Annotated in this window: 36 protein-coding genes and 1 pseudogene; 15 read left to right on the top strand and 22 right to left on the bottom strand. The window is 69.7% G+C overall.

Annotation, left to right across the window (positions count from 1 at the left end; all coding sequences use genetic code 11):
* Window positions 1-55: 55 nt before the first annotated feature.
* The gene (locus BIV24_RS05680; RefSeq protein ID WP_071365036.1) at window positions 56-682 is read right to left on the bottom strand and encodes a TetR/AcrR family transcriptional regulator; all 627 of its coding nucleotides are present in this window, start codon (window positions 680-682) and stop codon (window positions 56-58) included.
* A 267-nt stretch (window positions 683-949) separates the two neighbouring features.
* Here BIV24_RS05680 and BIV24_RS05675 point away from each other — a divergent pair, with 267 nt between their 5' ends.
* The 4 genes from BIV24_RS05675 to BIV24_RS05660 all read left to right on the top strand — a co-directional run bounded on the left by BIV24_RS05675 (window position 950) and on the right by BIV24_RS05660 (window position 5,305).
* Window positions 950-1,921, top strand: coding sequence for a tetratricopeptide repeat protein (locus BIV24_RS05675; protein ID WP_071365035.1), 972 nt, complete (start codon window positions 950-952; stop codon window positions 1,919-1,921).
* A 624-nt stretch (window positions 1,922-2,545) separates the two neighbouring features.
* Window positions 2,546-3,178: a DUF6230 family protein gene (locus BIV24_RS05670; RefSeq protein WP_071365034.1), complete on the top strand. Its 633-nt coding sequence runs from the start codon at window positions 2,546-2,548 to the stop codon at window positions 3,176-3,178.
* 116 nt (window positions 3,179-3,294) lie between these two features.
* A complete protein-coding gene (locus BIV24_RS05665; RefSeq protein ID WP_071365033.1) occupies window positions 3,295-3,933 on the top strand; it encodes a DUF6114 domain-containing protein in 639 nt (212 codons plus the stop codon).
* Window positions 3,923-5,305: a hypothetical protein gene (locus tag BIV24_RS05660; protein ID WP_071365032.1), complete on the top strand. Its 1,383-nt coding sequence runs from the start codon at window positions 3,923-3,925 to the stop codon at window positions 5,303-5,305. The genes BIV24_RS05665 and BIV24_RS05660 overlap by 11 nt, the downstream gene beginning before the upstream one ends.
* Window positions 5,306-5,387: 82 nt before the next feature.
* Here BIV24_RS05660 and pyk read toward each other — a convergent pair whose 3' ends face one another.
* The 3 genes from pyk to pta form a co-directional block, all read right to left on the bottom strand.
* Window positions 5,388-6,818, bottom strand: a complete 1,431-nt coding sequence (pyk, locus tag BIV24_RS05655; protein ID WP_071365031.1) for a pyruvate kinase — start codon at window positions 6,816-6,818, stop codon at window positions 5,388-5,390.
* 74 nt (window positions 6,819-6,892) lie between these two features.
* Window positions 6,893-8,107, bottom strand: a complete 1,215-nt coding sequence (locus BIV24_RS05650; protein ID WP_071365030.1) for an acetate kinase — start codon at window positions 8,105-8,107, stop codon at window positions 6,893-6,895.
* Window positions 8,104-10,251, bottom strand: a complete 2,148-nt coding sequence (gene pta / locus BIV24_RS05645) for a phosphate acetyltransferase (RefSeq protein ID WP_071365029.1) — start codon at window positions 10,249-10,251, stop codon at window positions 8,104-8,106. The genes BIV24_RS05650 and pta overlap by 4 nt, the downstream gene beginning before the upstream one ends.
* A 265-nt stretch (window positions 10,252-10,516) precedes the next feature.
* On the opposite strand from pta, the gene BIV24_RS05640 reads away from it, so the two are divergent.
* Window positions 10,517-11,542 (top strand): ATP-dependent 6-phosphofructokinase, encoded by a 1,026-nt coding sequence (locus tag BIV24_RS05640; protein ID WP_071365028.1) that lies wholly within the window; start codon window positions 10,517-10,519, stop codon window positions 11,540-11,542.
* Window positions 11,543-11,623: 81 nt separating this feature from the next.
* On the opposite strand, the gene BIV24_RS05635 is transcribed toward BIV24_RS05640, so the two are convergent.
* Window positions 11,624-12,973, bottom strand: coding sequence for an NsdA family TPR-like regulatory protein (locus BIV24_RS05635; RefSeq protein ID WP_071365041.1), 1,350 nt, complete (start codon window positions 12,971-12,973; stop codon window positions 11,624-11,626).
* A 197-nt stretch (window positions 12,974-13,170) separates the two neighbouring features.
* Here BIV24_RS05635 and BIV24_RS05630 point away from each other — a divergent pair, with 197 nt between their 5' ends.
* Together BIV24_RS05630 and BIV24_RS05625 are read left to right on the top strand one after the other, a co-directional pair.
* A complete protein-coding gene (locus tag BIV24_RS05630) occupies window positions 13,171-13,803 on the top strand; it encodes a hypothetical protein (protein WP_071365027.1) in 633 nt (210 codons plus the stop codon).
* Window positions 13,803-14,000, top strand: coding sequence for a hypothetical protein (locus BIV24_RS05625; RefSeq protein WP_071365026.1), 198 nt, complete (start codon window positions 13,803-13,805; stop codon window positions 13,998-14,000). Before BIV24_RS05630 ends, BIV24_RS05625 begins: the two co-directional genes overlap by 1 nt.
* Window positions 14,001-14,436: 436 nt before the next feature.
* Here BIV24_RS05625 and BIV24_RS05620 read toward each other — a convergent pair whose 3' ends face one another.
* The 5 genes from BIV24_RS05620 to BIV24_RS05600 all read right to left on the bottom strand — a co-directional run bounded on the left by BIV24_RS05620 (window position 14,437) and on the right by BIV24_RS05600 (window position 20,090).
* Window positions 14,437-15,276, bottom strand: coding sequence for a carbohydrate ABC transporter permease (locus BIV24_RS05620; RefSeq protein WP_071365025.1), 840 nt, complete (start codon window positions 15,274-15,276; stop codon window positions 14,437-14,439).
* A gap of 1 nt (window position 15,277) precedes the next feature.
* Entirely contained in the window at window positions 15,278-16,186 is a 909-nt protein-coding gene (locus tag BIV24_RS05615) for a carbohydrate ABC transporter permease (RefSeq protein ID WP_071365040.1), read from the bottom strand.
* 29 nt (window positions 16,187-16,215) lie between these two features.
* Window positions 16,216-17,610: an extracellular solute-binding protein gene (locus tag BIV24_RS05610; protein WP_071365024.1), complete on the bottom strand. Its 1,395-nt coding sequence runs from the start codon at window positions 17,608-17,610 to the stop codon at window positions 16,216-16,218.
* A 141-nt stretch (window positions 17,611-17,751) separates the two neighbouring features.
* Window positions 17,752-18,432, bottom strand: a complete 681-nt coding sequence (locus BIV24_RS05605) for a response regulator (RefSeq protein ID WP_071365023.1) — start codon at window positions 18,430-18,432, stop codon at window positions 17,752-17,754.
* Window positions 18,429-20,090 (bottom strand): ATP-binding protein, encoded by a 1,662-nt coding sequence (locus tag BIV24_RS05600; RefSeq protein WP_071365022.1) that lies wholly within the window; start codon window positions 20,088-20,090, stop codon window positions 18,429-18,431. Before BIV24_RS05600 ends, BIV24_RS05605 begins: the two co-directional genes overlap by 4 nt.
* Window positions 20,091-20,373: 283 nt before the next feature.
* Here BIV24_RS05600 and BIV24_RS05595 point away from each other — a divergent pair, with 283 nt between their 5' ends.
* Entirely contained in the window at window positions 20,374-21,735 is a 1,362-nt protein-coding gene (locus BIV24_RS05595; RefSeq protein ID WP_107459223.1) for a cation:dicarboxylate symporter family transporter, read from the top strand.
* Between the two features lie 135 nt (window positions 21,736-21,870).
* Here BIV24_RS05595 and BIV24_RS05590 read toward each other — a convergent pair whose 3' ends face one another.
* Entirely contained in the window at window positions 21,871-22,488 is a 618-nt protein-coding gene (locus BIV24_RS05590) for a TetR/AcrR family transcriptional regulator (protein ID WP_071365020.1), read from the bottom strand.
* A 155-nt stretch (window positions 22,489-22,643) separates the two neighbouring features.
* On the opposite strand from BIV24_RS05590, the gene BIV24_RS05585 reads away from it, so the two are divergent.
* Window positions 22,644-24,314, top strand: a complete 1,671-nt coding sequence (locus BIV24_RS05585) for an MFS transporter (RefSeq protein WP_071365019.1) — start codon at window positions 22,644-22,646, stop codon at window positions 24,312-24,314.
* Between the two features lie 101 nt (window positions 24,315-24,415).
* The gene (locus BIV24_RS05580; protein WP_071365018.1) at window positions 24,416-25,180 is read left to right on the top strand and encodes a DUF2127 domain-containing protein; all 765 of its coding nucleotides are present in this window, start codon (window positions 24,416-24,418) and stop codon (window positions 25,178-25,180) included.
* Between the two features lie 50 nt (window positions 25,181-25,230).
* Here BIV24_RS05580 and BIV24_RS05575 read toward each other — a convergent pair whose 3' ends face one another.
* The 5 genes from BIV24_RS05575 to BIV24_RS05555 form a co-directional block, all read right to left on the bottom strand.
* Entirely contained in the window at window positions 25,231-25,773 is a 543-nt protein-coding gene (locus tag BIV24_RS05575; protein ID WP_071365017.1) for a hypothetical protein, read from the bottom strand.
* Window positions 25,770-27,263: a sensor histidine kinase gene (locus BIV24_RS05570; RefSeq protein WP_071365016.1), complete on the bottom strand. Its 1,494-nt coding sequence runs from the start codon at window positions 27,261-27,263 to the stop codon at window positions 25,770-25,772. Before BIV24_RS05570 ends, BIV24_RS05575 begins: the two co-directional genes overlap by 4 nt.
* On the bottom strand, window positions 27,260-27,940 hold the full coding sequence (locus tag BIV24_RS05565; protein ID WP_071365015.1) for a response regulator transcription factor: 681 nt from the start codon (window positions 27,938-27,940) through the stop codon (window positions 27,260-27,262). The genes BIV24_RS05570 and BIV24_RS05565 overlap by 4 nt, the downstream gene beginning before the upstream one ends.
* A gap of 79 nt (window positions 27,941-28,019) precedes the next feature.
* Window positions 28,020-29,861: a murein biosynthesis integral membrane protein MurJ gene (murJ, locus tag BIV24_RS05560; RefSeq protein ID WP_425442526.1), complete on the bottom strand. Its 1,842-nt coding sequence runs from the start codon at window positions 29,859-29,861 to the stop codon at window positions 28,020-28,022.
* Window positions 29,786-30,967: a lipid II:glycine glycyltransferase FemX gene (locus BIV24_RS05555; RefSeq protein WP_071365013.1), complete on the bottom strand. Its 1,182-nt coding sequence runs from the start codon at window positions 30,965-30,967 to the stop codon at window positions 29,786-29,788. Before BIV24_RS05555 ends, murJ begins: the two co-directional genes overlap by 76 nt.
* Before the next feature lie 507 nt (window positions 30,968-31,474).
* Here BIV24_RS05555 and BIV24_RS05550 point away from each other — a divergent pair.
* Window positions 31,475-32,680: a L,D-transpeptidase gene (locus tag BIV24_RS05550; RefSeq protein WP_071365012.1), complete on the top strand. Its 1,206-nt coding sequence runs from the start codon at window positions 31,475-31,477 to the stop codon at window positions 32,678-32,680.
* A 367-nt stretch (window positions 32,681-33,047) separates the two neighbouring features.
* Here the strand turns inward: BIV24_RS05550 and BIV24_RS05545 are convergent, their stop codons facing one another.
* Both BIV24_RS05545 and BIV24_RS05540 read right to left on the bottom strand, forming a co-directional pair.
* Window positions 33,048-33,944 (bottom strand): aldo/keto reductase, encoded by an 897-nt coding sequence (locus tag BIV24_RS05545; RefSeq protein WP_071365011.1) that lies wholly within the window; start codon window positions 33,942-33,944, stop codon window positions 33,048-33,050.
* Window position 33,945: 1 nt separating this feature from the next.
* Window positions 33,946-34,856 (bottom strand): annotated as a pseudogene (locus BIV24_RS05540) (NAD-dependent epimerase/dehydratase family protein).
* Window positions 34,857-34,901: 45 nt separating this feature from the next.
* Between BIV24_RS05540 and BIV24_RS05535 the strand changes: the two are divergent.
* From BIV24_RS05535 to BIV24_RS05520, 4 genes are all read left to right on the top strand, one after another.
* Window positions 34,902-35,423, top strand: a complete 522-nt coding sequence (locus BIV24_RS05535) for an Lrp/AsnC family transcriptional regulator (RefSeq protein ID WP_177198627.1) — start codon at window positions 34,902-34,904, stop codon at window positions 35,421-35,423.
* A gap of 60 nt (window positions 35,424-35,483) precedes the next feature.
* Window positions 35,484-35,912: a MerR family transcriptional regulator gene (locus BIV24_RS05530; protein ID WP_071365009.1), complete on the top strand. Its 429-nt coding sequence runs from the start codon at window positions 35,484-35,486 to the stop codon at window positions 35,910-35,912.
* Window positions 35,912-36,244 (top strand): thioredoxin family protein, encoded by a 333-nt coding sequence (locus BIV24_RS05525; RefSeq protein WP_071365039.1) that lies wholly within the window; start codon window positions 35,912-35,914, stop codon window positions 36,242-36,244. Before BIV24_RS05530 ends, BIV24_RS05525 begins: the two co-directional genes overlap by 1 nt.
* A gap of 120 nt (window positions 36,245-36,364) precedes the next feature.
* Window positions 36,365-38,644, top strand: coding sequence for a HelD family protein (locus BIV24_RS05520; protein WP_079168031.1), 2,280 nt, complete (start codon window positions 36,365-36,367; stop codon window positions 38,642-38,644).
* A gap of 199 nt (window positions 38,645-38,843) precedes the next feature.
* Here BIV24_RS05520 and glgB read toward each other — a convergent pair whose 3' ends face one another.
* From glgB to BIV24_RS05500, 4 genes are all read right to left on the bottom strand, one after another.
* A complete protein-coding gene (glgB, locus tag BIV24_RS05515; protein ID WP_079168030.1) occupies window positions 38,844-41,138 on the bottom strand; it encodes a 1,4-alpha-glucan branching enzyme in 2,295 nt (764 codons plus the stop codon).
* Window positions 41,139-41,165: 27 nt separating this feature from the next.
* Window positions 41,166-42,566 (bottom strand): maltokinase N-terminal cap-like domain-containing protein, encoded by a 1,401-nt coding sequence (locus BIV24_RS05510; protein WP_071365008.1) that lies wholly within the window; start codon window positions 42,564-42,566, stop codon window positions 41,166-41,168.
* A gap of 67 nt (window positions 42,567-42,633) precedes the next feature.
* Complete coding sequence (gene treS / locus BIV24_RS05505; protein ID WP_071365007.1) at window positions 42,634-44,334, bottom strand: maltose alpha-D-glucosyltransferase; 1,701 nt, start codon at window positions 44,332-44,334, stop codon at window positions 42,634-42,636.
* The coding region (locus BIV24_RS05500) for an alpha-amylase family glycosyl hydrolase (RefSeq protein WP_483883270.1) at window positions 44,331-45,498 on the bottom strand (1,168 nt) is incomplete at its 5' end. The genes BIV24_RS05500 and treS, both read right to left, overlap by 4 nt.

Genomic DNA, 45,498 nt, shown 5'->3' with positions numbered 1-45,498 from the left:
GGAGCCGGCGGGCGTCTAGTGCCGCGGCAGGGACGAGCGGGCGGGTGCGGCGCGGTCACGAGGTGTGCGCCGCGCCCGCCAGCCCCAGCAGCAGCACCCTTGTCAGGTCGCGTACCCATTCCTCGTCCGCCGGGCGTGCGCTGACCAGGGTGCGGTGCACCACAGCTCCCGCCACCACGTCGAAGATCAGGTCCGCCTCGTGGGAGGCAGCGTCGGGGTCCGGTTCCGGGGGGAGTTCGCCGCGGGCGGCCGCGCGGGCCCGGCCCTCCAGCACCAGGCGCTTCTGACGGTCCACGATCGAGGTGCGGATGCGTTCGCGCAGGGCGTCGTCCCGGGTCGACTCCGCGACCACCGCCATCAGCCCGCTCTGCGCCTCCGGGCGGTCCAGGATCGCCGCGAACTGCAGCACCACGCCCTCGATGTCGGCGGCGAGACTGCCCCGGTCGGGCAGCTCCAGCTCGTCGAAGAGCTCGGCCACCGCGTCCACCACGAGTTCGTTCTTGCCCGACCAGCGGCGGTAGAGCGTCGTCTTCGCGACCCCGGCCCGTGTCGCCACGTCCGACAGCGTGAGTTTCGACCAGCCCAGCTCGACCAGCGCCTCCCGCGTCGCCTCCAGGATCGCGGCGTCCGCGGCAGCGCTGCGCGGTCGCCCCGTTCGGGCGGCGGGAGTGCTGCTCTGCATGGCGGTGACCTTATCCGTCGGTGTGGCCGGGTGAATCTGTGCGTGGTGTGAAGTGGTGAGGGAGATCACCAGCGGACGGGCCGCGGCGACCCCTGTCGACAGTTACGCTACGACTCGTAGCGAAAGCGTGGGCGTCAATCCGACAGTGACGCACGCGTGAGCGACAGCCACGGGCGTCGGGTGGGGACCCGGCGCGGATCAGGACCGGTCGGGCACGGCCGGCACAGCGCTTTTCACAGCGGCGCAAGGAAGGGGGAGGATGTACTCATGCAGCCACGGAACATGTCCATGAGCGGAGTCGTCGACCTCGCCGCAGTGAAGGCCGCCCAGGAGGCCAAGGCGAAGGCGGAGCAGGCGCGCGCCGAAGCGGCCCGGCAGGGCGGGGGAGGGGCGGTCTCCCCGACCGATCTCGTCATCGACGTCGACGAGGCGGGGTTCGAGCGGGATGTCCTGCAGCGCTCCACCGAGGTGCCCGTCGTCATCGACTTCTGGGCCGAGTGGTGCCAGCCCTGCAAGCAGCTGAGCCCGGTCCTGGAGCGGCTGGCCGCCGAGTACAGCGGCCGCTTCGTGCTAGCCAAGATCGACGTCGACGCCAACCAGATGTTGATGCAGCAGTTCGGCGTCCAGGGAATCCCGGCGGTCTTCGCCGTGGTCGCCGGGCAGGCGCTGCCCCTCTTCCAGGGCGTCACCCCCGAGGAGCAGATCCGCGCGACCCTCGACCAGCTCATCGAGGTCGCCGAGCAGCGCTTCGGGCTGACCGGCCTGACCGTCGACCCCGACGCGGAGCCCGGCGCCCAGGCGGCCCCCGAGGCTGCCGCGGGCCCCTACGACGCGGTGCTGGAGGCCGCTGTACAGGCCCTGGACGCGGGCGACTTGGGCGGTGCGATCCAGGCGTACAAGAACGTGCTGAGCGACGATCCGGGCAACACGGAGGCCGAACTTGGCCTCGCCCAGGCCGAGTTGCTGCAGCGCGTGCGCGACCTGGACCCGCAGCAGGTGCGCAAGGACGCCGCGGACAAGCCCGGTGACGTACAGGCGCAGATCCTTGCCGCGGACCTGGATCTGGTGGGCGGTCATGTGGAGGACGCGTTCGGCAGGCTCATCGAGACCGTGCAGCGTACGGCGGGTGACGACCGGAATGCCGCACGGCTGAGACTGCTGGAACTCTTCGAGGTGGTCGGGGCCGAGGACCCGCGCGTGGCCGTGGCACGTCGGGCGCTTGCACGGGCCCTGTTCTGACCAGTCGTTAAACGCCTTCGGGCTTGGTAGGCCCGGGTAATAGATTCGCCGACAAAGGCACACAGCGGCCGCGCTTTACCAAATCTTGGTAAGCGCGGCCGCTGTTACTTGGAGTAAGTCCGAGCTGCTGGTCTGTCGGGTTCTGTCCGCACTTCAGTCGTTTCGTCATCTTCCTTTGTGCCACGAAGAGTTGCCGGGCGATACCTATGGGGCGTTGTTTGGTTATCTGGCCGTTACTAGCGAGTAACGACACCCCTTGCGGGGTCGGCGAGAATGCACCACGATCGGCGACGCTCGGTCCATCGCCGTACCCGACCTCCAGCCGGGGCAACGGGGTTTCGTGGGTCCCCACCGAGCAGGAGCCGGCGGCAGTGGCGCCGGGTCCTGGACAGGGGGGTCTCCGCTGCGGCGGAGCCTGTCCGGCAGGTTGTGCGTGATGTGTGTCAGGCGCGACCAGTGGTTGTCGCTCGGGGGTGATCGCCGGTGATTTCGGGCGCGGTTCGCGCCTTCGAGCGCGGGCGCTCTCCTTCCCGAGGACGTAGCACTTCTCCCATCCCTGCCCGGCTGAGCCGTCGACCGGTAGCGAGCCGGTGACAGGAGATGTACGTCCGAGAAGGAGGAAATATGGAGTCCCAGGTGCGTGGCGGGACCAGATGGAAGCGGTTCGCTGTGGTCATGGTGCCCAGCGTTGCCGCGACGGCAGCGATAGGTGTCGCCCTCGCGCAGGGCGCTCTGGCCGCGTCGTTCAGTGTGTCGGGCCAGTCGTTCAAGGTGACGGCGGACCGGCTCGACGGCACGGGCTTTTCGCAGTACGGGGCCATCGACTCGGGGTACACCCTCGACGGCCAGAAGACGGCGCACCCGGTTGCGGTGTCGGGCTTCAAGTCCGCGAGCATCCAGAACATGTGCCAGTCCGTGGTCACCCCGGACATCCCGCTGATCGGATCGGTCAGCCTGACGCTGAAGGCGGGCGGCAACGGCACGCCGGTCCAGGCCGACAACCTCTACATCGATGTCGCCAACCTCGACGCCGACGCGACGTTCAGGGGCCTCGACATCGGTGTGGCCGTCAAGGACGCCTCCAAGGGTCCGGGCATGGCCAAGGGTGAGCAGGCCAACCCGTTCGGGTTCGCCCAGCAGGCCGACTCGGTGACGCTGAAGAACGTGAAGCAGACGGCGTGGGCGACCACCGCCGGCACCTTCAAGCTCAGCGGTCTGAAGATGTCGCTGTCCACGGGTGTCAAGGAGTGCTACTAGGCACTCCCGGGGCGGGCGAGCAGCCCTGTGGCCGGTTCGCCCGCCCCACCCCACCTCTTTTCTTTCAGCACCACCAGTACGTCTCACAGCAACACCGTTCCAGGGAGCTGTTTTCCATGAGCGCCGAGTCGCCTGGGCAGAACGAGCACTACCTCCGAGTCCTCCGGCAGAACTTCCGTGACTGGAGGGGGACCCGTCCGTTCTGGGCCGGACTCTTCGTCCTGCTGGGCGGCTTCCCGATCATGTACTTCCCGTATGCGAACCTGCAGATCGGGCATCTCACGCTGGCCATGGCCACCACCGCGGGGGCCGGGTCTCTCATCATCGGCGTGCTGCTCATCGTGCTGGGCATCAGCCTCTGGTTCCAGCGGCATGTACGGACCTTCGCGGGCGTCGCGGCGATCCTCCTGGCGCTGGTGTCCATCCCGGTCTCCAACTTCGGCGGTTTCCTGGTCGGATTCCTGTTCGCCCTGATCGGCGGTGCGATGGCGGTGGCCTGGGTGCCGGGCGAGCCCGAGGCCGCGCCGACGGAGCCGACCGGCAGCGGGCAGGGCGTTGCCCCCCAGGGCGGCATTCCCCAGGGTGCTGTTCCTCAAGGCGACGTCCCTCAGGGCGTTGTTCCTCAAGGCGACGTCCCTCAGGGCGATGCCCCCCAGAGCGCACCCGAGGAGCCTGCGGACGGGGTGAGCGGGCCGAACGATCTGTCAGAAACGAGCCCGGCCAACGGGGCGAACGGGAGGCGCAGTGCCGGCTGACGAGGTGGACCACGGGACTGATGCGAAGGAGTCCCGTGCGAGAACCGGGCCGCGCCACGCGGCTCCCAGAAAGCCGCTGTTCACCAGGTTCCACATGCCGGCCGGCAAGGCGATGGCGCTGGCGGCGATGCCGACAGCCGTCTTCATGGGCCTGGGACTCAACTCCACGCTCGCCCGCGCCGAGGACCAGCCGGCGGCCAAGAGTCTGACCGCCGACGAGTACCAGAAGTGCGTGGAGGCCCTGACCGGTTCGAAGGACTCCGCGGACCCGTCGGCCACGCCGTCGCCGTCCGCCTCGGCGGACGCGACGCAGTCCGCGGGCGCCGAGCAGCCGGCACCGTCGGCTACCGCGGATACGACACCGGACAAGACGTCGGACAAGACGTCGGACAACACATCGGACGAGATATCCGGCGGTGCCTCTTCGGCGGACCCGGGTTCGGGCGGCAAGGCCGAGCCCATACCGTCCGCGTCGGCGTCCTCGTCCCTGGCGAGGTCCCCGAACACCTTGACGGCCGGGCCCACGCCGTCGCCGTCCGCCTCGGCGAGCGGTGGCAACCTGCTCGACGACCTCGGCAACACGCTGAAGGACGCCCTCACGCCCGGCGAGGGATCGCCGGCGAGCGCCGAGGCCACACCGTCTCCCTCGGCCTCCGCCTCCGCGACCGAGGACAGCGCCGGCTCCGCCTCCAAGACCGTCGCGGACACGACCGAGAAGGTCACCGACACGGTCACGGACACCGTGAGGAGCACGGCGGACGCGGGGGACACGGCAGCGGAGGCGGCCCCCGAGCCCACCCCGGCGGCGAGCGACACTGCGCAGCCGTCGGCGCCCGCGACGACGAGCCCGTCCGAGAGTGCGAGTCCGTCCGCGAGTGAGACCCCGTCGCCGGAGGACTGCCCCGCGGCCACGGACGCACAGGGCGGTGTCGAGGGCATCGTGGCGCTGCCCGACGACCCCTGGCACCTCGAGGCCAGCTCGCTGCTGCTCAAGGGCGCCGACTACAAGGGCGTCGTCCAGGTCCGCACGGCCAACGGCACCGTCAAGAAGGCCCTGAAGTACGTGGTCTCCGGCGGGACCGACATCGGCGACCTGCACCAGATCGTCGACGGCCCGAACGGCGTGACGTACCACGTCCAGGCCGCCAAGGGCTCGACGTCGACCATCCGGGACGGCGACACCGTGATGTACACGGAGAGCATCTCCGGCAATCTGTTCGGGCTGATCCCGGTCACGTTCACCCCGGACAACCCGCCGCCGTTGAACATCCCGCTGATCTACTTCACAAAAGTGAAGATCGTTCAGGCCGGCCAGTTCGGCGGGACGCTGCATCTGCCGGGCATGCACCAGTACACCACCGGCGCGAACTGAGCAGCCGCCGCAGCCCCGTTCGGGAGCCGCACACCGTCGAGGGCGCCCCCTGCCCGCAGGGAGCGCCCTCGTTGTCGGTGCGTCAGCTGTGGTTCTCGCCGACCAGGTGGTGGACGCGGACCATGTTGGTGGTGCCGGGGACGCCGGGCGGGGAACCGGCCGTGATGACCACGATGTCGCCCACGTTGAACCGCTTGAGCTTCACCAGTTCCTGGTCGACCTGATTGACCATCTCGTCGGTGCTGTTCACGAACGGCACGTGGTGGGGCTCCACGCCCCAACTCAGCGTCAGCTGGTTGCGGGTGGACTCGTCCGTGGTGAACGCCAGGACCGGCTGGGCCGCACGGTAGCGGGAGAGCCGGCGGGCGGTGTCACCGGACTTGGTGAAGGCCACCAGGCCCTTGCCGCCGAGGAAGTCCGCGATCTCGCAGGCGGCACGGGCCACCGAACCGCCCTGCGTGCGCGGCTTCTTGCCCGGTACGAGCGGCTGAAGGCCCTTGGAGAGCAGCTCCCCCTCGGCCGCGACGACGATCTTCGACATCGTCTTGACCGTCTCGACCGGGTACGCGCCCACGGAGGACTCGGCCGACAGCATGACCGCGTCCGCACCGTCCAGGATCGCGTTGGCCACGTCGGACGCCTCGGCGCGCGTAGGACGGGAGTTGGTGATCATCGACTCCATCATCTGGGTCGCCACGATCACCGGCTTGGCGTTGCGGCGGCACAGCTCGATGAGCCGCTTCTGCACCAGCGGGACCTTTTCCAGGGGGTACTCGACCGCCAGGTCGCCGCGGGCGACCATCACACCGTCGAACGCCATCACGACGTCCCGCATGTTCGCCACCGCCTGCGGCTTCTCCACCTTGGCGATGACCGGGACGCGGCGGCCCTCCTCGTCCATGACGCGGTGGACGTCCTTGACGTCGTCGGCGTCCCGCACGAAGGAGAGCGCGACCATGTCGCAGCCCATGCGCAGTGCGAACCGCAGGTCCTCGATGTCCTTCTCGGACAGCGCCGGGACGTTCACCGCCGCGCCGGGCAGGTTGATGCCCTTGTGGTCGGAGATGATGCCGCCCTCGATGACGATCGTCCTGACCCGGGGGCCCTCGACGTCCAGCACCTTCAGCTCGACGTTGCCGTCGTTGATCAGGACCTGGTCGCCCTTGGTGACATCGCCCGGCAGGCCCTTGTACGTCGTCCCGCAGATCGACTTGTCGCCCGGCACGTCCTCGGTGGTGATGGTGAACTCGTCACCGCGCACCAGCTCCACCGGGCCCTCGGCGAAGGTCTCCAGGCGGATCTTCGGGCCCTGCAGGTCGGCGAGGACGCCGACGGCCCTGCCGGTCTCGGCGGACGCGGCCCGGACGCGGACATACCGTGCCTCGTGCTCTTCGTGCGTACCGTGGCTGAAGTTGAAGCGGGCCACGTTCATGCCGGCTTCCATCAGCGCGACGAGCATTTCGTGGGAGTCGACCGCGGGGCCGAGCGTGCAGACGATTTTCGAACGGCGCATGGGGGCGATCCTATCGGTTTGTTTCGCTACGGAATATTCCGTCTGGCGGACAATACAAATGGGCGGACAGGCGCTCAGGCGTTACCGCTCTTTCTGGTCAGTGCATAGGTCTGTGCGGCGATCTCCAGTTCCTCGTCGGTGGGCACCACGGCGATGGCCACCCGCGCGGACACGGGCGAGATCAGCCGTGGTTCGTCGCTGGTCACGGCGTTCAGATCACCGTCCAGCGCCAGGCCCAGCTCCTCCAGGCCCGCGATGGCGGCCTCCCGTACCGGGGGCACGTTCTCGCCCACCCCGGCGGTGAAGGCGATCGCGTCCACCCGTCCGAGTACCGCGTAGTAGGCGCCTATGTATTTCCTCAGCCGATGGATGTAGATGTCGAAGGCGAGCCGCGCCTCCTCGTCGCCCTCGTCGATCCTGCGCCGTATCTCCCGCATGTCGTTGTCACCGCACAGACCGAACAGACCGCTCGTCTTGTTGAGAAGAGTGTCGATCTCGTCCATGGACATTCCGCCGACACGCTGCAAATGGAAGATGACGGCAGGGTCCAGGTCGCCGGAGCGCGTCCCCATCACGAGCCCTTCCAGGGGGGTGAGCCCCATGGAGGTGTCCACGCACCGGCCGCCCCTGATCGCGGAGGCGGACGCCCCGTTGCCCAGGTGCAGCACGATGACGTTGACGTCCTCCGGCTCCTTGCCCAGCAGCTTCGCGGTCGCCCGGGACACATAGGCGTGCGAGGTCCCGTGGAACCCGTACCGCCTCACCCGGTAGCGGTCCGCGATCCTCGCGTCGATCGCGTAGCGCGCCGAGGACTCCGGCATGGTCGTGTGGAACGCCGTGTCGAAGACGGCGACCTGCGGCAGGTCCGGGCGCATCGCCATGGCCGTGCGGATGCCGGTGAGATTGGCCGGGTTGTGCAGCGGCGCGACGGGGATCAGCCGCTCGATCTCAGTGATCACGGCGTCGTCGATGACGGTGGGCTCGGTGAAGAACATGCCGCCGTGCACCACGCGGTGCCCGATGGCGACCAGCTCGGGCGAGTCGAGCCCGAGCCTGTCCTGGTCCAGCTCCTCCGCGACGGCCTTGAGGGCGGCGTCATGGTCGGCGATCGGCCCGTTCTGCTCGCGGGTGTCGCCCACGGGGAGCACCGTGTGGCTGATCCGGGACGTCTGCTCGCCGATGCGCTCGACGATGCCCACGGCCAGCCGGCTGCTGTCACGCATGTCCAGCAGCTGGTACTTCAGTGACGACGAGCCGGAATTGAGAACGAGGACGCGGGACGCGCTCACTGGTCGCCTGCCTTCTCGAGGGGGGTCTGGGCCTGGATCGCCGTGATGGCGACCGTGTTGACGATGTCCTGGACGAGGGCGCCCCGGGACAGGTCGTTCACGGGCTTGCGCAGGCCCTGCAGGACCGGGCCGACGGCGATGGCGCCGGCCGAGCGCTGCACGGCCTTGTAGGTGTTGTTGCCGGTGTTGAGGTCCGGGAAGATCAGCACGGACGCCTGTCCCGCGACCTGGGAGCCCGGCAGCTTGGTCGCCGCGACGGTGGGCTCGACGGCGGCGTCGTACTGGATCGGACCCTCGATCTTCAGGTCGCTGCGGCGCAGCCGCACCAGCTCGGTGGCCTCGCGGACCTTGTCGACGTCGGCGCCCGAGCCGGAGGTGCCGGTGGAGTACGACAGCATCGCGATCCGCGGCTCCACACCGAACTGCTCGGCGGTGGCCGCCGACTGGATGGCGATGTCGGCCAGCTGCTCGGCGTCCGGGTCGGGGTTCACGGCGCAGTCGCCGTAGACGAGCACCTTGTCGGCCAGGCACATGAAGAAGACCGAGCTGACGATCTTCGCATCGGGCTTGGCCCGCCCGTCTCCCGCCACCGCCCCATCCGACGGGCTTCGCGCGGCCCCCTTGGTCTTGATGATCTCGAAGGCGGGCCGGATGGTGGCGGCCGTCGAGTGCACGGACCCGGAGACCATGCCGTCGGCGAGGCCCTCCTGGACCATCAGGGTGCCGAAGTAGTTCACATCGGTGACGACGTCGTACGCCAGCTCGACCGTGACGCCCTTGTGGGCGCGCAGCCGGGCGTACTTCTCGGCGAAGGTGTCGCGCAGCGCGGAGGCGGCCGGGTCGATCAGCTGCGCGTCGCCGATGTCGATGCCGAGGTCGGCGGCCTTCTTGCGGATCTGGTCGACGGGCCCGAGCAGCGTGAGGTCGCAGACGCCCCGGCGCAGCAGCACCTCGGCCGCGTGCAGCACGCGCTCCTCGGTGCCCTCCGGGAGCACGACCCGGCGCCGGTCGGCACGGGCCCGCTCCAGCAGCTTGTGCTCGAACATCATCGGGGTGACCCGGTCGCTGCTCGGAGCGGACACCCGCTCGAGGAGGCCGGCGGTGTCGACGTACCGCTCGAAGAGCCCGAGCGCCCGCTCCGCCTTGCGCGGGGTGGCCGCGTTCAGCTTTCCCTCCAGGGAGAAGAGCCGGGCGGCGGTGGGGAAACTGTTGCCGGGCACCGAGAGCACCGGGGTGCCGGGGGCGAGCCGGGCGGCGAGGGTGAGGATCTCGTCGCTGGGCACCTCGTTCAGGGTGAGCAGCACACCGGCGATCGGCGGGGTACCGGCGCTGTGCGCGGCGAGCGAGCCGACGACCAGGTCGGCGCGGTCGCCCGGGGTGACCACCAGGGAGCCCGGGGTCAGCGCGCTGAGGAGGTTCGGCAGCATCGCGCCGCCGAAGACGAAGTCGAGGACGTCCCGTGCCAGCCCCGAGTCGTCACCGAGCAGGACCCGGGCGCCCAGCGCGTGGGTGATCTGGGCGACCGTCGGCGCCGAGAGGGCGGGCTCGTCCGGGAGGACGTGGCAGGGCACGGGGAGCCGGGAGCCGAGGCGCTCGGCGATCTTGTCCCGGTCCTCGCCGGCGACCCGGTTGACGATCATGGCGAGGACGTCGCAGCCCAGGCCCGCATACGCGCGATAGGCGTTGCGCGTCTCGGCGCGCACCGACTCGGCGCTCTGGCCGCGCCCGCCCACCACGGGTATCACGGACGCCCCGAACTCGTTGGCGAGCCGGGCGTTGAGGGCCAGTTCGTCCGGGAGCTGGGTGTCGGCGAAGTCGGTGCCGAGGACCAGGACGACGTCGTAGTCGCGGGCCACGGCGTGGAACCGGTCGACGAGTGTCGACACCAGCTCGTCCGTGCCCTGCTCCGCCTGGAGCGCGGACGCTTCCTCGTACCCCATGCCGTTGACGGTCGCCGGGTCCTGGGAGAGCCGGTAGCGGGCGCGCAGCAACTCGAAGAGACGGTCCGGCCCGTCGTCGTGGACGAGGGGCCGGAAGACACCGACCCGGTCGACCTGCCGGGTCAGGAGCTCCATGAACCCCAGCTCGACGACCTGGCGGCCGTCGCCGCGGTCGGTCCCGGTCACGTACACGCTGCGCGTCACGCGTGATCTCCGTTCCGTCTCCCGGGGGCGGCCGACAGGGCCCGGGCGACCCCGGGTCGCTCTACGCGAATCTGGATGCTTTTGTGGGGTTATTGGTCCCGCTAAAAATTCCTCCGTGAGGGTGAGCGGAACCCTCTTGACAATACTCTTGACGGTGGATAGGGCGCCCGCCAGGGAGGGGGCACCGAGGCAACGCGACGGTCAAGAGGCGTGAAACAATCGGATTGGCTCACCGATATCGACAGCGAGCAGGAGAAACAGCACGATGCGCATCGGAGTACTCACCGCAGGCGGCGACTGCCCGGGCCTGAACGCAGTGATCCGGTCAATCGTGCACCGCGCGGTCGCGCAGTACGGCGACGAGGTGATCGGCTTCGAGGACGGCTACCGGGGTCTGCTCGACAGTCATTTCCGAAGCCTCGACCTCGACGCGGTGGGCGGCATCCTGGCCCGCGGCGGCACCATTCTCGGCTCCTCCCGTCTGGAGCGCGACCGCCTCCGCGAAGCCTGCGAGAACGCCTCGGACATGATCCGCGACTTCGGCATCGACGCGCTGATCCCGATCGGCGGCGAGGGCACGCTCACGGCGGCGCGGATGCTGTCGGACGCGGGTCTGCCCGTGGTCGGTGTCCCCAAGACGATCGACAACGACATCTCGTCCACCGACCGCACCTTCGGCTTCGACACGGCGGTGACCGTGGCCACCGAGGCCATGGACCGCCTGAAGACGACCGCGGAATCCCATCAGCGTGTGATGGTCGTCGAGGTCATGGGCCGGCACGCCGGCTGGATCGCCCTGGAGTCGGGCATGGCGGCCGGCGCCCACGGCATCTGCCTGCCCGAGCGCCCCTTCGATCCCGCCGATCTCGTCAAGATGGTCGAGGAGCGCTTCGCCCGCGGCAAGAAGTTCGCGGTCGTCTGTGTCGCCGAGGGAGCGCACCCCGCCGAGGGCACGATGGACTACGGCAAGGGCGAGATCGACCAGTACGGCCACGAGCGCTTCCAGGGCATCGGCACGGCACTGGCCTACGAGTTGGAGAAGCGGCTCGGCAAAGAGGCCAAGCCGGTCATCCTCGGCCACGTCCAGCGCGGCGGCACACCGACCGCGTACGACCGGGTGCTTGCGACCCGCTTCGGCTGGCACGCGGTCGAGGCGGCGCACCGCGGCGAGTTCGGCATGATGACCGCGCTGCGGGGCACGGACGTGGTGATGGTGCCGCTGGCGGAGGCGGTGACCGAGCTGAAGACGGTGCCGAAGGGCCGGATGGACGAGACGGAGTCGGTCTTCTAGACCCAACGCCGTTGGGCCGGGCCGGATCTCGTGTCCGGCCGCCTCCGGGGTTTGGCGTCAGCTTCCCCGGAGGCGCTCGGGTCATGCCTTGGCCGCTGCCACTTCCCGTACCCGGCTGGAGAGTTCCCTCACCGCGCGGGCTTTGGAGTACGGGGCGAGGTCCGTGCGCAGGGTGGCGAAGTGGTCATCACCTCGGACGGATGAGACGGATTCGTACTCGTCGAGGAACCGACTCCATGACTGGCACGCGGCGTCCAGGTGCCCATACCGGAGCTGCCGCTGTGCGAGGACCGCGTAGGCGTGTACGCGGCCTTGCCGCTCCTGAGCCGGCTGAAACCGGATGGACTGCTTCAATGCCTCAATACTGCCGGAGAGATCGCCCTCTTCCATCAGCACGTGAGAGACATGGAACAGATAGGCAGTCTGGTCGTAGCCACCGATCGCGTCACGCCGGTTGTCGGCTTTGCCCAGCGCCGTCTCAGCTTCCCGTAGACGGATATGGGCCTGGCGCCGGTCGCCGACCATGGATGCCCCGTGGGCCTGCTGTCCACGGAGGAAAGCAACCAGACGAGGGCCGGCGGAAGGCGCTGCCTCGGCCGCAGAGTCCGCCAACTCGAGCGCCATCCGCCCGTGCCCGAGGTTCGACGCTTGGAGCGACATGCCCCGCAGAGTGCGGCAGTAGGTGACGTGATCGCTGGCCTCAGCGGCGAGTTTGAGAGCCTTGCCGTAGTAGGTCTGTCCCAGGCCGTGAACCTTCTCGTACATGGCCATCCAGCCCGTCAGGTACGTGAGATCCGACGCGGCGGCGAGCATGTCCCGCTTGACCGGCTCGGAGGCATGCGCCCGCAACCATGGCCCAACGGTGTTGACGAGGAACGCGGCGGCCATGGGGCGGGCGTGACCTGCGCCGAACTCGTCGAGGATGTCCGCAATCCGATCGGTCATGGACCGCACGGAGGCGACTTGAGAGGCGCCGATCCGCGTCGTCGCCTTGCTCGGCGTGACCGGACTTTCGGCGGCTTGCGCGTTCTGCTGGAAGAGGGGCACGGAGAGCGCCGCTGAGAAGACAGTCGCCGCCAGAACACCACGACGGGATGGATCCATGTCCGCCCTTCCTAGGTCGATCAGCTCCTCAACAGTGTCGACTGCTTGAGAGCCGTCACCGGATACGGCGGGTTGGAGGCCAGCCTCCTCATGGGTCACTGGTCGGCCTAAGCGAGCGGACAGGGCCTCCAGGATCAAGGGCCTGACGTCGGGCTTTGGTGGCGTACCGGCGATCCAATGCGCGACGGCTGTGCGGTCGTACGTGAGGTGCAGCCCGGCTTGCGGGCCGAGTCGATTGACCTGCTGTGCCAGTTGCGTCCGCGTCCATCGTGCCTGCTCAAGCAGCGTGTTCAAGGCAGGGTTGGGCGTGCGGTTCCTCGCGGCCATGTACTCAACTCCCGACAGCTCCATGGCGTTCACGGCGTTCACGGTCCCACCTGTCTTTCACGGTACCCCCGGACCGTAGTCAGGCGGTTACCTCTAGCGAGTAGTTCGAATCAACTCGGCCCAGGGAGCGAGACGTGAGCGCGCCGCATGACAGCGGCCCGCGGCCCGACGCGCCCTGTGGAAGTGGAGGACGTCGAGTGAACGGGACGGAAGAGCGGCGCGCATTGGACGGCGTCGACCTGGTGATGCGGCGGGAGCGGGACCTCGCGGTCGCTCACTGGCTCCTGTCCGCCGCCGGGGACAGGGAGCGGGCCCGCGCGGAGTGGCGAGAGTACGGGGTGGCACTTCTGGCTACCGGCGGGATCTTCGTGGCGATCCGGATTCCGGGGGACCTCATACGGGTGGCCGCGGAGACGGACGAGGACCAGGCCGTGGACGACTTCCTCCGCTGCGCCCTGGAGGGCGGCCCGGTGTTCCGGGACCGGATCTCCGATGTGTACTACGCCCTGGTCCCCGGGAGCACCGCATGGCGGTGGAACGCGCGGGCCTGGCCCGGCGTGGAACGTCTTGGCAAGGACTGCTACCTGGGCGTCCCCGCGCCCGAACGCGAGTGCTGGCGAGGGCGCGCGTACTGGTGCGTCCCTATGGACTCCCCCGGGGAGCTCTGCGATCCGCGTTTGGTGTGGGCGATGGTGCAGCTCGGGCAGGAGCGGCACCGCATGGCCGATGCGGAGGGCCAGGTAGCCGGGACCAGCGAACAACCAGGCCGAACGAAACGCCAGTCGGCGGTAGGCCCAGACGGCTACCGACTCTCCGTCGAGGACTCCTGATGTCGAACGCGATGAGCGAACCCGTTCACCTCGGTGTGCCGCTGGAGTGGCCGCAGCCCGCACCGGGCTGCCGAGTGTGCGCAGCGCTGGACAAGCAACGCACGCGGGCCGCAGGTGCCGGGGACCAGTCGAAGGTCTCGGACTGCAATGTGGAGATCCGCATGCACAAGGACGCCCACCCGCGGCGGCGGTCGTGAGTCGCGCCACTCGACAGGATCACCGCCCGAGGGAACGGAAAGGAGGGCGTACGAGTCCTCCCAATCATTTCCCGGACTCGAAGCGTGCCCTTCGGCCACGATATGTACATGTCCGGATACAGCAGACTTGAACACGTCGGTCGGCACACCAGGCAGTGCCATCCACTGGCGAATGAGCACCCATGCAGTCACCGGCACGACGACTGCCGCTGCCGCTCCGGCCAGGCGGAGCGCCCTTGGCCGTTGAGGAATCATCCACAATCCCTTGCGGTGTTGGCCTGATGTGTTCACCGGTGTTCATCTTCATCCGGCCGTACCAAGGCGAACACATACCGCTCCTCGGGGCAGCCGCTGGTGGCGCGCTCACTGTCAGAGAGATCCGCCGGGCCCAGCGTGAAATATACGACGGAGAGAGCTTCGGGGGCCGCCCCACGCCTCACCCCTTGACGGCCCCGCCCAGCGCGAACCCCCCGCCCAGCCGTCGCGCGACGAGCACGTACAACAGGATCACCGGCGTCGAGTAGATGACCGAGAACGCGGCCAGCTGCCCGTACGCCACCATCCCCCGGTTCCCGAAGAACTCGTTGATGCTGACCGACGCCGGCATCTGATCGGGCGTCAGCAGCAGCATGAAGGGGACGAAGAAGTTCCCCCACATCATCACGAACGAGAAGACCGTCACCACCGCGACCCCCGGAGCCATCAGCGGCAGCACGATCCGTACCAGCGACTGCAGCGAGGACGCCCCGTCCGTCCACGCCGCCTCCTCCAGCTCCCTCGGTACACCGTCCATGAAGTTCTTCATCAGCCAGATGGCGAAGGGCAGTTGGGAAGCCGCGAAGAAGAAGATCGTCCCCTGCATGGTGTCGATCAGGTTCACCCGGACGAACAGCGCGTACACCGGCACCATGATCGCGGTGATCGGCAGACTCGACGCGAACAGGATGGTCAGCAGGAACGGCCGGTTCAGGCGGGAGGTGAAGCGCGACAGCGGGTAGGCGGCCAGCGCCGCGCACACCACCGTCAGGAGGGTTCCCCCGCCGCACAGGATCAGGCTGTTGAGCAGCGGTGTGAACGTGATGTCCGGCTTCAGCACGGCGCTGAAGTTGCCGAACGTGATCCCGTCCGGTGTCTTCACCTGCAGACCCGCATGCGGATCCACCGAGGACAGGATCACCCAGGCCAGCGGCAGGACGAACGCGGCCGCCACCACGAGGAGCCCGGCATCGGCCGCCAGCCGGCGGCTCCTGCGGCGGGACGTGAGCGTGGACGCCACCTCACACCTCCGTGCGCAGCAGGCGCATGTACACGAGTGCGAACAGTGAACCGACGAGCAGAAGCAGCAGCGCCACGGCCGTCCCGTATCCGATCATGCTGTTCTGGAAGGCCTGCTCGTACATGAACAGCGGCAGCGTCTGACTCCTGTTCCCCGGGCCGCCTCGGGTCATCACCCAGATCAGCCCGAAGACCGAGAGCGTCTGCAGCGTGTTCAGCATCAGGTTCGTGCCGATCGAGCGGCGGATCATCGGCAGTGTGATGTGCCACAGGCGGCGCGCGCCTGATGCTCCGTCCACCTCGGCCGCCTCCGTGATCTCCTTCGGGATGTCGTTCAGGGCCGCCGAGTAGACCAGCATCGAGAACGCCGTCCCCCGCCACACGTTCGCGAACGAGACCGCCAGGATCGGAAGCGTGAACAGCCAGTTCTGCCGGGGGAGATGGAGCCAGTCCAGGATCGCGTTCAGGGTGCCCTCCCGGCGGAAGAAGGCGTAGAGCAGGAAGCCCGCCACCACCTCGGGCAGCACCCACGACGTGATCACGATCCCGCCCGTCAGGGTGCGGACCGGCTTCGAGGCCCGCTGCATGAGCGCGGCCAGGGCCAGGCCCAGCGTGTTCTGGCCCACCAGTGAGGACAGGACCGTGAACACCAGGGTCAGCCAGACCGCGTTGCGGAACGCCTCGTCCTTGAACGCCGTACGGAAGTTCGCGAAGCCGACGAAGGAGGAGTGGGCCTGGCCGGTCAACTGCAGGTCAGTGAAGGCGATGTAGGCGCAGTACGCGATGGGGCCGGCCAGGAACAGCAGCAGCAGGACGAGCGCCGGGGCGACCGGGAGCGCACGGGTCAACGAGCGGCGCGGGCCACCCCGGTGCGCCGAGGCGGCCCGCACGCCGACCGGGCGGCCCGGCACCCGCTGCCGGGTCGCCCCCGTACCGGCGCTCACTTTGTGGTCACTTGATTGCCGGTGGCCGTCTTGAGGGCCTCGTCGTAGCCGCTCGCCGCCTTCTCCACCGACGCGTCACCCGTCGTCACGCCCTCCATCGCCTCCTGGATGGCCGTGGAGACCTTGGGGTACGCGGGGTACGCCGGCCGGTAGTGCGTACTGCTCACCAGGTCCGTGAAGAACTTGATGCCGGGCTGCGCGCTCGCGTACGACGGGTCCTGGGACACGTCCTTGCGTACCGCGATACCGGAGTTGGCGATGTACCACTTGCGGGCGTTCGCTGTCGTCTGCATCGTCTTGATGAAGGTGAAGGCCAGGTCGGGGTTGCCCGCCTTCGCGGGGATCGACCATGTCCAGCCGCCGGAGATGCTCACCTTGCCGGGTGCCTGCCCGTGCTGGGTGGGCATGGCGGCAAGGCCCAACTCCTTGGACCAGTCGGGCCATTCATGGCCGCTGCCCGGCAGCCAGTCCTGCGGCAGCCAGGATCCGTCGAGAGCGATGCCGAGTTTGCCCTTGGGGAGCAGTTCGCCGCGGACGATCGTCTGGATGTTGGGGTCGAGGGCCTGGGAGACGTCCGGGCCCAGTTTCTCCTGGTAGACGGTGCGGACGAACCCGAGCGCGTCCTTGAACCCCTGGCTTTTGGCGATCCACTTCTTGGTCGTCTTGTCGTACAGGGGGTCGGAGGTGCCGTCGTTCGTGCCGTAGAGGAGCATCTCGAAACCCTGCATGGCGGCGGCCTCGCCGACAGGTTTGCCCGTGTAGATGTTCAGGGGGGTGACGCCGGGGACCTTCTGCTTGATCGTGCGGGCCGCGGTCAGGACGTCGTCCCAGGTCTTCGGCTGCCAGTCGGCGGGCAGCCCGGCCTTCTTGAAGATGCCCTTGTCGAACCAGAGGCCGCGGGTGTCGGTGCCGTCGGGGACGCCGTACGTCTTCCCGTCCTCGGCCCGTGCCGCCGCCTTCGCGGTGTCGATGAACTGGCCCCAGTCCTTCCACTTGGCAAGGTAGGGGTCCAGCGGTCTGAGGTAGCCGCTGGTGATGTCCGAGTTGATGAGGAAGGTGTCCTCGTAGACCAGGTCGGGGGCGGTCTTCGGGGAGCGGAGCATCTGTTGGAGCTTGGTGTAGTACTCGGAGTCCGGGGCCTTGATGGGGACCAGCTGGACCTTCTTGCCGGGGTTCTCCTTCTCGAACTGCTTCTTGATCCCGGCGAGGTAGTCGTCCATGACGTGGATCGAGTTGTCCGTGGACTGTTTGAAGGAGATTTTCACCGTGCTCGCGTCGCTGCCGGAACTGGAACTGCAGGCACTGAGGGCGGCTGCGGCGAGGGCGAGGGCGACGAATCCGGTGAGCGGGACGGTTGAGCGGGAGCGGGCGGCGGTGGGGCGCACGGGCACGACCTCCTACGGGCTCACGTCGTTGTGGCCGAGATGGCTGCTCGGTGAACGTAAGAGGAGTGGTCCAGTCAGGTCAATGCGTGTGCGGCGGCTTGTGGCAGCACGGCGGTGGTGCCGGCAGGGGCGGCCGTGCCGCCGGTATCAGCGGCTCCTGATCCACCGGTACACCAGCTCAGGCCGCCCCACCTGCCCGTACAGCGGGCTCCGCCCGGCCCTGCCCGTCTCGACCAGGTGCTCCAGGTAGCGCCGGGCCGTGATCCGGGATATGCCCACACTCCCGCCGACCCCCGCGGCAGTGAGCCCCTCCTCGGCGCCCCGCAGCGCCTCCCTCACCCGCGCCAGCGTCGGCGCGCTCAGCCCCTTCGGTAGGGCCGAGGGACCCGGTGCCCGCAGGGTGGCGAGCGCCCGGTCCACCTCGTCCTGACCGCTCGCCTCGCCCGCCGTCCCGCGGAACTCCGCGTACCGCACCAGCCGGTCCCGGAGCGTAGGGAACGTGAACGGCTTCAGCACGTACTGCACGACGCCCAGCGAGACTCCCTCCCGCACCACCGCCAGATCCCGCGCGGACGTCACCGCGATCACGTCCGCGTGATATCCCGCCGCCCGCAGGGTCCGCGCCAGCTGCAGACCGTGCACATCGGGCAGATGCAGGTCCAGCAGCAGCAGGTCCACCGGCATCCGGTCCAGCATGCGCCGCGCCTCCGCGCCCGTGTGCGCCTTGCCGACCGTCCTGAAGCCCGGGACCCGGCCGACGTACAGCAGATGGGCGTCGGCGGCGACCGGGTCGTCCTCCACGACGAGTACGCGGATGGGCTCGGTCATGCGTCACCTCCGTGCGGGGCAGCCCCGACCACCGGCGACATCGGCTCGGGGGCCGCCCCCACCGTAGGCAACGGCAGCCGCGCCTCGAACTCCGCCCCGCCTCCGGCCGCCTCCGCCACCGTGAGAGCACCCTCGTGGCGTCGTACGGTCTGGCGGACCAGGGCGAGGCCCAGGCCGCGGCCGCCGGAGCCGGTCGCCGGCTTCGTCGACCAGCCGCGTTCGAACACCGCCTCGGCGTGGGCGGGGTCCACCCCGGCCCCCGTGTCCGACACCCGCAGGACCAGTTCGGTCCCCGCCGAGTACGCCGTCACCGTCACCCGGGCCCCCACCGAGCCCTGCGCCGCGTCCATCGCGTTGTCGATCAGATTGCCGAGGATCGTGACCAGGTCACGGGCGGGGAGGGACGGCGGCAGCAGGCCGTCGTCGATCCGGCTGTCCGGCGACACCACCAGCTCCACGCCCCGCTCGTTCGCCTGGGCCGCCTTGCCGAGCAGCAGGGCCGCGAGGACCGGTTCGTCGACGGCCGCGACCACCTGGTCCGTGAGGGCCTGCGCCAGCTCAAGCTCGGCGGTGGCGAACTCGACCGCCTCGTCCGCACGGTCCAGCTCGATGAGCGAGACGACCGTGTGGAGGCGGTTCGCCGCCTCGTGGGCCTGGGAGCGCAGCGCCTGTGTGAAGTCCCGCTCCGAGTTCAGCTCGCCCATCAGGGACTGCAGTCTGGTCACGTCGCGCAGGGTGACCACGGTGCCCCGCTGTTCGCCGCCGGAGACCGGGGAGGTGGTGACCACCAGGACGCGCGTCGCCGTCAGATGGAGCTCGTCCACCCGCGGTACGGAGGACAGCAGGGCGCTCGTCAGCGGCGCCGGCAGGCCAAGGTCCGCCACCGAGCGGCCCACCACCTCGCCGGTCACCTCCAGCAGCTCCCGGCCGCCGTCGTTGATCAGGGCCACCCGGAACTGGCCGTCCAGCATCAGCAGGCCCTCGTGCACGGCGTGCAGCGCGGCCTGGTGGTAGTCGTGCATACGGCTCAGCTCGGTCGCGTTCATGCCGTGCGTGGAGCGGCGCAGCCGGGCGTTGATCACATAGGTGCCGATACCGCCCAGGACCAGGGCGCCGCTCGCGACGCCGACCAGGGTCGTCAGCTGCTCCCGGATCTGGGCCGACACCGTCTCGACCTTGATCCCCGCGCTCACCAGGCCGACGATCCGGCCGCCGTCCCGGATGGGCGCGACCGCCCGGACGGACGGGCCCAGCGTCCCGGTGTACGTCTCGGTGAAGGGCTCACCCTTCAACGCGCGGGAGGTGTGGCCGAGGAAGCGCTCGCCGATCAGCGAGGGATTGGGGTGGGTCCAGCGGATGCCCTTCGGATTCATGATCGTGACGAAGTCCACGCCCGTGTTCTGCTGCACCCGCATCGCGTACGGCTGGAGCGTCCTCGTCGGGTCGGAGGTGCGGATCGCCGCCTGTACCGAAGGGGAGTCGGCGAGTGAGCGGGCCACTGCCATCGCCTGGCGGCCGGCCGCGTTCCGGGCCTGGTTGTGATCGTCGACGAAGGTGAAGAGCGAGTACCCGGCGACGAGCACCGCGATCAGTACGGCCTGCATCGCGAACAGCTGGCCGGCCAGGCTGCGGGGTCTTGACGGGTGGGGCACACGCATGGGTTCAAGTCTGCCTCGCCGTTCCGGTTGCCCAGATAAGCGTGAACTAAATGAACGGAAGGGTGACCGTCTTCACAGGACAGGAGATAGTCGCGGCATCCCCCCAGGAGCGCTCCGCTTCCCGGCCGCCTGCCGAGAACGCGCCTTCTGGTCTGCCGGGAGCACGTCTTCCGGTCTGCCGGGAGCATGCCTCCCGGTCCCCCGGGAGCTCGTCTCCCGGTTTCCCCGGGCGTGAGCCGCACGCCGGATGATCCGACAACGTCGTCGAGGAGGGCAGTCAGCCGTGTCCAGCACACCCCGAACGGCACCTGCCGCGCCCGCAGCCAAGCGGGACCGCACCCACTATCTCTACATCGCGGTGATCGCCGCCGTGGTGCTCGGAATCGCCGTGGGGTTCGCCGCGCCGGACTTCGCCAAGGAGCTGAAGCCGCTCGGCACGGGCTTCGTGGCCCTGATCAAGATGATGATCTCGCCGATCATCTTCTGCACGATCGTGCTCGGTGTCGGCTCCGTGCGGAAGGCCGCCAAGGTCGGCAAGGTCGGCGGGCTCGCCCTCGGCTACTTCATCGCGATGTCCGGCGTCGCGCTCGCCATCGGCCTCGTGGTCGGCAACATCGTCCACCCCGGCAGCGGCATGCACCTGACCGAGGCGGTCAAGGGCGTCGGCCACACACAGGCCGAGGCCGCCGCCGAGGGTCCGGTCGACTTCGTGCTCGGGATCATCCCCACCACGTTCGTCTCGGCCTTCACCGAGGGCCAGGTGCTCCAGACGCTGCTCGTGGCGCTGCTCGCGGGCTTCGCGCTGCAGGCCATGGGCCGCAGCGGCGAGCCGGTTCTGCGCGGGGTCGAGCACATCCAGAAGCTGGTCTTCCGGATCCTTGCGATGATCATGTGGGCGGCCCCGATCGGTGCCTTCGGCGCCATGGCGGCAGTGATCGGCGAGACCGGTATGGACGCGCTCAAGGCGCTGGCCACGATCATGATCGGGTTCTACGTCACCTGCATCCTGTTCGTCGGGATCGTGCTCGGCACGCTGGTGCGCCTGGTGGCCAAGGTCAACCTCTGGCACCTGCTGAAGTACCTCGGCCGTGAGTTCCTGCTGATCCTGTCCACCTCCTCCTCCGAGTCCGCGCTGCCGCGGCTCATCGCGAAGATGGAGCACCTGGGCGTCAGCCGTCCGGTCGTCGGCATCACCGTGCCGACCGGCTACTCCTTCAACCTCGACGGCACGATGATCTACCTGACCATGGCCTCGCTGTTCATCGCGGACGCGCTGGACCAGCCGATGAGCATCGGCCAGCAGATCGGTCTGCTGCTCTTCATGATGATCGCCTCGAAGGGCGCCGCCGGTGTCTCCGGTTCCGGCATCGCCGTCCTGGCCAGCGGTCTGCAGTCGCACAAGCCCGCCCTCGTCGACGGCGTCGGCCTGATCATCGGCATCGACCGCTTCATGAGCGAGGCCCGTGCCCTGACGAACTTCGCGGGCAACGCGGTCGCCACCCTCCTGATCGGCACCTGGACCGGCGAGGTCGACAAGGAGCGCGTGCAGCGGGTGCTCGCCGGTGAGCTGCCGTTCGACGAGAAGACCCTGCTCGACGCCTCCGAGGACGACCACGCCCCCGCGCCCGAGCCGGCCAGGGCCTGAGCCTCTCCCATACCCCCGGGCGGCCGGGATGTTCCCCCGTCTCCGAGCCGCCCGGGCCACACCCCCGATGGACACCGAGCGTGTCCGGCCCTGAAAGACCCCTCCGACAGCGGAATCCGCTGCCGGAGGGGTCTTTCAGTCGCTCAGCTTCGCCACGAGTTCGGTGGCCTGTGAGACGGGCACGCCCGCCGTGGTCAGCAGGGCGACCGCGGCGGAGCGGCCCGCTTCCCGCGCTCCCAGCAGGCCCTCGTTCACCGCATCCATCAGCGCGAACAGCATCTGCTCGTGCACATACGCAAGCGCCCGCGGCGGCAGCGGCGAGGTGAACACGCCCTGCTCCAGGCCGCGGGCCAGGTTCTCCGCGCACGCCTCGCGGACCGGCGCCAGGCGGTCGCGGATGCCCTGCACCGTGACGCTGCGCTGCGCCAGGGCGACCAGGATCCGGTAGCGGTCGGCGACCTCCCACACCGCCAGCGTCGCGCGGGCGACCGCCTCCGCCGGGTCCGCGACGCCCTCCCGTCCCGCCGTGTGCGCCGCCGCGACCGCCTCCACCGCGCCGTCGACGAGCGTGCTGATCAGCGCCTCACGGCTGGGGAAGTGCCCGTAGACCGTGCGCCGTACGACACTTGCGGCCCGTGCGATCTGGTCCATGGACGCGTCCGGATCGCGCAGCAGTTCGGCGAGCGCGACCTCCAGGATGCGACGGCGGTTGGCATCGGCCCGGCTGGCGTTACCCGTGGTCATGGCTGCCATTCTGCACGGCCCTCCGGAGCTTCCGTACGCCTCCCCGGGGCCTGGACCTCCTTGATTTGCACAGTACTGTGCAACGCCGTACATTGCACATCGTTGTGCAATTGCACGGTGCTGTGCAATTCAGGACGGTGGACAGAAGAGGAAGGCCCGCACCCATGCGTCTCGTGATCAACGAACCCGTCGAGAGGACGGGCCGGCCCTACGCCCGGCGCTGGTGGGCGCTGCTCGTCCTCTGCCTGAGCCTGCTGATCATCGTGATGGCGAACACCGCCCTCACCGTCGCCGCGCCCGACATGACCCGGGACCTCGGCCTCACCAGCGCCGACCTGCAGTGGGTCATCGACGGCTACACCGTCCCCTACGCGGCGCTGATGCTCCTGCTCGGCGCGATCGGCGACAAGTACAGCCGACGCGGCGCGCTCGTCCTCGGGCTGGTGGTGTTCGGCGGCGGATCCGTCTTCGGCTACCTCGCCGGCAGCGCCGCGACCGTCATCGCCGCTCGCGCGATCATGGGCGTGGGCGCCGCGCTGATCATGCCGGCCACGCTCTCCCTCCTCGCCGCGACCTTCCCGCGCTCCGAGCGCGCCAAGGCGATCACCCTGTGGACCGCCACCGCCGGGCTGGCGATCGCCGGCGGTCCGGTCGTCGCGGGCGCGCTGCTCAAGAACCACGGCTGGGCCTCGACCTTCCTGATCAACGTCCCGATCGCCGCCGTCGCTCTGGTCGCCGCCTTCGTCCTGGTCCCGCCGTCCAGGGCCGGTCACCACGACCGCATCGACTACGTCGGCGGCCTGCTGTCGGTGGTCTGGGTCGGCGCGCTCGTCTACATGATCATCGAGGGCCCGCACTTCGGCTGGGACGCCAAGGCGGTCACGGCAGCGGTCGTCGCGGGCGCGGGCCTGGTGGCCTTCGTCCTGTGGGAGCTGCGCCACCCGCGCCCGATCCTCGATGTGCGGCGTTTCACCAACCGCCGTTTCGCCGGGTCCAACCTCGCCGTCGCCCTGTTCTTCCTGGCCGTCTTCGGCGCCTTCTACTACCTCACCCAGCACCTGCAGTTCGTCCTGGGCTACGACGCCCTGGCCACCGGCGTACGCATGCTGCCGCTGGCGGGCGCCGTCTTCGTCGGCTCGGCGCTGACCGGTTACCTCACCCCGCGCGTCGGTATGAAGTGGACGGTGAGCGCGGGCATGGTCGCCGGCACCGTGGCGCTCGCGCTGCTGACCCAGGTGGACGGCTCGTCCTCGTACGGCGACTTCGTGGCGCCCCTGGTGATCCTCGGTCTGGCCATCGGCCTCGCCCTCTCGCCCTGCACCGACGCGATCATGGGCACCTTCCCGGAGTCCGAACTGGGCGTCGGCGGCGCCGTGAACGACACCTCGCTGGAGCTGGGCGGCTCGCTCGGCATCGCGATCCTCGGTTCCCTGCTCGCCACGTCGTACTCCGACCACCTCTCCGACGCCACCGCCGGCAGCAAGCTCACGGCGAGTGCCCTGTCCACCGCCCAGGACTCGGTCGGCGCCGGATACGCCGTCGCGCAGGGCATCGGGGAGAAGGCCCGGCAGCTCGCGGCGCAGGCCGCCCAGGCGGTCGACCCCCAGCAGGCCGCCCAGCTGAAGGCACAGGCCGGCCAACTCGCCGAGGGCGCCCGGCAGATGAAGGACGCGGTCGGCTCGTCCTTCGCGGACGCCGTCGCCCACACCAGCCTGGTCGGTGCCGTGATCCTCGGCGTGGGTACGCTCGCCGTGGCGCTGCTGCTGCCGCGCGGCAAGGCCGCCGTGGCGGAGCCCGTCGAGGAGGAGGCGAACGAACGGGTGGCAGTCGCCTGAACTAAAACTCCCTGGCGGTCGTCTCTTACCGCGATGCGATACCGTGCCGCGCCGATCAACCGGCGCGGCACGGTCGTACGCACCTAGGGAGGCACGGGGGAATGGCGATCGACTGGGACCGGCGCACCTGCGCACGCAAGGGCCATGTGACCTACGCGCCGGACGACCCCCGGCTGCGTATCCGGCTGCACGCGGAGACCGCCCTGGGGGAGGTGTGGCGCTGCCTGCGCTGCGGCGACTTCGCGCTCGGCGAGCCGCACGGCTCGGGACCGGCCGGCGACGCCCCGCTGGTGCCGCGCGGCAAGGTGTTGCGCGACCTGTTCATCCTGCGCTTCCTGGCGGTCGAGCGGGCGCTGCGCGGGGTGTTCATCGTGCTGGTCGCCGTGGCGGTCTGGAAGTTCAGCAACAGCCAGGACGCGGTGCGCAGACTGTTCAACGAGTACCTGGATGTCTTCCGCCCGGTCTTCAAGCACTTCCACTACGACCTGGACCACTCCCCGGTCATCGGCACCATTCAGAAGACCTTCGGCTACAAGCACTCCACGCTGCTGCTGGTGGCGTCCCTGCTGCTGGCGTACGCGCTGGTCGAAGTCATCGAGGCGGTCGGCCTCTGGCACGCCAAGCGCTGGGCCGAGTACCTGACGGTGGTCGCCACGGCCGCCTTCCTGCCGCTGGAGATCTACGAGCTCACCGAGCACGTCAGCGCCGTGAAGATCACCACCCTGGTCCTCAACATCATCGCTGTCCTCTACATCGCCCTGGCCAAGCGGCTGTTCGGGCTGCGCGGCGGGCGCAAGGCCTTCGAAGAGGAGCGGCGGAGCGCCTCGCTGCTGGAGGTGGAGGAGTCGGCGGGGGTGATGATCTGAGCACCCCCCCGGTTCCGTCGCCGCTGCCCGGGACCTTGGCTCTTCAGGCCCTAGCAGTGGGCCGCCGGGAGTGTGCCGTCGGGGCCCATGATGGTCACTTCCGCACCGCCGTCGCCGCCCGCGAACGCGACCGTGCACACCACCTGACGCACCGCGGCCGCCTTGAGGGGCCGTACCGCGAGCGGGAGGCGGAGGATCAGCTTGCCTGAGGTCGCCGTTATCCCCACGGGTCCATTCAGTTGCGGCGGCAGCTCCGTGTGGAGCCCGGCCTCGCGCTCGTTCGCCCAGGGGCCGGCGAACAGTGCGGCGACGACCTTCCCGCGGTCCACCGGCCCGGCGCCCGCTGGAGGATAGTCGGCGCCCCCCTTGGGATCCAGGTTCGTTCCGACCCGTCGCATCACCGGCGTCGGGCGGCCCTGAGGCGAGAGGAAGAAGAGGACCATTCGATTCTCGGGGGCGGGGAAGACACCGATGGTGGCAGGCCCGCCGGCCTCGATGACGTCGGTCTGCTGCACTCCGCAGCCGGTCAGCAGGGCCGCGGCGGTGACGCACGCGGCGACGGCACGCCCCACGGCGGTGCTCGGACGCTTCATCCGGTCGTCTCCCCGCCCATGAGGGGTATCTCCACTGTGAAGACGGCGCCACCGCGCGGGCCGTTCGCGGCCCGGACCGTGCCTCCGTGCAATCGCACGTTCTCCAGGGTGATGGCGAGGCCGAGACCGCTGCCCGCCGAACGGGTACGGGCCGCGTCCGCCTTGTAGAAGCGCTCGAAGATATGCGGCAGCACGTCCTCGGGGATGCCGGGGCCGCTGTCCGCGACCTCGGTGACAAGCCGGGCCGCACCGTTCACGCCGGTCGCCCGGGGCGTGCCGGGCGCGCCGTCACCGTACGTCTCGGTGCGCAGCCGTACCACGACGGGCGCGCTTCCGTGCCGCAGCGCGTTGCCGACGAGGTTGGCGATGACGATGTCGAAGCGTCGGGGGTCGAGACGGGCCCGGATGCCGTCGGGCAGGTCGGTGACGAGCTGTGCGGGATCGGTCCAGTGACGGCTCGTCAGGGTCTTGCGGATGGTCTGTGCGACGTCGACCTCGTCGGGGTTCAGCTCGGCGGCCCGGGCGTCGAAGCGGGAGATCTCCATCAAGTCCTCGACGAGTACGGCCAGTTTGCCCGTCTCGGCGCTGATCAGCCGGACGGCCGCGGCGGTGTCGGGAGCGAGGTGGGCGGCATCCTCGTCCAGGACCTCCGTGACAGCGAGCATCCCGGCCAGCGGGGTGCGCAGTTCGTGGGAGACGTCGGAGGCGAAGCGGCGGGCGCGCGCCTCGGCCTCCCGGAGTTCGCCTACAGTGCCCTCCAGTTCGACCGCGGACTCGTTGAAGGTTCGGGCCAGGTCGGCGAGTTCGTCGCTGCCCTTGACCTGGATGCGGGTGTCGAGGCGACCGTTGCCCATGCTCCGCGCCGCCTTCCGCAGGTCGCGGACCGGGCGCAGCACGCTGCGCGCCGCCAGCAGCGCGGGGACGAGTGCCACCGCGAGCCCCGGGACGGCCCCGTCGCGGGCCGCGGTGACCATGGCCCTGACGTTGGCCTCCTCGTCGATCAGCGGCATCACGGCGTACAGCACCAGCCCGGTGGGCCGGGTGGTCTTCCCGGCGCGGAAAACGGCCGGAACGGCGATGGTCAGCCACGGGTCGCCGCCCTTGACGACCCGCTGGAAGCTGCCGCCGGGGTTGGCGAGCGCGGCACGGCGCAGTTCGGGGGTGATCACGGTCGAAACGGGCCTGGCGCCGGAGGAGACCCGGAGCGATCCGTACTCGGCGAACACCACCCAGGGGTGCGGCTTGCCCTGCCCGGCGAGTCGAAGGACCTGGTTCTGAAGGGGCTCGCGCTGGACGGGCAGCGGCGTGGACAGCTCCTGGACCCGGTCGCGGAAGGAGGAGACGGCCGTGTCCTGGGCCTGTTCGAGGATCGTGGTGCGCGCCTTGCGGTAGGTGAGGGCCGCGGTGGTCCCGGCGCTGACGGCGGCGACCAGCAGAAAGGCGAGCACCAGTCGGGTACGCAGCCCGATGCGGGCTTTCCAGCGGCTCACAGCGGTCCGAAGCGGTAGCCGAAGCCCCGCAGGGTCTGGATGTAGCGGGGGCTGCCGGGCACGTCCTCGATCTTGTGGCGCAGCCGCCGTACGCAGGCGTCGACCAGGCGGGCGTCGCCGTGGAAGTTGTGTTCCCAGACCTGCTCGAGCAGTTGCTGTCGGCTGAAGACCTGCTCCGGCGCGGCGGTCAGATACAGCAGGAGCCTGAGCTCGGAGGGGGCGAGCATCACGCGCTCCCCGGCCTTGGTGACGCTCAGCCCCACACGGTCGATGGCGAGGTCGCCGTGGAACTCCACAGCGGGGCGCCCGCCCGGCTCCTCGACGCGGCGCAGCACGGCCCGGATGCGGGCCTCGATCACCTCCGTGCGAGCGGGTTTGACGATGTAGTCGTCGGCCCCGGCCTCCAGCCCCACCACGACGTCGAAGTCGTCACCGCGGGCCGTGAGCATGATGACCGGCAGTTGGCTTGCCTCGCGCACCTGACGGCAGACCTGGACCCCGTTCATGCCGGGCAGCATGAGGTCGAGGAGCAGCAGATCGGGCCGGAATTCACCGATGACCGCCAGCCCGGCTTCCCCAGTGGGGGCGGAGCGCACCTCGTGCCCGCGGCGGCGCAGGCCGAGCTCGATGCCTTCGCGGACGGAGGCATCGTCTTCTATGAGCAGGACGCGTGGCATGTGCGGAGTATTCCACTTCCCCAAGTGAGGAGAAGAGCTGGTCGGTTGGGGTGCAGAGGGTGGTAACGGGGCCACCTCGTCAGGCCCGGCGGCGGAGTGTGCGGGGCACCGCCCTGAGGGCGGCCTCCAGCTCGGTCAGGCGCAGGGGACGCGCCAGCAGTGCGAAGGTCGCCAGGATGGCCGCCGCGCCCGCCGCCACCGCCCCGAGCGGACCGAGACATCCCGCGCGGGCGGCCGCGAAGTGGCCGAGCGTGGCGGCCGGGACCGCGGCCAGCAGCAGTCGGCCCAGCGCGGTCGCGGACGGGGAGCGCCGCAGCGCGTGCCCAGAGCCCGTCGTCACCGAGAGCCTGCGGTCCAGCACGTACGCGGTGACCGCCCAGCCCGCGAAGAGCGCCACCGAGTACGCCCCGGCCATGCCGGTGACCGCCCAGCGCGCGGGCAGTAGCAGGCAAGCGGCTGCGGACAGGCCCGCGTTGAGTCCGGCGATCACGAGGTTCAGCAGAAACGGCGTGCGGGTGTCGGAGAGCGCGTAGAAGGCGCGCGAGAGGACGTACTGCCCGGAGAAGGCGATCAGTCCCGGCGCGAAGGCCGTGAGCGCCCCCGCCATGACAGTGATGTCGTCCGCGCCGGTCCCGCCGTACTGGAAGGCGATCGCCATGATCGGCCCGGCGAGCACGAGGAGCGCGCACGCGGCGGGCACGACGACGGCGGTGCTGCTGCGCAGGGCGTACGAGACGTCCCGCCGCACGCCCGCGGTGTCGCCGTCGGCCGCTGCCCTGCTCATCCGCGGCATCAGCGCGGTGACCAGCGAGACGGTCACGATCCCGTGCGGCACGGCCCACAGCAGATACGCGTTGCTGTACGCGCTGAACCCGGCCCCACCGTCGATCCCCTCGGCCGCCGCACGCTGCCCCGCCGCCGTCGCGAGCCAGGTCACCACCCAGTACGCGAGCTGGTTGGTGAACACGAGCATCACCAGCCAGCCGGCCGAGCGCAGCGGCCGGGACAGTCCGCTGCCCCGCCAGTCGAACCTGGGCCGCCAGCTGAAGCGCGCCGCGCGCAGGGACGGCAGCAGCGCCAACGCCTGGGCGACGATCCCGGCCGTGGTGCCCCAACCGAGCAGCGCGGTCTCACCGGGGGTGAGTGTGCCCCCGGTTCCGACCGTCGCCAGGTACAGACCGAAGACGGCGATGACGACCACGTTGTTGAGGACCGGGGTCCACATCATGGCGCCGAACCGGCCCCGCGCGTTCAGCACTTGCCCGAGCAGGGTGAACAGACCGAGGAAGAAGATCTGCGGCAGGCAGTAGCGCGCGAAAGCGACCGTCGTCGTCGCCTGCGCGCCGGTGTAGTCGGTGTAGGCCGCGACGATCGCGGGCGCGGCGAACACCGCCCCGGCCGTGATCAGCAGCAGGGCCGCCGTGCAGGCGGTGAGCAGCCGGTCCGTGTACGCGGCCCCGCCGTCCTCGTGCTCCTTGGCGGCCCTGACCAGCTCGGGCACGAAGACGGCGTTGAGGGCACCGCCCAGGAGCAGCGTGTAGACGATGTTGGGGACGGTGTTGCCGACCGCATAGCCGTCGGCGGTCAGCCCCACGCCGAGCGCGGCGGCGACCACGGCGGACCGTACGAATCCGGTGATGCGGGAGACGAGGGACCCTGCGGCCATGGCCGCGCCGCTGCGCAGTACCGAGCCGGGCCGGTGGGCCGGCTGCTCCGTCGTGGACGTGCCGGCGCTCGTGGAGGCAGCGGCAGCAGAATGGGCTGCGCAGGCGCCGGAAGCATCCGGAGCGTCGTAAGCGGCGGGAGTACCCGGGACGCCTGGAACAGCCGGAGTCCTGGAGGCGCTCATCGGCGGGCCAGATACATCTGGAAGGCGCGGTACAGCGTGTGGTTGGCGGTGCCGCCCAATGGTGTCTCCCATTCCCCCAGCGTCTCCACGACCTGACCCCCGGTGCCGAGCTTCCAGCGCAACAGCCCGAACGAGTGGGCGTCGGGGTCGAGTGTGGGCGGTACCCCGCGCATGTCGTAGACCTCCGCGCCCCGGGCGTGGGCGTCGACCATCATCTGCCACTGCAGGGCGTTGGAGGGGCGGACCTCGCGCCGGTGGTCCGCGGAGGCCCCGGTCTGGTACCAGACCCGGCGACCCACCGTGATCATAGTGTGGGCGGCCAGGATCTCGCCCTGGTGGTGGGCGAGATAGAGCCTCATCCGGCCCGGCTCCTCGGCGTTGAGGGCCGCGTACTGGCGCTCGTAGTACGCGAGTGAGCGGCCGAGCCGGAAGCCGTCGCGCTCCTCGGTGATCCTCAGCAGCCGGTAGAACTCGGGAAGGTCGGCGCCCCCGCCCACCCTCACCTCCACGCCCGACTTGCGCGCCCGGCGGATGTTGCGCCGCCACTCCTGGTTGAGCCCGGACCACAGGTCGTCGGAGGTACGTCCGGCAAGCGGCACCCGGAAAACGTAGCGAGGCTGTGCGTCCCCGTCGTCGTCGTCGCCGCAGCGCAGCCAGCCGCGGGCCCGCAGCCGCTCGGCCACGGCGGCACCCAAGGGATCGACCTCACAAGCGAGCACGTCGGTCAGGCGTCGCCCGGGGCCGGTCCCCGCCTTGAGCCTGGCGGCGTTCCACCGGCGGTAGGCGGGCGCCGGCCCGATGCGTACGGCGAACGCTCCCACGGCGCGCAGATGGCGCAACAGCGGGGTGAGCCAGCCGTCGAGATCCGGGTCGGTCCAGTCTGCGACGGGACCCTCGGGCAGGTAGGCGAAGTACTTACGAGTGCCGGGGAACTGGCGCAGCAGCACCAGCGCCACTCCGCTCAGCTTCCCCGCCCCGGGGCCGTCCTGCGGCCCCCAGCCGAGCAGCCGGGCCTGCCAGCCGTCCTTCACAGCAGCCCAGGACGGGCACTGCAGAAAGCCGGGGGCCAGGGCGGAGCCGAGGCGGGATGCCAGGAATGCACGGTACGCCTCGTCGGAGATGGGCCCCAGCCACGCATCCTGCCGGCCACGGCTTGCCGTCAAAAGCAGCGCTGACACTGCGCCTCCTCGGGTGCCGTCGTTGTCGAGTAAGGAACCGAGCCGTGAAGCACGGAACGCGAGGAAGATTCACAGGCGTCCGTGACCGTGCCGCGCGACGAATGTGACCGGACCATGACCGTTCCTGTGCAGTGGCTGTCACACGACGGCGCGCCTGTGTCCTGACCACGGGACCGGTTCCCTGGCCGTATGCGTGGCAATGGGCGGGGCGGATGCCTGACCTGGTCTCCGGCCGGCCGCCGGTGTGGCCGTGGCCGTCAGGTGGCCGGTCCGGCGAAGCGCCCGTCGGACCCGGACGGCGGCACATGACGGCGAGGAATCACGGCCGTCCATGACCGTCGCGCGCGGCGCGTGTGACCGGACGATGACCGTTCCCCTGCAGTTGCTGTCACACGGCTGACACGCCGCGGTCCTGGGGTTTTCGCGGCTTAGAGTCCCCGCGTCCCGACGTCTTCCCGACTTTCACGGAGGTATCCGTTGAGCCAGACACGTGTCGGACCGATACGCGTGGGCCCCGTGCGGGTTCGCGCCGTCACCACCGCCGCGGCGGCCGCCGTCCTGCTGACCGCCGCGCTCTCCGCCTGCTCCGCGGGCGGCTCGACGTCGGCCGAGGCGGACACGAAAGCCGGTGGCGGACACGCCCGCAGCGGGGCGGCGACGGTCACCGTGACGCCCCACGGCGCGCGAGCGAAGGCCGGTGAGCCGGTCAAGGTCGCCACGAACGACGGAACCCTCACCTCGGTCACCGTCACCGACGCCCAGGGCGGCAGGCTCACCGGCACGCTGTCGCACGACGGCCGGACCTGGACCTCGGACCGCAACGCCGTGCCCGGCGCCACGTACACGGTCAAGGCGGCGACCCACCGGGAAGACGGCACGGCGAACGAGGCGCACGAGTCCTTCACCACGGCCGCGGCCGACAAGGTCAACAAGGTGGAGTGGCGGCCGGGCGGCGCTACCACGGTCGGTGTGGCCCAGCCGATCTCCCTGGTCTTCGACTTCCCGGTGCGGAACAAGGCCGCGGTGGAGAAGCAACTCAAGGTCACCAGCTCGAACAACACAGAGGGCTCGTGGGGTTGGATGAAGGACTGGTCCGGCAAGGACCGGGTGGACTGGCGGCCCAAGGAGTACTGGCAGCCCGGCACCAAGGTGACCCTGGACGCCCGACTGAACGGCACCGACTCGGGTGCGAGCGGCGGCTGGTTCGTGCGTGACTACAAGCTCGGGTTCACCATCGGCGCGCGGCAGGTCGTCAAGGTCGACCTCGACAGCAAGCAGCTCACCATGGAACGCAACGGCAAGACGTTGCGGACCTTTCCGGTCTCCGGCGGCACCCCCGGCCCCGACACGGGCTCCTGGCGCGGCACAGAGGTGCTGATGGCGAAGGAGGGCACGATCCGGATGAACTCCGAGACCGTGGGCCTCGGCCACGCCTACGACGACATGGTCGACTACTCGATGCGTCTGACCTGGTCGGGAACGTACGCGCACGCCGCACCCTGGAACGCCGCCTACTTCGGCAGGGCCAACAAGAGCCACGGCTGCGTCGGCATGAGCGACGCCGACGCCAAATGGCTCTATGAACAGGCCCGGATAGGCGACCCTTTCGAGGTCAAGGGCGCGGAGACCAAGGGAGAGGTGGCCCTGAACAACGGCCTCGGCGACTGGAACGTCGACTGGGACCAGTGGCGCACCAGGAGTGCCCTGCGCTGACCGAGACGTCCGCACCGCTCGGCGAGCGGTGGGGCTCCGCCAGTCACTCTGAGACGGCGCAGTCCTCCGCGTCTTCGTCATCCGCCTCGCTCCGCAACCGTGGGACCGGACCTCACTCCAGAGCGCCCGGCCGGCGGGTATGGGCGATCACCGGGAGCAGGACGGGCCTGCGCCCTGGGCAGGAGCGTCTGGCCGTGGCCTTCACGCCGACGTGAAGGCCACGGCTCGGCGGCACGACCGGCTCGCCGCTCGGCTGGACGACCTGCACGAAGAGGCCGCCCGGCGCCGGGTGTTCGAGGAGGAGTGGCGGAGTGCGTCCCTCCTCGAGGGGGAGGAGTCGGCGGGGGTCACCGTCTGGTGCCGCTCGTCACTGGGCCCCATCGACCGCCTCGTCGAGGCGTGCCGTCTCCTCCTCGGTCAGTGTGAGATCCGCGGCCCGCGCCGAGTCCCGGATCGTCTCCGGGCGGCTCGCGCCCGGAATGGGAATCACGGTGGGCGACTTCGTCAGCAGCCAGGCCAGACAGAGCTGTTGGGGGCTGACGCCCCGCTCACGGGCGATCGTGTGGAAGGCGCCGAAGCGCTCCTCGCCTTGCAGCCCCGACGGCCCGTCCAGCGAGCTGCGGGAGATGCCACCCAGGGGGCTCCACGGCAGGAAGGCCAGGCCCAGCTCGGCGCACAGCCGCAGCTCGGGCTCGGCGGCGCGGACCGCGGGGGAGTACTGGTTCTGCACCGAGACCAGGCGGTCGCCCAGGATCTCGCGGGCCCGGTGGATCTGTTCGGTGTCCGTGTTGGACAGGCCCGCCAGGCGGATCGTGCCGTCGTCGAGCAGTTCGCGCAGCGCGCCGACGGACTCCTCGAAAGGCACCTCGGGATCCGGCTTGTGCAGCTGGTAGAGGCCGATCGCCTCGACGCCGAGCCGCTTCAGCGAGGCCTTGGCGGCCGCCTTGAGATGCTGCGGGGAGCCGGCGACGGTCCAGCGGCCGTCCGCCGGTCTGCCGCGGCCGCCCTTCGTCGTGACGAGTACGCCGGAGGTGTCGCCGCCGTAGGTCGCCAGTGCCCTGGCCACCAGGCGTTCGTTGTGGCCGGGTTCGGTGCCGGGCAGGTGGTAGGAGTCCGCCGTGTCCAGCAGCGTCACGCCTGCGTCCAGCGCGGCGTGCACCGTGGCCAGGGCGCGCCGCTCGTCCGGCCGGCCCTCGATGGACAGCGGCATCGCGCCCAGTCCGATGGCGCTCACCCGCAGATCGCCAAGAGTGCGGTGGTGCATGTCAGATGTCCTTTCCAAGCGTCTCGGCCACGGCCTTCGGCAGCCAGTCCCGTACGTGCCCGAAGCGGAAACCGAGTTGGATGGCACGGGAGTTGTCCATGCCGTAGAAGCGGGCGAAGGAGAACGGAGAAGTGCGGCCCACCTCGACGGGCTGCAGTACGGTCCGGCCGGCCGGCAGGTTCGCGGCCACCTCCGCGCACAGTTCCTCCGTGGTCAGCAGCCCGTGGGAGGCGGCGTTCACCGGGCCGTCGAAGGTCTCGCCCGCCGCCCAGAAGAGGAGGTCGGCGACCTCCTCGACGTGGATGTACGTGGCCGGATGGCCGGCGTGGGCACCGCGATCGGCTCGCCGGTGCGGATGCGGTCCGCGTAGTGCTTCAGACGTCCGGTGAAGTCGTCGTCCCCGCCCAGCACATGGGCCACCCGTACGGCCGTGTACGGGAAGGCCGGGTCCGCCGCGAACACCGCCTCGGCCTGCCGCTTGCCGTCGCCGTAGTGAGTCTCGAGGAACTCCTCGTCATCCCAGGGGAGGTCGAGGTCAACGGTGATGTCGCACGGGTCGAGGTCCGTCTCCCGTACGGGCGCGACGGAGTCCTCGTACTCGTACACCTCGACGGTCGATGTCATCACATAGCGCTGGGTACGTCCGGTGAACGCCCGCCGTGCGACGGCTGCCTGACGCGGGGTGTAGCAGACCTGGTCGACGACGACGTCGAAGGTGCGCGTTCCGAGCGCGTTCAGCAGCGCCTTCTCGTCATTCCGGTCCGCCACGAGGTGAATTGCGCCTGCGGGCGGGGCGGCGGAGCCGCGATTGACGACCGTGACCCGGTCTCCGGCCGCCAGCAGTCGCGCGATCAACCGCTTACCGAAATAGCGGTTGCCGCCGATGACCAATACCTCTCGTGGCTTGTGCATGGTCATAATTCTTCCGGCGTACCAGCCAGGCCTGAAGGGGGAGACATGGGAGTTCCGGCTGCGGCACCGAAAGAACAACGGCATCTGCGCGCTGCCACCAACGAAACGTCGGTGGCCTTCGACGCGTTGGACCGGCAGATCCTCCAGCTGCTCCAGGCCGACGGCAGGATCAAGCTGAGCGAGCTGGGGCGCCGGGTGCGGCTCAGCCCGGCAGCGGTGACCGAGCGGGTGCGGCGGCTGGAGGCCGCGGGTGCGATCACCGGGTACGGCGCGCAGGTCGCCCCGGCCCGGCTCGGCTACGGCATCCAGGCCTTCGTCCGGGTCAACCCGCACGGCGGCTACACCCTCAAGCACCCCCGCACCCTGGAACTGCTGGAACGCCCCGAGATCACCGAGGTCCACCACGTGGTCGGCGAGGACTGCTGGATCCTCAGGGTCGCCGTCACCGACACCGTCCATCTGGAGGAGGTCCTGGAGCAGACCTCGGCGCTCGGACGTACGACCACGTCGATCGTGCTGTCCTCCCCGGTGCCGCGCAAGCCGCTGCTCCCGCCGGCCCTGCCCTGACCCCGCCCCGCCTTCGCCGGCCTTGCCTTGACGCCGACGTCAACGCCTACGGTCGTAACCATGCGAATCGGCGAGCTGGCCGCGCGGGTCGGGACCACGACCCGGACGCTGCGGTACTACGAGTCGCGGGGGCTGCTGCCCGCGCGGCGGGACGCCCAAGGGCACCGCACCTATGACGAGCGGGACCTGACGCTGCTGCGGCAGATCCGCACGCTGCAGGATTTCGGGTTCGACCTGGAGGAGACGCGGCCCTTCGTGGAGTGTCTGCGGGCCGGGCATCCGGAAGGTGACTCGTGCCCGGCGTCGCTCGCGGTCTACCGGCGCAAGCTGGACGAACTCGACGCGCTGATCGGCGAGCTGCAGGCCGTGCGGGCGCAGGTCGGTGCTCAGTTGGTGCGGGCCGAGAGGGCGAGGGACGAGCTGGCCGCCGATGCGCTGGTTCCGGGCGGTCCGGAACCCGCGTGCGAGCTGGGAGGGCATGAGCGGTGATCAAGCAGGTGGCGGGTGTGAGTGAAGTGACGGACGAGGATTTCGAAGCGGAAGTGCTCGGGGCGGACCTGCCGGTGCTGGTGCAGTTCACGGCCGAATGGTGCGGACCGTGCAGGCAGCTGGCGCCGGTGCTGGGCGCCATCGCCTTCGAGGAGGGCGACCGGCTGAAGATCGTCCAGCTGGACGTGGACCGGAATCCGCGGACCACGATCACGTACGGCGTGCTGGGCACGCCGACCCTCATGGTGTTCCAGGGCGGCGAGCCCGTGAAGTCGATGGTGGGCGCCCGGCCCAAGCGGCGGCTGCTGGAGGAGCTGTCCGACGTGCTCTGAATCCAAACAGAACGCAATAAATCCCTCGAGCAATTGCGCTCGGGGGATTTTTCTGCGTATATTCAATAGTTCGCGACTCCAATTGAATCGGGTCGCGAAGATGTTCAGTAGCCACAGTATATCCGGGCGGGAGCGGAATTGTCAAACACCGAATTTCCAGACGATGAATTTCGCAGGGAGCAGGAATTCATCGACGGGTTGTACGCGCGCGTGGACGCGCTGCGCGGTGACACCGAGACGTCCGTCACGGACGCGCTGGCGCAGGGCGACAAGCCCATGCAGGCCCGGCTGGAGCGGGACATCCTCGTCGCCGAACGGTCGGGGCTGCTGGCGGCGCTGAACGCCGTGGACGGTTCGCTCTGTTTCGGCCGGATCGACCTCACCTCCGGCAAGACCCACCACATCGGCCGCATCGGGCTGCGCGCCGACGACCCGGACCGCACGCCGATCCTGATCGACTGGCGGGCCGAGGTCGCCCGCCCCTTCTACCTGGCCACCGGCCACACCCCGATGGGACTGCGCAGGCGCCGGCACATCTCCACCGACGGGCGCCGGGTCACGTCCCTGCACGACGAGATCCTCGATCTCGGCGACCGCGAGCGCACCGGCCACGAGGACCCGTCCGGTGACGCCGTGCTGCTCGCCGCGCTCAACTCGGCCCGCACCGGCCGGATGGGCGACATCGTGCAGACCATCCAGGCCGACCAGGACCGCATCATCCGCGCACCGCACCGAGGCGTACTGGTGGTGGAGGGTGGCCCCGGCACCGGCAAGACGGCTGTCGCCCTGCACCGGGCGGCGTTCCTCCTCTATGAACACCGGGAATTGCTCGCCAAGCGGGCCGTCCTCATCGTCGGCCCCAACCCGGCCTTCCTCGGCTACATCGGCGAGGTGCTGCCCTCGCTCGGTGAGACGGGCGTGCTGCTGGCGACGGTCGGCGAGCTGTTCCCCGGAGTGAAGGCGACCGCGACCGACACGCCCGAAGCGGCCGCCGTGAAGGGCCGGGCCGACATGGCGGACGTGCTCGCCGCCGTCGTACGGGACCGGCAGGCACTGCCCGACCCGGTGATCGCCATCGAGCACGACCGCGAGGTCCTGATGCTGGACGACGGGCTGGTGAGTGTGGCCCGCGAGCGCACCCGCGGCGCGAAGCTGCCGCACAACGCGGCCCGCGAGTACTTCGAGGGCCACATCCTCAACACGCTCACCGACATGGTCGCCGAGCGGATCGGCACCGACCCGTACGACGGCTCCAACCTTCTGGACGCCAGCGACATCACCCAGATTCGGGACGAACTCGCCGAGAACTCCGAAGTCTGGTCGGCAATCGACCAGTTGTGGCCCCGGTTGACCCCGCAGCGGCTGGTTGCGGACTTTCTCGCCGACCCGGAGGGGTATGTGTCCGACGAGGACGCGGCCGCCGTCCGCCGCCCGGTCACGCGCGCCTGGACCACGGCCGATGTGCCGCTCCTCGACGAGGCGGCCGAACTCCTCGGTGAGGACGACCGGATGGCCCGCGCCCATGCCGAACGCGAGCGCGAGGCCCAGGTCGCCTTCGCGCAGGGCGTGCTGGACGTGTCGTACGCGTCCCGGACCTACGAGTTCGAGGACAAGGAGGAGGACGATCCCGACGCGTCGGAGGTCCTGTCCGCACACCACATCATCGACGCCGAGCGGTTCGCCGAGCGGCACGAGGAGGCCGACCACCGCAGCGCCGCCGAACGCGCGGCGGCCGACCGCACCTGGGCGTTCGGGCACATCATCGTCGACGAGGCGCAGGAGCTGTCGCCGATGGCGTGGCGGCTGCTGATGCGGCGCTGCCCGACCCGTTCGATGACGCTGGTCGGCGACCCGGCGCAGACGGCCGAGGCCGCCGGGGTCGGCTCGTGGTCGGAGATCCTCACGCCGTACGTCGAGGACCGCTGGGAACACACCCGCCTCGGCGTCAACTACCGTACTCCGGCCGAGATCATGGACGTGGCGGCGAGCGTGGTGCGCGCGGAGACCCCCGGCTTCGAACCACCGAGTTCGGTACGGTCCACGGGCGTACGGCCCTGGGTACGCGCCACCGACGACCTGCCCGGAGCCGTGGCCAAGGCGGTGGAGGAGCTGACCCCCTCCGAGGGCCGGCTCGCGGTGATCGCGCCGCGCGAACTGCACCGGTCGCTCGCCGCGCACCTGGACGGGGTGACGGCGGGCGCGGAACCGGATCTGACCCGGACCGTGGTGTTGCTCGACGCGCGTCAGTCCAAGGGGCTGGAGTTCGACTCCGTGCTCGTGGTCGAGCCCGGCCACTACGGCACGAGCGACCTGTACGTGGCCCTGAGCCGGGCCACGCAGCGGCTCGGCGTGCTCTACACCCGTGACCTGCCGAAGGCTCTGGCGGACGCCCTCGCGTAGGGCCGGTGCCGGCAGTCCCGTCGTCCGTTCGAAGGGGGACGGGACTGCCAACCACGCCCTAACGACCTGGGGAGCAATGGGGAGCGGCGTCGCGGCGTCCGGCACGGCCGCTCACGGCGTTGCCGGAAGGTCCTGGTAGCTCCGCTACGAGGACCTTCCGGCGCCTTGCGATCGACCGCACCGGACGCCGCTCCTTCACTCACTCCCCATTGCTCCCCAGGTCGTAAGCCGGCCGCAGCCACACCGTCGCCAGCGGCGGCAGGGTCGGCCGGATGCCGGCCGGGCGGCCGTGCCAGGGGGCGGAGTCCGGTTTCAGTGGGTCGGGGTTGCGGACGTCGCTGCCGCCGTACTGTGCGGTGTCGGTGTTCAGGAGTTCGTGCCAGGCGGGGACGTCGTCGGGGACGCCCAGGCGGTAGTCGTGGCGGACGACCGGGGAGAAGTTCGAGACGGACAGCAGGGGCGTGCCTTCCGTGTCGAATCGGAGGAAGGCGAGGACGTTGTCGTCGGCGGCGTCGGCTGTGATCCATTGGAAGCCGGACGGGTCGGTGTCGCGTTGCCACAAGGCAGGGGTGTGGCGGTAGTGGGTGTTGAGGTCGCGGACGAGGTCGCGTACGCCGCGGTGGTCGGGTTCGGCTCCGTAGGCGGGGTCGAGGAGCCACCAGTCGGGGCCGTGGGCTTCGGACCATTCGGCGCCCTGGGCGAATTCCTGTCCCATGAAGAGGAGTTGTTTGCCGGGGTGGGCCCACATGTAGGCGAGGTAGGCGCGGTGGGTGGCGCGCTGCTGCCACCAGTCGCCGGGCATCTTCGACACCAGTGACCGTTTGCCGTGCACGACTTCGTCGTGGGAGATCGGCAGGAGGTAGTTCTCGCTGTAGGCGTACATCATCGAGAAGGTCAGCTCGTTGTGGTGGTGCTTGCGGTGCACGGGGTCCTTGGAGAGGTAGGCGAGGGTGTCGTGCATCCAGCCCATGTTCCATTTCAGGCCGAAGCCCAGGCCCTGGTGGTGGGTGGGGCGGGTGACGCCGTCGAAGGCGGTGGATTCCTCGGCGATGGTGACGACGCCGGGGCAGCGGCGGTGGACGGTGGCGTTCATCTCTTTCAGGAAGGCGATCGCGTCGAGGTTCTCGTTGCCGCCGTAGGGGTTGGGGGTCCACTGGCCGCTCTGGCGGGAGTAGTCGAGGTAGAGCATGGAGGCGACGGCGTCCACGCGTAGTCCGTCGATGTGGAACTCCTCGCACCAGTAGACGGCGTTGGCGGTCAGGAAGTTGCGTACTTCGTGTCGACCGTAGTCGAACTCGAGGGTTCCCCAGTCGGGGTGGGCGGCTTGCTGGGGGTCGGGGTGTTCGTACAGGGGGCGGCCGTCGAAGGCGGCCAGGGCCCAGTCGTCGCGGGGGAAGTGGGCGGGTACCCAGTCCATGAGGACGCCGATGCCTGCCTGGTGCAGTGCGTCGATGAGGTACCTGAAGTCGTCGGGGGTGCCCAGGCGGGCGGTGGGCGCGTAGAAGCCGGTGACCTGGTAGCCCCAGGAGCCGCCGAAGGGGTGCTCCGCGAGCGGCATCAGTTCCACGTGGGTGAAGCCGAGGTCGTTCACGTATGCGGGGAGTTGCTCGGCGAGTTGGCGGTAGGTCAGTCCTGGGCGCCAGGAGGGGAGATGGATCTCGTACACGGAGACGGGCGCCTCGGTGACCGGTCGGTCATTGCGCCGGGCCATCCATTCCGCATCACTCCACGTGTACGTCGACCGGGCCACGATCGACGCGGTCGCGGGCGGGACCTCGGTACGGCGGGCCAGCGGATCCGCGCGGAGGGTGTGCGTGCCGTCGGGGCGCGTGAGGTCGAACTTGTACAGTTCGCCCTCACCGATGCCGGGCACGAACAGCTCCCACACACCGCTCGAGCCGAGCGAACGCATCGGATGGCCCGTACCGTCCCAGAAGTTGAAGCCACCGATCACGCGTACGCCCCGTGCGTTCGGCGCCCACACTGAGAAACGGGTGCCTCTTACGCCCTGGTGTGTCATCGGGTGGGCGCCGAGCGCCTGCCACAGCTCCTCGTGCCGGCCCTCGCCGATCAGGTGCAGGTCCAGTTCGCCGAGGGCGGGAAGGAAGCGGTAGGCGTCCTCGGTCTCCAGCACGGCTCCCTCGTACGTCACCAGCAGCCGGTACTCGGGGACGTCGTGCAGCGGCAGCACTCCCGAGAAGAAGCCGTCCCTGTCGTCGTGCAGTTCGGCCCGCAGGCTCCCGGCGACGACGGTGACGGACAGCGCGTAGGGGCGGAGGGCCCGGAAGGCGACCCCGTCGGGCACCGGATGGGCGCCGAGCACCGCGTGCGGGTCGTGATGGGTGCCCGCCAGCAGCCGTTCACGATCACCGGTGCCGACGGCGGAGGAGAGGGCCATGTCCGCCGCGCCCCGCTCCGGTGCCGCCTTCGCGCCGGTCTTCTCCTGACCGTCGTCGTTCGTCTTCCTGCTGTCGTCGGACGGAGTGCGGGGCATCACGGGCGGGCCTCCTCGGCAGGGGGATCAGTGCGTCACGCCGGCGGACAGACGGCGTATGGCCGCCATCGGCACCGGCAGCCAGTCGGGGCGGTGGCGGGCCTCGTACAGGACTTCGTAGACGGCCTTGTCCGTCTCGTACGCGCGCAGCAGCACGGGATCGGTCCGCGGGTCGCGCCCCGCGGACACCGTGTACCCGGAGCAGAACGCGGCCCGGCACGCCGTGGCCCACTCCGGTGCCGGGGGGACGGCGGAGTGTGCGGCGTAGTCGAAGGAGCGCAGCATCCCCGCGACGTCTCGCACCGTCGGCTGCGGCATCCGGCGCTCGGCCAGCGACTTCGACGGCTCACCCTCGAAGTCGATGAGGGACCACTCTCCGGACGGCGAGCGCAGGCACTGGCCCAGGTGCAGATCGCCGTGGATGCGCTGGGCGGTCCAGGCGCGCCCCTCGGCGGCGAAGGCGGTCAGCTCCTCGAACACGGAGTGCAGCGCGGGCGCGTAGGGCTGCAGTGCGGGTACCGCCTGCGCAGCCGCCTCCAGCCGCCGGGCCATGCCGTCGGCCAGCGCCCGTATCTGGGCATGTCCCATGGTGACCGTGGGCAGTGTGTGGGCCAGTGCTCTGTGCACCTCGGCCGTCGCCCGCCCGAGTGCCCGCGCCTCCGCCGTGAAGTCCTCGCTCTTGGCCAGCTCGCGCAGCGCCAGTTCCCAGCCGTCCGTGGCTCCCCGTACATAGGGTTGCAGTACGGCCAGGATGTACGGGTCGTCGACGCCGTCGAGGTCGGCGCGCAGCCAGCCGGTCGGCGCGGGCACCCGGGGGCAGCCCTCGCGCGAGAGCACCAGCGGCAGTTCCAGATCAGGGTTGATGCCCGGAACGATGCGCCGCAGCAGCTTTAGGATGAACGTATCTCCATAGATGACCGACGAGTTGGACTGCTCCGAAGTCAGCCTCCGCGGGACGAGTCCGCCCCGTATCCTCTGGTGTCCGTCTCCCTCGAAGCGGAGCCGGCCGACGCGGGCTCGGGTGCGGATCGCCTTCAGGAGCACAGCGGCGGCCCGGGGGTCGTACAGCGCCTCGTAGACGGTCCGCCCCGCCAGCGGGCCCTTCTCCGGACGTCCGATGAGCGCGGGCGCCAGCCGTGGTGGCAGCACCTCGCGCACGCCTATCAGCAGTTGGTAGCAGTCCCCGGGGTGCGACACGGCACCCCGGGCGGGGGAGTCCGGCTGATGGGCCCGTACGAGCAGGTGGATGAGGCGCGGTGTGCCGCCGGGCGGCAGCAGATCGGTGGCCGAAACCAGCGACAACCCGGTGACCGGCCGTCCCTTGCCCGCGAACCAGCGCTGCCGCGGCAGCCATTCCCGCAGCGGCGGGCCGAGGGATGTGAGCAGGCTGGGGCGTTGCGAGGCGGCGCGGGTGACGGCTTCCGACATGGCGTGCGTCCTTTCCCCGGCGATGGGTGCCGTGGCGAGGCGGAGGGAAACCGCCCCGCTCCGGGCGTTAGGCGACGTTGTCGCGGAGGCGGAACCAGTAGAAGCCGTGGCCTGCGAGGGTGAGGAGGTAGGGCAGTTCACCGATGGCGGGGAAGTGGACCTGGCCGATCAGTTCGACGGGGTGGTGGCCGGTGAAGCGGCCGAGGCCGAGTTCGGTGGGCTGGGCGAAGCGGGAGAAGTTGTGCACGCACATCACGAGGTCGTCGCCGTGTTCGCGGACGAAGGCGAGGACGGCCGGGTTGGAGGAGGACAGTTCGGTGTACGAGCCCAGGCCGAAGGCGGGGTTCTGCTTGCGGATCTCGATCATCCGCCGGGTCCAGTGCAGCAGGGAGGACGGCGAGGACATCGACGCCTCCACGTTGGTGACCTGGTAGCCGTAGACCGGGTCCATGATCGTGGGCAGGTAGAGGCGGCCGGGATCGCAGGAGGAGAAACCCGCGTTGCGGTCCGGGGTCCACTGCATCGGGGTGCGTACCGCGTCCCGGTCGCCGAGCCAGATGTTGTCGCCCATGCCGATCTCGTCGCCGTAGTACAGGATCGGGGAGCCGGGCAGGGACAGCAGCAGGGCGGTGAACAGTTCGATCTGGTTGCGGTCGTTGTCCAGCAGCGGCGCCAGGCGGCGGCGGATGCCGATGTTGGCGCGCATCCTGGGGTCTTTGGCGTACTCGGCCCACATGTAGTCACGTTCTTCGTCGGTGACCATTTCCAGGGTGAGTTCGTCGTGGTTGCGCAGGAAGATGCCCCACTGGCAGCCGGCGGGGATGGCGGGGGTCTTGGCGAGGATCTCCGAGACGGGGTAGCGGGTTTCACGGCGTACGGCCATGAAGATGCGGGGCATGACGGGGAAGTGGAAGGCCATGTGGCATTCGTCGCCGCCGCTTTGGTAGTCGCCGAAGTAGTCGACGACGTCCTCGGGCCACTGGTTGGCCTCGGCCAGAAGAACGGTGTCGGGGTAGTGGGCGTCGATCTCCTTGCGGACGCGTTTGAGGAAGGTGTGGGTGGCGGGCAGGTTCTCGCAGTTCGTGCCCTCCTGCGCATACAGATACGGCACCGCGTCCAGGCGGAACCCGTCGATGCCCAGGTCGAGCCAGAACCGCAGCGCGGCCAGGATCTCCTCCTGCACCACCGGGTTGTCGTAGTTGAGGTCCGGCTGGTGGGAGAAGAACCGGTGGAAGTAGTACTGGCCCCTGACCGGGTCGAAGGTCCAGTTGGAGGCCTCGGTGTCGACGAAGATGATCCGCGCGTCCGTGTACTGCTTGTCGTCGTCGGCCCAGACGTAGTAGTCGCCGTAGGGGCCGTGCGGGTCGGTGCGGGAGGCCTTGAACCACGGATGCTGGTCGCTGGTGTGGTTCATCACGAAGTCGATGATCACCCGCATGCCCCGCTGGTGGGCTGCGTCCACGAACTCCACGAAGTCCGCCAGATCCCCGAACTCGGGCAGCACGGCCGTGTAGTCGGCGACGTCGTAGCCGCCGTCGCGCAGGGGGGAGGTGAAGAACGGGGGCAGCCACAGGCAGTCGACGCCCAGCCACTGCAGATAGTCCAGCCTCGCGGTCAGCCCCTTCACATCGCCCACGCCATCACCGTTGCTGTCCTGGAAGGAGCGGACCAGGACCTCGTAGAACACCGCCCGTTTGAACCACTGCGGATCACGGTCGGCGGCGGGAGTGTCCTCGAAGGTGTCCGGGACGGGCTCGTTGACGATCATCGTGTGGGTGACCCTCCGATGGGCGGTGACGACGGTCGCGGTCGCAGGACACTCAGCACATGCGCGGGATGCTCATGTGGCGCAAGACGTACATAGTTGGTCCTGCCCCAGTGGTAGGTGACACCGGTGAGCTCATCACGCACCGGCACCGACTCGTTCCAGTCAAGACCGAGCCGCGGCATGTCCAACGAGACCGTCGCCTCCTGGGTGTGGTGAGGATCCAGGTTCACCACCACCACCACCGCATCCGCACCCGAACACTTCGAGTAGACGATCACCGCGTCGTTGTCCGCATGATGAAAACGCAGATTCCGCAACTGCCGCAGCGCGCGGTGCTCACGACGGATGCGATTGAGGGAGGTGATCAGCGGGGCAATGCTGCGCCCCTCCCGCTCGGCACCCTCCCAGTCCCTCGGCCTGAGCTGGTACTTCTCCGAGTCCCGGTACTCCTCCCCGCCCTCCTCCAGTGGCACGTTCTCACACAACTCGAAACCCGAGTACATCCCCCACGACGGCGACAGCGTCGCCGCCAGCACCGCCCGCACCTCGAACGCCGCCCGCCCCCCGCGCTGCAGATACACGGGCAGGATGTCGGGAGTGTTCACGAAGAAGTTCGGCCGCAAAAACGCAGCCGTCTCCTGCGTCAACTCACCCAGATACTCCGTCAGTTCCTGTTTCGTGTTTCGCCACGTGAAATACGTGTACGACTGCTGGAACCCCACCGCGGCCAGCGTCCGCAGCATCGCCGGCCGGGTGAACGCCTCCGCCAGGAAGATCACATCCGGATCCGACCGGTTGATCTCCCCCACCACCCGCTCCCAGAACACCACCGGCTTGGTATGCGGATTGTCCACCCTGAAGATCCGCACCCCCAGCCCCATCCAGAACCGCAGCACCCGCAGCGTCTCCGCCACCAGCCCGTCCATGTCCGCATCGAAGAACACCGGATAGATGTCCTGATACCTCTTCGGCGGATTCTCCGCATACGCCACCGACCCGTCCCCACGATGGCGAAACCACTCCGGATGCTTCAACACCCACGGATGATCCGGCGAACACTGCAACGCGAAATCCAGCGCCACCTCAAGACCCACATCCCGCGCCCGCCCCACGAACCAGACGAAATCCTCCACCGCCCCCAACTCCGGATGCACCGCATCATGC

Source organism: Streptomyces colonosanans, from assembly GCF_001866645.1.
GTDB classification, from domain to species: Bacteria; Actinomycetota; Actinomycetes; order Streptomycetales; family Streptomycetaceae; genus Streptomyces; species Streptomyces colonosanans.
Note: the sequence above shows the minus strand (reverse complement) of the source record. Positions and strands in the feature narration are given on the sequence as shown.

Coding starts and splice junctions, on each gene's coding strand:
- BIV24_RS05680 (WP_071365036.1), bottom strand. CDS start 682: ATGCAGAGCAGCACTCCCGCCGCCCGAACGGGGCGACCGCGCAGCGCT.
- BIV24_RS05675 (WP_071365035.1), top strand. CDS start 950: ATGCAGCCACGGAACATGTCCATGAGCGGAGTCGTCGACCTCGCCGCA.
- BIV24_RS05670 (WP_071365034.1), top strand. CDS start 2,546: ATGGAGTCCCAGGTGCGTGGCGGGACCAGATGGAAGCGGTTCGCTGTG.
- BIV24_RS05665 (WP_071365033.1), top strand. CDS start 3,295: ATGAGCGCCGAGTCGCCTGGGCAGAACGAGCACTACCTCCGAGTCCTC.
- pyk (WP_071365031.1), bottom strand. CDS start 6,818: ATGCGCCGTTCGAAAATCGTCTGCACGCTCGGCCCCGCGGTCGACTCC.
- BIV24_RS05640 (WP_071365028.1), top strand. CDS start 10,517: ATGCGCATCGGAGTACTCACCGCAGGCGGCGACTGCCCGGGCCTGAAC.
- BIV24_RS05635 (WP_071365041.1), bottom strand. CDS start 12,973: ATGGCCGCGAGGAACCGCACGCCCAACCCTGCCTTGAACACGCTGCTT.
- BIV24_RS05625 (WP_071365026.1), top strand. CDS start 13,803: ATGTCGAACGCGATGAGCGAACCCGTTCACCTCGGTGTGCCGCTGGAG.
- BIV24_RS05605 (WP_071365023.1), bottom strand. CDS start 18,432: ATGACCGAGCCCATCCGCGTACTCGTCGTGGAGGACGACCCGGTCGCC.
- BIV24_RS05600 (WP_071365022.1), bottom strand. CDS start 20,090: ATGCGTGTGCCCCACCCGTCAAGACCCCGCAGCCTGGCCGGCCAGCTG.
- BIV24_RS05590 (WP_071365020.1), bottom strand. CDS start 22,488: ATGGCAGCCATGACCACGGGTAACGCCAGCCGGGCCGATGCCAACCGC.
- BIV24_RS05585 (WP_071365019.1), top strand. CDS start 22,644: ATGCGTCTCGTGATCAACGAACCCGTCGAGAGGACGGGCCGGCCCTAC.
- BIV24_RS05580 (WP_071365018.1), top strand. CDS start 24,416: ATGGCGATCGACTGGGACCGGCGCACCTGCGCACGCAAGGGCCATGTG.
- BIV24_RS05575 (WP_071365017.1), bottom strand. CDS start 25,773: ATGAAGCGTCCGAGCACCGCCGTGGGGCGTGCCGTCGCCGCGTGCGTC.
- BIV24_RS05565 (WP_071365015.1), bottom strand. CDS start 27,940: ATGCCACGCGTCCTGCTCATAGAAGACGATGCCTCCGTCCGCGAAGGC.
- murJ (WP_425442526.1), bottom strand. CDS start 29,861: ATGGGAGACACCATTGGGCGGCACCGCCAACCACACGCTGTACCGCGC.
- BIV24_RS05545 (WP_071365011.1), bottom strand. CDS start 33,944: ATGCACCACCGCACTCTTGGCGATCTGCGGGTGAGCGCCATCGGACTG.
- BIV24_RS05535 (WP_177198627.1), top strand. CDS start 34,902: ATGGGAGTTCCGGCTGCGGCACCGAAAGAACAACGGCATCTGCGCGCT.
- BIV24_RS05530 (WP_071365009.1), top strand. CDS start 35,484: ATGCGAATCGGCGAGCTGGCCGCGCGGGTCGGGACCACGACCCGGACG.
- glgB (WP_079168030.1), bottom strand. CDS start 41,138: ATGCCCCGCACTCCGTCCGACGACAGCAGGAAGACGAACGACGACGGT.
- BIV24_RS05510 (WP_071365008.1), bottom strand. CDS start 42,566: ATGTCGGAAGCCGTCACCCGCGCCGCCTCGCAACGCCCCAGCCTGCTC.
- treS (WP_071365007.1), bottom strand. CDS start 44,334: ATGATCGTCAACGAGCCCGTCCCGGACACCTTCGAGGACACTCCCGCC.